This window comes from Brevibacterium sp. MGP-B1, assembly GCF_057766545.1.
On record NZ_CM173407.1, the window covers coordinates 3032818 to 3090488 of the forward strand.

Here is a 57671-nt window from a genome sequence, read left to right on the forward strand (position 1 = left end):
TGAGCGCCGTCGACGGCTCCTGGAAGACCATCGCCACATCCCGGCCGCGCATGGCACGCAGCTCATCGGCGGAGACGCTGAGCACGTTCGCACCTGAGATGACGATGGCCCCGGTTCGCTGCGCCGTCTCGGGCAGCAGACCGAGGATGGACCGGGCTGTCACGGTCTTGCCGGACCCCGACTCCCCCACGATCGCCAGCACCTCACCGGGCGAGACGCTCAGCGACACGTCCTTGACGGCGTGGACGTCCCCGCCATCGGTGGAGAAGGTGACGTCGAGGCTGTCGACATCGAGGATGCTGCCCGTCGCCGAGGCGGTCCGCTCGTGTTTCTGCTTGCTCATGCCGTGACCTCCGCGGGCTTGACGTTCTTGACCTTGGCTTTGCGCCGCACGCGCAGACGCGGGTCGTTGAGGTCGTTCATCGACTCACCGACCAGGGTGATTCCCAGCACCGTGAGCACGATGGCCAGGCCCGGGAACACCGCCGTCCACCACACGCCGGAGGTGACGTCCGGCAGTGCCTTGTTGAGGTCGTATCCCCATTCCGACGCCGAGGTGGGTTCGATTCCGAAGCCCAGGAACCCGAGTCCGGCCAAGGTCAGGATCGCCTCGGAGGAGTTGAGTGTGAAGATCAGCGGCAGGGTCCGCGTGGCATTGCGGAAGATGTGCTTGGAGATGATCCGCGTCTTCGAGGCGCCGAGGACGATCGCCGATTCGACGAACGGTTCGGCCTTCAGCCGCAGGGTCTCGGCACGGACGACGCGGAAGTACTGCGGGATGAAGACGACCGTGATCGAGAACGCGGCCGCGGCGATGCCGCCCCATGCGCTCGACTGACCGCCGGAGATCGCGATCGACATGACCAGCGCCAGCAGCAGGGTCGGGAAGGCGTAGACGGCATCGGCGATGACGACGAGGATGCGGTCGAGCCAGCCGCCGATGTAGCCGGAGACGAGACCGAGGATGACACCGGCGAAGATCGACATGACCACGGCCACGACGATGACGGCCACTGCGGTCTGGGCGCCCCAGACGACACGGGAGAAGACATCGTAGCCGCCGACGGTCGTGCCCCAGATGTGGGTGCCGCCGGGTGGCAGCTTCGACCCGAAGTTCCCCTCGGACGTGCCCAGCTGGTTGAAGCCGTACGGGGCGATGAGCGGTGCGAAGATCGCGCAGATGAGCACGATCCCGCACAGCACCAGTCCGGTGATGAGCATTCCGCGCTGCAGCCCCACGGACTGGCGCAGATGCGAGATGATCGGCAGCCGAGAGAACCAGGATCTCTTGGCCCGGTCGTCGAACGCCACTGCCGGCACTCCGGAGCCGGGAGCTTCCTCGGCGAAGGTCTGGGCCTCGTCAGCCGGGCCCTGGTTCTGCGGGTAGTCTGGAGTGGACATCAGTACCTCACTCTCGGGTCGATGAACGCGGCGATGACGTCGACGAGGAAGTTCGTGACCGCGACGATGACGGCGAGGAACACGACGATTCCCTGCACTGCCACGAAGTCACGGGCGGTCAGGTACTCGGCGAGTTTGAAGCCGAGCCCCTTCCACTCGAACGTCGTCTCGGTGAGTACGGCGCCGGCGAGCATGAGCGCGATCTGCATACCCATGACCGTGATGATCGGGATCAGCGCAGGACGGTACGCGTGCTTGGTGACCAGGCGGTATTCGGAGATTCCGCGGGATCGGCCGGAGTCGACGTACTGCTGCTCGAGCGTGCCGATGAGGTTCGTGCGCACGAGCCGGAGGAACACTCCGGCGGTGAGCACGCCGAGCGCGATCGCCGGCAGCACCGCATGGGCGAGCACATCGCCGAGGACCGAGAAGTTGCCGATGCGCAGTGCGTCGATGAGGTAGAACCTCGTCGGGCCGACGACACCGGACATGATGTATTCGGTCTCTGTGGTGCCGCGGCCGGCGACGGGCAGGATCGGCAGGAAGACACCGAAGACGAGCTTGAGGATCATGCCCGCGAAGAACACCGGCGTCGCATAACCGAGGATCGCGAGCACACGCAGTGCCGCGTCCGGGGCCTTGTCGCGGTGGTAGGCGGCGAGCATGCCCAGCGGGATGCCGAGGATGAACGCGACGATGAGCGCGTAGAAGACCAGTTCGACGGTCGCTGCTCCGTAGTTGAGCAGGATCGACGAGACCGGCTGCCCGTCGGAGACCGCGGTGCCGAAGTCGCCCTTGAGCAGATTGCCCAGGTATTCGAAGTACTGGACGAGGATGGGCCGGTCGTAGCCGGCGGCGTGGACGCGCTCGGCCAGTTGGGCCTTCGTCAGGCGTCCGCCCAGCGCTGCGGTGATCGGGTCACCGGTGATGCGCATGAGGAAGAACACCAGAGTGGTGAGGATGAAGATGGTGGGAATGATGAGCAGGAAGCGGATGAGGACATAACGTCCCAGACCGCCTCCCGAGGGCTTCTTGACCGCGACCGAAGTCTCGGCGGCCTCAGCCCCTGGTTCGCTGATGGCAGCAGACATGTGTTCCTTATGGGATGTGTTTCGATGCGCCAGCGGCAAGGGACAGCTCGGCGAGGGTCACTGCAGGTGTACGGACCTCGCCGCGGACGCGCCACGAGGTGCAGGCGGCCTGATCGGCTCACCTGCACCTCGTGTGGGTGATCACTTGCTCAGCAGTGCCAGACGGAACTGGAATGCAGGGTCGAGGGTGTCGTCGACGCCCTTGACGTCCTTGCCGGACACGGCGATCTGGTTGCCCTGCAGCAGCGGCAGGGTCGGCAGTTCGTCGGCCAGCTGACCCTGGATCTTCTTCAGAGCCTCTTCGCGCTTGCCCTCATCGGCGATCGAGGACTGGGCGTTGAGTTCCTTGTTCATCGCCTCGTCGCGGTAGTGGTTGGCGAGGAACGACGGGGTCTCATCCGTGTCGTAGAAGAACGGCACGAGATAGTTGTCGGCATCCGAGTAGTCCGGGAACCAACCCAGCTGATACATCGGATAGACGTCATCGGTGCGGTCTTTCGAGTACTGCACCCACTCGGTCGACTGCAGCTTGACCTTGAACAGCCCGGTCTTGTCCAGCTGGTCCTTGACCAGGGCGTATTCATCGCCCGAGGAGGGACCGTAGTGGTCAGGGTTGTACTGGAGCTTGAGCTCGACCGGGGTCTTGACTCCGGCGTCCTTGAGCGCCTTCTTCGCCTTCTCGACATCGGCGCCGCCCTTGCCGTCGCCGTATTCGGACTTCAGCGGTTCATCGGAGCCGGGAAGCCCGTCGGGCACATGCGAATACAGCGGAGTGAAGGTGTCCTTGTAGACCTGGCTGGCGATCGCCTGACGGTCGACGGAGTCGGCCATGGCCTGACGGACGGCGAGCGCCTTCTTCTCGTCGGCGTCATCGGTCTTCGCACCGAAGGGCATCGTGTCGTAGTTGAACACGATATAGCGGATCTCGCCGCCGGGTCCCTTGTGGACCTTGAGGTCCTCGTTCTTGCCGAGGTCCTCGACGTCGGTGGCCGAGAGCGAACGCCACGCGACGTCGATGGTGTTCTCCTGGACGTCGAGCTTCATGTTGTTCGCGTCCGAGTAGTACTTCATCTGCACGGTCTCGGTCTTCGCCGGCTCGATGAAGCCCTTGTAGTCCGGGTTCGCCTTGTAGGTGATCAGCTCGTTGAACTTGAAGCCGTCGATCGTGTACGGGCCGGCGAAGGCCTTGCCGTCGACGATCTCCTGGTCCTTCGTGACCTTGTCGGCCGAGAACACGTCTTCATCGACGATCGGTCCGGCGGCGCTGGCGAGGACTCCGGGCCAGGTCTGGTCGTTCTTGCGCTTGAGGTTGAAGACGACGGTCTTCTCATCCGGGGTCTCCACGGACTTCAGACCACCGAGCAGCGAAGAGGGCCCGTTGGGATCCTGGATCTTCAGCTGACGATCGAAGGAGAACTTCACGTCCGAGGAGGTCAGTTCGTTGCCGTTGGCGTACTTGAGTCCGTCCTTGAGCTTGACCTCGTACTTCGTCGGCTCGGTGAAGTCAGCGGACTCGGCTATCGAAGGGTTGAGCTCGGCCGTACCCGGCTTGTAGGCGAGGATGTACGGGTAGATCTGCTGTTCGACGAGCGAGCTTCCGTTGTCGTACGCAGCAGCCGGGTCGAGAGCCACGACCTTGTCCGTGGTTCCGACCGTGAGCATTCCGCCTTTGTCGTCCCCGCCGCCGCCTCCGGTCGTCGAGGTCGAGCAGGCGGAGAGGAGCAGAGCGCCGGCCGCAGCGATGGCCACGGCCTTTGCGCCAGTTCGTCGTTTCATGGTGTTCCTGTCTTTCACAAGTGCTCTTCGTGTCTTCTTTGCTCGAAGAGATCCGCACCACATCTTACGGTTCCCGTCCCAAATAGTGAACTGACGCACATGAAGTGATCCAGTTCGCAACGACTTCGCAACAATTCGCCGAGGCGGCCCTGACGACACAGCGAAACATCCCTTGCCGCAATGGCTGAGATCCCTTCCGGCATCGCCCCTCATCTCGCCCGCCCCTGCCGCGAACCGTTCCCCGACTCACCGAATCCCACGGCTCCGACGCCGACAGCGCGACGGGGAGCCGCCTCGGCGAATGCGATTTGCGTCACCGATGACAATCGGCTTGACTTATGAGGTGCATCACAGAGAACGCTAGGGAAACTCTCGTGAAACCGGCCGGTCCCCCGCCGGCCGGTGCTCTGGCACAGACGCTTGTTAAGCAACACCGTGTCGGCGATCCCGGCTCGGAAGAACGAATGGAGAAGCGTGTCCGCTTTCATCGACTGGCTCAACGGGGTTGTGTGGTCTTCCGCCCTCGTCTACCTGTGCCTCGGCGCAGGTGTCTATTTCACGATCCGCTCGCGCGCGGTTCAGATCCGTCAGATTCCTGCCATCTTCACGCAGATGTTCAAGGGCAAGAGCTCCAATGAGGGAGTCTCGTCCTTCCAGGCTCTGGCGATCTCTCTGGCAGGTCGCGTGGGCGTCGGCAATATCGCCGGCGTCGCCACCGCCATCGGCTTCGGCGGCCCCGGTGCCGTCGTCTGGATGTGGATCTCGGCCCTCCTCGGCGCCTCGACGTCCTACGTCGAATCCACCCTGGGACAGATCTTCAAGGAACAGGATCCCCGCACCGGTGAGTACCGCGGCGGCCCGGCCTTCTACCTCGAGAAGGCCTACCGCCACACCAAGGCCCGCGGCCTGTTCAAGGTCTACGGCATGGTCTTCGCGGCAGTGACCGTCATCGCCATGTCCTTCATGCTGCCGGGCATCCAGTCCAATGCGATCTCCGGCGCCGTCGAGAACGCCTGGAGCGTTCCCACCTGGGGCACCGCAATCGCGCTCGTCATCATCATGGGCTTCATCGTCGTCGGCGGAATCAAGCGCATCGCGCACTTCGCTTCGCTGGCCGTGCCGTTCATGGCCGTCATCTACATCGTTGCGGCCATCGCCGTGACCATCATCAACGCCGACCAGATCGTTCCGGTCTTCCAGCTGATGTTCACCTCGGCCTTCGGCATCGACGCCGGACCGGAAGCGGCCTTCGGCGGAATCATCGGCATGGCGGTCCAGTGGGGCGTCCAGCGCGGCATCTACTCGAACGAGGCAGGACAGGGAACCGGACCGCACGCAGCCTCGGCTGCCGAGGTCTCACACCCCTCGAAGCAGGGACTCGTGCAGGCCGGCTCGGTCTACATCGACACCCTGTTCGTGTGCTCGGCGACCGCGTTCATGATCCTCTCGACCGGCATGTACAAGGTCTTCGACGCCGACGAGACGACGATCATCGGCACCGGCCGCGGACAGATGGCCGAGGAGATCGCCGCAACTCCGGGCGAGAAGTGGCCCCAGGCGGGACTCGACTCGATGATCCACGGCTTCGGTGCCAGCTTCATCGCGATCTCGATCTTCCTCTTCGCCCTGACCACGATCGTCGCTTACTACTACATGGCCGAGACGAACCTCGTGTACCTGCTGGGCAAGGCCAAGAACACCCTGGTGCTCGCCATCGGCAAGCGCGTGCTGCAGCTGCTCATCCTCATCGCCGTCGCCGTGGGTGCAATGTCGACGGCAGGCAGCGCCTGGGCACTCGGTGACATCGGCGTGGGCCTCATGGCCTGGCTGAACATCATCGGCATCCTCATCCTGCAGCAGCCGGCGTTCAAGCTCCTGCGCGACTTCGAACGCCAGACCAAGCACGGCCTGGATCCGGTGTTCGAGCCCGAGAAGATCGGCGTGCGCAATGCCGACTTCTGGGATCAGCGCGTGGCGCGGCTCAAGGCCGGCGAGGCGGTGCCGGAAGGCTGATGCCCCCTACGATCGGACTGCCGGCCGTACGGCAAGCAGCCCGATCGGCAGGCAGGCAGGCAGGCAGGTCGTTCGGCTGATGCATCGTCCGCCGAACCGAGAGACGATACGAGGCCCGGGACAATGGCGTCCCGGGCCTCGTGCCATTCACAGTGGAATCTCGCCGAGAAACGGGCTGAGTGTCGAGACACGGGTGTGCGCGTGCGTTTCTCGACACTCAGCCCGTTTCTCGACGGTTCAGCATGCGCAGCACCCCCACAAAGCGGCCGCCGCCCTGAATCGGGCGACGGCCGCTGTCGGTTCGCGAGGCAGACTCTGCCGCCCTCCGGCTCACCAGCCGAGCCGGCCGAGCTAGCTGAGCCGACTGCACTGGCCGAGCTAGCTGAGCCGGCCGAGCTAGCTGAGCCGACTGCACTGGCCGAGCTAGCCGCGCTGGCTAAGCCGACCGTGCTGGCCCAGCCGGCTGAGCCGGCTGAGCCTCACTTGTTCAGGCTGGTGCCTGCCGAGCCGAGGTTCTGGCAGGCTTCGACGATACGCTCGGCCATGCCCTTCTCTGCGGCCTTGCCGTAGGAGCGCGGGTCATAGAGCTTCTTGTCGCCGACCTCGCCGTCGATCTTGAGCACTCCGTCGTAGTTGCGGAACATGTGCTCGACGACGGGGCGGGTGAAGGCGTACTGGGTGTCCGTGTCGATATTCATCTTCACGACTCCGTGGCGGACCGCCTCGGCGATCTCTTCAGCACTCGAGCCCGAACCGCCGTGGAAGACGAGGTCGAAGGGAGCCTTCTTGCCGACCTCGGCACCGACCTTCTCCTGGATCTCACCGAGGAGTTCGGGACGCAGCTTCACATTGCCGGGCTTGTACACGCCGTGGACGTTTCCGAAGGTCAGCGCCGTGAGGTAGCGGCCCTTCTCGCCAGTGCCCAGCGCTCGCGCGGTGGCCAGCCCGTCCTCGACGGTGGTGTAGAGCTTGTCGTTGATCTCGTTCTCGACGCCGTCCTCTTCGCCGCCGACGACGCCGACCTCGATCTCGAGGATCGAGTGCGCTGCCGTCGAGAGCTCGAGCAGCTCCTCGGCGAGGGTGAGGTTCTCGTCGAGCGGAACGGCGGAACCGTCCCACATGTGCGACTGGAAGTAGGGCTCACCGCCGTTCTTCACGCGCTCGGTCGACGCGGCCAGCAGGGGCTTGACCCAGGCTTCGACGGCGTCCTTCGGTGCATGGTCGGTGTGCAGCGCGATGTTGACGTCGTAGCTTTTGGCCACCTCGGCAGCGAAGACGGAGAACGCGATGGCACCCCGCACGCGGTCCTTGACCGTCGGGCCGGACATGTATTCGGCACCGCCCGTGGAGATCTGCACAATGCCGTCGGATCCGGCCTCGGCGAAACCGCGGATGGCGGCGTTGATCGTCTGCGAGGAGGTGCAGTTGATCGCGGGGTAGGCGAAGCCCTGGGTCTTCGCGCGGTCGATCATTTCGGCATACACTTCGGGGCTGGCGATGGGCATACATGCTCCTTGGTCGGGGTCGGCCGTTTCTGCTGCCACCAGCCTACTCGTTCCGTCCCGCCCATGGCAGGAGGTCCCAACGCCGGCTTCACCGAGGATGCTCTCCCTGGCATCGCCCATGGAGAAGTCCCGGAACGCAATTTCGGATCCTGTCGCCGAGGATGCTCTCCCCTGGCATCGGCCGTGAATGACGGAACCGCCCGACCGGATGGTCGAGCGGTTCCGTCGGAGGTGGGACGCCACGGTGAGGGACCCTGCCCCGTGTGGAGGGCAGTCAGCGCTGCTCGGCCGTGCCCCATCGGTGAGGGACCCCTCCTGATGTGGAAGTCAGGACTCGGTGTCCGGAGGCGTCTCCGACTCTCTGGACGGAACCTCGCGGACGCCGCGCTTCTCAGTGCGTCCGGCCGACTTCGCACGCTGTTTGCCGAGCAGACCCTGCGAACTCTTGAGGCGGTAGTCGATGCGTTCGTCGACCTTCTCGCCCAGGTATTCGTCGAAGTCGTCAGCAAGGTGTTCACCGACCTGGCGGAACCTCGCGGCCCGTTCGATTGCGGCGGTCCGTTTGGCCTCCATACTGAAGGCCTTGATCGTGGACACACAGATGAGCAGCAGCACGATCGAGAACGGCAGCGCCGTCATCAGCGAGCCTGCCTGCAGGGCTTCGAGTCCGCCGGCCATGAGCAGCGCGATGGCGATCGCGCCCTCCAACAGCGCCCAGAGCACACGCGACCAGATCGGCGGGTTCGGGTGACCACCCGAGGCGAGCATGTCGACGACGAGCGAGCCAGAATCCGAGGACGTGATGAAGAAGATCGCCACGAGGATGATCGCGAGGACCGAGAGGATCGAGCCCAGCGGAAGGGAGCCGAGAACGTCGAAGAGGACGCGCTCGGCGACGACTCCCTCATCCGGATCGATGAGGTCCCCGGAGCCGAAGATCTGCTTGTGGATGCCGGTTCCGCCGAGGACGGAGAACCAGAAGAATCCGACGATCGAAGGGACCAGCAGAACACCGGCGATGAACTCGCGGACGGTGCGGCCGCGCGAGATGCGGGCGATGAAGACACCGACGAAGGGCGCCCAGGAGATCCACCAGCCCCAGTAGAACAGGGTCCAGGTCGAGTTCCATTCGGCACCTTCCTTGCCGGAGTAGGCACCGATGTCGAAGGTCATGTTGAGCACGTTCGCCAGCCAGACGCCGAGCGATTCGACGAAGTTCTGGAACAGGAAGAGCGTCGGACCGAACACGAGAACCGTGACGAGCAGGACGCCTGCCATCGTGAGATTGATGTTCGACAGCCACTTGATTCCAGCGCCCACTCCCGAGACCACCGAGGCGGTGGCCAGGAAGGTGATAATGACGATGAGGATGATGAGGAACGTGTCGTCGTACTCGCCGACGAGACCGATATGCTTCAGACCCGCGGAGATCTGCTGGACGCCGAGGCCCAACGAAGTGGCGATGCCGAAGACAGTACCGAAGATCGCGATGACGTCGATGAGGTCACCGGCCCAGCCCTTGACCTTGTTGCCGAGGAGCGGTTCGAGCGCCCAGCGGATCGACAGGGGACGGCCGCGGCGGTGGATGGCGTAGGCCAACGCCATGCCGAGCACGGCGTAGAGCGCCCAGGGGTGCAGGCCCCAGTGGACGAAGGTCTGCGCCATGCCCATCTGCGCGTTCTCGACCTCGCCGCCGGGCCAGCCGGGTTTCGGTCCGGTGGTCGCGTAGGTCAGCGGTTCGGCCACACCGTAGAAGACGAGGCCGATGCCCATGCCGGCGGCGAAGAGCATGGCGAACCAGGACAGGACGCCGAATTCCGGTTCGTCATCGTCCTTGCCGAGTTTGATCTTGCCGAACTTCGAGAAGCCGACGACGATCGCGAAGGCGACGAAGAGTCCGACGACGAGCATGTAGTACCAGCCGAGCTGGGTGACGATCCAGTTCTGGATGCTCGAGATGACATTGCCGGTGCCCTCGGGCAGCGCCACGGAGAACACGACGATGGCAACGATGATGACCAGTGCCGGCCAGAAGACACGCGGGGCGATCATGCCCTTGCCGATGCGCACACCCTGGCGACGCAGCTTCTGGGTGATCGCGTCGTCCGAATCGGATTCGCCGATGTGGAGTTTCTCTGGCAGATGCAGTTCGACGGGGTCGGGGTCACCGACGAGCAGCTCTTCTTCAGGACCCGGACCCAACCTCGTTCCCGACTGGGAATTCGTGTCGGAGTCGCTCATTTCGCCCTCCTGATCGAATGATTTGATTACCGCTTCACTCTGCCGGATTCCCCAGAGTCCTTCAAGACAACTTTCAGCCAGCATCCTCGCAGCGGGGGTGATATCCCTGGTCACCTCGGGAATGAACTGTGCACTGCATCAGCAAACACAGCTTGTCAGAATTGGGACCTGAGCCAGAGAATCCGACCAAGCCACGGACCTCGTTTCGGCCGCGGCATTCAGTACAGTGGCCTCATGGCCTCGACGCTGACTCCGCCCGGTTCGGGCACCGGTTCGGGCAATCGCCTGCGCATCTTCAATTGGGCTCTGTGGGACTGGGGCTCGGCGTCCTTCAACGCCGTGATCATCACCTTCGTCTTCGCCCCGTATCTGACAAAGTCCGTCGCCGCCACCGAGGAGGCCGGATCCTCGGCATTGGGCTGGTCGATGGCTGCGGCCGGCTTCGTCATCGCCGTCGTCGCCCCGGCCGCCGGCACCCGGGCCGATGTCGGGGGCCGGCATCGCCTGTGGCTGGGCGTGCACACCGCAATCGTCGTGCTCACGATGTTCGGCCTGTTCTTCGTCCGCGACTCCCCCGACTACCTGTGGCTGGGTCTTCTGCTCTTGGCCGTCGGCAGCGTCTTCTTCGAATTCGCCGAGGTGTCCTACAACGGCATCATGGTCCGCATCACCACACCTGACAACGTCGGCAAGGTCTCCGGATTCGGCTGGGGAATGGGCTACGTCGGAGGGCTGGTCCTCCTCGTCATCCTCCTCGTCCTCGTCATCCAACCCGAGGTCGGATTCCTCGGCGCCAGCGACGAGGAGGGCCTGCGGTTCCGCATCGTCGCGGTCCTCTCCGCCGTGTGGTTTGCGATCTTCGCGATCCCCGCTCTGTTCTCGGCACCAGGGGCGAAGGTCAAGGGCACTTCGGGCGGACACCCGATCAGGGCATTCATCGCCGACTACGCCGCACTCGCACGCCGTCTGATCCGGATGTGGTCGACCGAGCATCAGACGCTGCGGTTCTTCATTGCCTCGGCGGTCTTCCGGGACGGCCTGGCCGCGATCTTCTCCTTCGCGGGCGTCCTCGCCGCCGGCAGCTACGGGTTCTCCGCCTCCCAGATCATCATCCTCGGCGTGGCCGCGAACGTCGCCGCCGGCGCCGGGGCGATGATCGCAGGGTGGTTCGATGATCGGCTCGGACCGAAACCCGTCATCATCGCCGGGCTCATCGTCATCATCCTCGGCGGGCTGCCGATTCTCTTCAGCGCCGAGGCGGCCGTGTTCTGGGCCTGTGCCCTGATACTCAGCTTCTGCGTCGGTCCGGTCCAGGCTTCGAGCCGGTCGTTCCTGGCCCGCATCACTCCGCCGGAATCGGCAGGGGAGAACTTCGGGCTCTATGCCACGACGGGACGGGCCGTGAGCTTCCTGGGCCCGGCGATGTTCGCCTTGGCGATCCAGATCTTCGGCTTCCAGCGCGCCGGGACGTTGGGCATTCTCATTGTCCTGGCAGTCGGCCTGGCGCTCATCATTCCCGTCCGACCCGACGCCCCGGCGCACTCCATGCAGGCCCGAGAGGAAAACTGAAGTACTGCGGAGAGGCAGGGCGCTGGCCGCACCAGCTCACTGCCGGGCGAGCAGACCGTCGATCTGGTTGATCGCTCCGGTCGAGCCTTCGATGACACCCATCTCCAGCACGGTGCGCAGTCCCTCGGCCGAGTCGAAGACCGATTCGTAGGTGGCACGAGTCCCGGTCTCGGTCGTTTCGAAGCGGTAGATGCAGCTGCTTCCGGGCATCGATTCGACGACGGTGAAGTCCTCATCGGCGAAGTAGTCGCGGAACTCCAGGCGCGTGGGACGGTCGACGGCGGTCAGTTCCCACAGTCCGCAGAATTTCTCGCCCTCCGGACTCGTCATGAAGTATTTGACTCTGCCGCCGGGCTCGAGCGAATGGTCGACGACCGTGGCCGGATACGTCGGCGGACCCCAGATCTGCTCGAGCTGGCGGGGATCGGCATAAACTTCCCACACCCGTTCGCGCGGCGCCGCGAACTCGGCGACGATCGTCAGCGTCAGTGTCTCTTCGTCATGAAATGTATCGATGACCGGCATGGCTGCTCCTTAAGCATTGCGGTGGTTTGCCTCACGACCCGGCCTGTTCGTCCCCGGCCAGAAGGTCGTCGATTCTCTGCACTCGTTCGACCCACTGGTCTTCGAGTTCGGCGAGCATGCTCCTGATGGTGCGAAGCGGACCCACCTCTGCGTGAGCGATCTGCCGCTTGCCGACTCGGCGCTTCGTCACCAGTCCTGCACGTTCGAGAACTGCGACGTGCTTCTGCACTGCGGCGAAGCTCATGTCGTAGTCGGCGGCCAGATCGGACACCGAAAGCCCTTCCCCTGCGACTCGGCGCACGATATCGCGCCGGGTGCGGTCGGCCAATGCCTGGAACAGCGCATCCGCCTCGTCATCGAGAAGTCCTTTCATGCGATCAATCATACAACCGAATGGTTGTATGTAAATAGGTGCAGGCAATGATTTTCGCGACCCGTTGACATTCGACATTGAACACGCGTTTAATATTAAACATGCGTTCAACGAATCCCGACTCCAACTCGCGCCGCTCTCCCAACACCTCACCGGAGACGGCGCAGAGGATCCTCTCGGCCGCCGTCGCCGAGTTCGCCCGCCACGGGTTCACGAAGACGACTGTCCGCGGCATCGCCGCGGCCGCCGAGGTTTCCCCCGGCCTGGTCATCCACCATTTCGGTTCCAAGGACGGGCTGCGCAGCGCATGTGATGAACACGTGTTCGAGCGAATCGCTGAGTCGAAGGCGGCGAACGCCGGCTACGCCACCATGGCAGTGCAGATGATGTTCGACGACCCCGAGATGTCCACCGCTGTGGACTACCTCGTCAAGTCCCTGCTCGACCCCAGCGAGCATGGCCAGCGCTACTTCGACCACTACGTCGACCTCGTCGAGTCCTATATCACCGAAGGATTCGCCGGCTACACCTTTCGACAGAGCGAGGATTCCCGTGGACAGGCGGCGACCATCGCGGTCATGGCCCTGGCCCCCTCCCTGCTCGAGCACCGCCTGCATTCGGTCCTCGGCACCGATGACACCACGTCGATGATGACCAGACTCGCCCCGCATCTGCTCGACCTCTACCTGCACGGTGCCCTCGAGTCCGTCCCCGACAATTCTCAACCAGGAGATGAGGAACCATGAGCACATTGACCCGCACCCGTCGCACCGACGACGGCCGCGCATCCGCCTCGGCGGCGATCTCGATGCGGGACGTCGTGAAATCATACGGACGCGTCCGCGCCCTCGACGGTCTCGACCTCGAGGTCGCCCGCGGCGAGGTGCACGGCTTCCTCGGCCCCAACGGCGCCGGCAAGTCGACGACGATCCGGATTCTGCTCGGAATCCTGCGACACAACTCGGGTACGGTGCGCCTCCTCGGCCAGGATCCCTGGTCGAAGGCGGTGCCCCTGCACCGCCGCCTGGCCTACGTCCCCGGCGATGTGGAGCTGTGGCCGGGGCTGACCGGCGGTGAGGCGATCGACCTGTTCGCCCGGTTGCGCGGAGGCGTGGACAGACGTCGTCGCGATGAGCTCATCGAACGCTTCGACCTCGACCCGCGGAAGAAAGGCCGGACCTATTCGAAGGGCAACCGGCAGAAGGTCGCACTCATCTCAGCTCTGGCGTCGGATGTCGAACTGCTGCTCCTCGACGAGCCGACGGCCGGACTCGACCCGCTTATGGAAGCGGTGTTCCAGGACTGCATCCGACAGGCGAAGGACGCCGGTCGCACGGTGCTGCTCTCCAGCCACATCCTCGCGCAGGTCGAGGCCCTGGCCGATCGGGTGTCGATCATCCGTTCCGGTCGCATCGTCGAGACGGGGACCCTGTCCGAGCTGCGGCACCTGTCGCGGACGACGATCACCGTCGGACTCGAAAACGATGTGCCCGCCCTGTCCGAGATGACCGGGGTCCACGACCTCGTCCGCGAAGGTTCGCGACTGCATTTCAGCGCCGATACTGCGCAGCTACCCCGTATCATGCGGGCGCTCGGCGAACACGATGTCGAATCGCTCACCGCGACCCCGCCGACCCTCGAGCAGCTGCTGCTGCGTCACTACGGCAAGGAGGAGTCATGAATCTGCTGGCCGCATACACGGACGACGGGGATCGCACTGTCCACGGAGGTCCCGGGAACTCACCGCGAACCGGGCATCATCATGGTGCACATGAACGTGTTCGGCGTGGCCGCCTCGGCGAGGGAAACCTGGCAGGGTTGGGGCATCTGCTGAGGTTCATGCTGCGGCGGGACCGCCTGTGGCTGCCGATCTGGGTGCTTGCTCTCTCTGCACTCACCGCGTACTTCGCGAATGCGATCGCCGTGGTCATGGATTCGGATTCGCTGCAGGCGATGACGGCGTTCGCGAAGAATCCGGTGATGGCGCTCATCACAGGGCCGGGTTACGGGCTCGACCAGGTGACGATCCCGCGGTTCATCGTCGGCATGTACGGGGTGTTCCTCATGATCGGGGCGGCTCTGATGTCGATCCTCACCATCTCCCGCCACACGCGCGCCGAGGAGCAGTCGGGGCGGGCCGAACTCGTTCGCGCCGGCGTCACCGGTCGGCACACTCAGCTCATCGCTGCCCTTGTGCTCACGATGTTCATGAATCTCATGCTCAGCGCGGGCATGGCGGCGGCGTTCGGGTTCTCTCAGGCCGAACCGGATTCGTGGTCGGCGACGGTGCTGTTCACGGTCGGAATCGGCGCGGTGGGCTGTGTCTTCGCTGCCGTCACCGCGATCACTGTGCAGCTGAGCGCGTTTGCCAGGGCCGCCTCGTCGATGGCCGGAGCGGTGCTCGCACTCAGCTTCGTCCTCCGCGGGATCGGCGATATGTCGCACGTGTCCGGGGGTGGACTCGATTGGCTGTCGTGGCTCTCGCCCTTGGGGTGGGCGCAGCAGACGGCACCGTTCACACTCGACCGCTGGTGGCCGCTGCTGTACTCGGCCGGATTGTTCACGGTCCTCGTCGTCGTGGCCGTCGTCTTTCAGTCACGTCGTGACCTGGGAGCCGGGATCGTCGCCGAACGGTTAGGCCGGTCGCAGGCGGGACCGCTGCTGTCGACGCCACTGGGTCTGGCGCTGCGCCTGCAGGCATCGAGCCTGATCTGGTGGTCGATGAGCATGCTGGTCATGGGTGTGGTGTTCGGATCGTTCACCGGGCCCATGGACGAAGGGGCGGCGGGGATGCCGCCGGAGATCCTGTCGATCATGGGCGGACGGTCCGGAATCGTCGACGGCTACCTCGGATACATGGCCCTGTACTTCGCGATCATCGTCGCCGCATATGCGGTCATCGCTGCTGGTGGGCTGCGGTCGGAGGAGTCCTCCTTCCACACGGAGCCGGTGCTCGCGACAGCGGTCTCCCGCGGCGGGTGGTTGGTTTCCTGGGCAGTGGTGACTCTGGTCGGGGCCGGTTGGCTGATGGGCATGGCCGGCCTCGGTGAAGGGGTGGGAGCGGCGATGTCGATGGACGATTGGTCCCTGCTGTGGCCGACCCTGCTCGGGCATCTCGCGCAGACGCCGTCGATCTGGGCGCTGCTCGGATTCGCCTACCTGCTCTACGGCCTCGCCCCGCGGCTGATGAGCCTGAGCTGGATCGTCTTCGGCGCCTCGGCGGTGCTCGCGCTCTTCGGCGGGCTGATGCAGCTCGACGATGCGGTCCTCGATTTGTCCCTGTTCACCCATATCGGCCAATATCCGGCCCAGGATCTCTCCGCCGAGGCGGTGTTGTGGTTGGTCGGCATTACTGTGGTCCTCGTCGGGGCCGGGATGGTCGGGTTCCGAAGGCGGGACCTGGTTACGGCGTGAGGTACCCCAAGGACCGGGCGCGGCTGAGGACGTCCGCCCGGTTCGACACTCCGAATTTGCGGTAGAGAGCGGAGAGACGGTTCTTCACGGTTCCGGTGACCTGCTGCAGTTCGCCGGCGATCTCAGCCACGGACAGGCCACGTGCCAGCAGGTCGATGAGTTGGGCTTCGCCGACGTTGAGCTGCGGCGCTTCTGCCAGGTCCACGGAGACCGAGCCGATATGGCGCAGCCGCTCCATCAGCTGCGCCGGTGAAGCGAAGGTCACGGAGAACTCATTCGCAGCTTCCGCCCATACGGGCGAGTCAGCCGTGAGGTCGACGAGTCGACTGCGATCGGTCAGCGGCAATAGTGCAAGCGGCAGAAGCGAGCCCACCCAGGTCGAAAGACTCACAGCCATCGTGAAATCAGTCTGCGCTGCAGCCTCGTCCCCAGTGCGCAGTTTGGCTGCTGCTCTGATGGCGGCGAGTTCTGCGCGGCTGCGCGGACTGAGCGAACGGTGATAGAACCAGGTGTCGGCGCACGCGATCGCATCGTCGTTGCGCCCGGCCACGAGCTTTGAGCGGACGTCGAGGACGATGCGCGCATCACACGCCGGCGAGAGCCTCTCTCGGTCGAGCTCGGCCCACCGCAGCTGGCCGAGTGCGATGAAGGCCATGCTGCGTCCGAACGCAAGCAGATCCTTCTCGGCTGCGGATAGGACTCCGGAATCGCGATACCGCTCGGCATCATCGTTGACGAAGAGCAACCCTGATTCGGACTTTGCGGACAGCACTGCCAAGGTCCGAGCGATGAGAGGCAGATAGACCCACAGCGTTCGCAGCTCGGGATATGCGGACAACGCATCGAATTCCGTCTGAGCGCGTTGCAGGTCGAGACGGTCGAGGGCCCGCAGCGCCGCGGCGATACGCAGCGGCGGAGTGACGAGCTCGTCGATGATGACGCTCGGCCGTGTCGCTGAACGACCTGCGACAGAGCCGGTTCCGGCACCGACTCGGCTGAGCTCGGACGACTCTGTTGCCAACGCGAGATGGATATCGGCTCGTTCACAGTCGCCGCTGACGGCCGAGATGAGAGCCGTCCACGCGATGATTGCCGGCAGCAGGAAGTCGCCGTCGATGTGACCGGCCCGAGCGGGCCCCTCGATCTCATTGAGCAGGGACAGTGCCCGGCGAGACTTGGCTGCATGGTGGAGTGCGATCGCAGTGAGGAGTCGGACGACGGAACGCCCACGCACACTGGGCATCTTCGCCGCGGCACGGATGCCCAATTCTGCGGCATCACCGTGTCGGCCGGAATCGGCGAGACCGATCAGCTGACGAACGGTGTCGATGACATCCACCGGCAATCCGTCCAGCAGGACTTCTCCGCTCTCATCTTCTCCCGGTGCCGAGTCGCCGAGGATCGGCGGCAGTCGTGGCCTCAGCAGTCCCGGGCCGGTATGCCTGATCGCGGCGGCACGGATGCGTGTCGGATCGGCGGCAGCAGAATCGGCGTCGATGTCCTCGGCGAGTGTTCCGAAGAATTCGAGTCCGGGCCAGTTCGCACGAGTCTTGGGCGGCAGAAGACGAAACGCGGTGCAGGCGGTCCGCGGAGTGAGCAGGAACATCGGTATGCCCACTGCCTCGGTCACTCGCAGGAGCTGGGGCCAATAGCCGCCGTGTCGGGCCAAGAGCAGCACGTCGCTGAGGAGTTCGGGCTCGACGGTGCCTGCCGATTCCATATGTTCGATGAGCACCTCGAGAAGTGAGGCAACCACAGGCCCCGCATCGGGTGTGGTGGTGAGGTCATATCGCAGCTTGGCCGCGATGAGGGTTGGAACTCGCAGCAGCGATCCCCGCACCGAATCCTCAACGCGAGTGAGTATCCCGCTGGAGTGGAGTCGGTTCAGGACTCCTTCAGGATCGTTGACCCCAATACCGCCGAGGAGGTCATCAGCCACCGCGGTCAGCGCCCGCACGGCGGTCATCTCGGACACAGCGCTGAGCTGAGCGAGCACCGAGGCTGCTGCAGTGTCACCAGGACCCAGCTCTAGGGACAGCCGTGGACACAGCTCGACGACCCAATCGGCAAAGGAAACGGATTCGGGGACCACCGTGACCCCTGCGGTGGCTGCGGCACGGAGGACCGCCTCGGCGAAGTGAGCACGACCGGCGCATTCCGTCCACAGCAGGTGGCAGAGCTCGGTGTCGACCGGGCCCACGCCTGAGGATTCGAGTTCGACGATGAAATCTCCCAGACTGAGGCGAGGATCTTGCGCTTTCCCTTCAGCATTCGAGCTCATGGTCGCCCATCCTTCATCTCGGCGGATCACACCCGCGTCACGCTCATCGACGTACACGTGAGCTCCCCTCTTACGTCCAGCCGTCATCAAGTGGACAACCAGCACGCAGCTTGCTGACCTGTCCGGACTCTCAATGTGCCTGTCATCCGTCGGCAAATGTCGACCAACTGGAGCGATATGCGGTCATCCGCCAATGGAGTGCGGATGCACGAAAGTTGCATCGTGATCTGCGGTTACCCCCTTCGCACCTCCGTACCCTGATTCCATGCATACTGTTGAAAGCCTTGAAAGCGCCGAGTACCAGCAGTTCCTCGAAAACTTCGAGACCGCAAGCTACCAGCAGACTCCACAATGGGGAAACGCACGCGGCCAGATCTGGGACTACGAGGTATTGGGTATCCGAGACAGTACGGGAGCACTGGTCGCTGCGACGCTCGTCAAGTTCAGAAATCTGCCTGGGACTCGGCTCCGATTTGCATATATTCCGCAGGGGCCGCTTATCGACTGGGCCGCCCCGGATGCGCTTGAGCAGCTGCAGGCCCTGACCGCACATCTACGCGCAAAGAACATCTTCGCCGTCAGGATCGCTCCGCCGCTGCCGCTGCGAAGCTGGCATGCCGACACTGTGAAAAAGGGACTCGCGGATCCCGGCGTTGTACGATTCGACGATCTCACCCCTGACGAAACCAATCCAGTCGGAACCAATACCGCGCGGCAATTGTCACGACTCGGATGGAAGGAAGTCCGCGGCAACAAAGAAGCCGAAGCCAGCCAGCCCAGGTTCAATTTCCATCTTTCGCTGGAAGGCGGCTCAGAGGAGGCCGTCTCGTCACGAATGTCGAAGACGTGGCGGAAGAACATCCGCAAGGCCGAGCGCGCGGGAGTGCAAGCGCAGACCGGCGAACTGGCAGATCTCGATGAAGTGCTCCGAATATTGGCGGAGACAGCCGACCGCAACCATTTCACTGCAAAGCCTCGAAGCTACATCGAGTCAGTCCTGACAACCTTGGCAGTGGACTTCCCCGGTCGAATCACGTTTGACGTCGCCAGACACAATGGCGAGATACTTGCTGCTGAGGCCACAGCGCAGCTCGGTCGAAGGGTGCAAGGCATATTTGCCGCAACGAGCACGCTCAGGCCCGAGGCGAGACCGTCAAATGCCCTCTATTGGAAGATCATCCGACGTGCTATCGCAGACGGAGTCGAAGTCATCGATATCGGCGGAGTCCAAGATACCTTGGACCCCGATGCTCCGACTGCCGGCCTGATTCACTTCAAAGCCGGCATGGGGGCCGATGCGCACGAATACATCGGCGTCTGGGATCTGCCGCTGCGGCCGCGAATCTACACCGCATTCTCTTCGCTGCTGACGCTTCGGGGCCTAGTCCAATCGGATGCCACGCACAAGATGCGTGACTTCGCCACCCGCCTCGGCGAAAATTCGCGCAGAAGCGTGAAAGTCGGCAGCTGAGAGGGGCTTCATCTCAACCTCACCGAGTTCTCGTCTGGGTCCTCTTCGTCAACCCGTGACGCGAATGCTCTCATATTTTGCGGAGACGACGTCCTGTTCATATCGACTCCAGCCTTCACCGATGTCTACCCCAAAAGCCTGTGCAAGATAATAGAGAGGCACATCTGCACCGGCAAGGTGGACGAATGGATATCCACCGCCGAACCGAGGGTTGATGTCGATCACTGCAGCCTCGCCGAAGTCATCGACGAACACGTCAACGTCGATGAGCCCTGTCAGGTCTGACGCTCCGGCGATCCGCTCAGCGATTCGAGTGAATGGTGCGGGGTCGACGGTCACGGCTTTGTCCGTCTCTCCGGCCCTCATGCGAACCTTGCGGCGCGCCAGCACGCCGCTGAGCATTCCGCTGTCTGTGAGGCTCCCGATGATGTCGACACCGTATTCGGTTCCCGGGAGCTTCGGCTGCACTACAACATCATCCCGGGTACCCGAATGCCCACCTGCCGACGGGGCAGAAAGCGCGGCTTCTGTCACCGCCTGACGAACGTGATCTGTTGAGACCACCCGGAGGCCCGAGGACCCGCTGCCGAATCTGTGCTTGACGACGAACTCGTCGGTCTGAGCACTCAGCTCATCGATTCCTTGGTCATCCGCGCCGCTGACGGTCGCCGGCGTCGGAACCTCGATGGAGGCGAGCATCTTCGCCATCCGCAGCTTGTCTGCGCAGCCGGCCTGCCATGCTGCCGATACTCCCGGCACTAGCACGCCGCTCTCCCGAAGAGAGTTCGCAAGTCCGCTCTTCACATGGACATGCATGAGCTCGTAGTCGTTCGCCGAAACGAAGATCTTGGCGTCGAATTCGACAACCAGGCGCATCAGCTCTGGACCATAGTCCGGATCATCGTATTTCGGCAGACTCCGGCCGACGTCGCCGTAGGAAGCGGAGGAGCTTGTCGGATCGTTTTCGGCAACGATCACTCGCCCTTCGAGGCCAAGAGCTTCGAAAGCCTCGCGAAACCAGTCGATGAGGTACAGACGCCTCCCGGCTGAGCTGATGATGATCGTCTCTTGCTTTGCTGTCATACCGTCCTCCTCGGTCTGGTCTGAGTCTCCCCGGCCGGAAGGCGTCGGGGAGTGCAGTCGGCGGCTTCTTCGGTTGGACACGACTGGCAACCAGCTTCCGTTTCAACCGCGAATGAGACCACACGAGTCAGCACGCTCACTGGGTACATCAAGCGAATTCTGTATAGATGGATTTCACCCGGACCAAAATCATGAATTACAGAATTCAAACATCAGGACGCAGGAGATTACTGCGAAAACTGAGATTCAGATCTGCCCGCGCTAACTTGATTCTATTTCTATCATCGGACGCCCCGATGGCAGTATGCGGTTCTCCGCAATAAACAGCGGAACGCACCCGCACCCCAACTGCTCTCCGTAGACTGCTTGAATACACGACATGAAACACAGAAGAGGGTGATTGAAGTGGCGCAGCACGGGACCCGGCAGCACGAGCCCCAAACGCCGGCTTTTGTCTTGGACTCATCAGTCCTCGAAGAATTCATCGATAGATTTCGCCAAGCACTTTTGAATCAATGGCCGAATTCAGTGCTGTCATATTCTTTCAAAACGAATGCGCTGCCATGGCTTCTGTCTTTCATGAATACGCAAGGCGTCTGGGCAGAGGTGGTATCGGATGCCGAGTACCAACTTGCGCTTTCCGTGGGATATCGCCCGGATCGCATCGTATTCAATGGCCCGGTCAAGAGTCGGCAGCGCTTGCGGCAAGCCCTCGCCCACGGGTCAGTCGTCAACCTGGATTCAAAACGAGAGGTCAGGTGGGCCGCCGAGTTTGCCAAGGAGGAGCCCGAGCAGACGCTTTCAGTGGGATTGCGTGTCAATTGGAATCTCGAAGAGAGATGTCCCGGGGAGAGCACGACGTCGGGACAGCACAGCCGTTTCGGGTTCAATGCGGAAAACGGTGAACTCGGCGCAGCGATGTCCACGCTGAAGGCCGCAGGGGTGAGGGTGGCTGGTCTCCATATGCACCGGAATTCGCTCACACAGAGTTTGGGAGTCTATAAGGCGTCGGCAGAACTCGCTGCCGAGCTCATCTCCGAGTTCGACCTCGATCTCGAATGGATCGATATCGGCGGCGGGTTCTTCGGCAGTCCTGTCGGAGCTCCGACATTCGACCAATATGTGTCGACGATTCGCAGAGGACTCGAGGGAGCGGTCGATATCGATCGAACTCAATTGATCGTCGAACCGGGCGGTTCCCTCATCGCAGTGCCTGTGGAATTTCATTCACAAGTAGTCGACGTCAAAGACGTCGGAGATCACCGGTACGTTGTCACCGATGCCAGCCGTACCGATATCGATCCCCTTTTTCGGAGGCAGCGGGAGTTCGATGTGCGAATCGATGCCGCTTCTGAGGAATCGTTTCCAGAACAGGTTATCTGCGGATTCACCTGTATGGAGGACGATCGCCTGACAGTCCTGAGAGACGCGCCGCAGCTGTCGGAAGGTGACCGGATCGTCTTCTACCGGGTCGGCGCCTACACGATGTCCTACCAGTCGTCCTTCATCGAATTCCCTCCAGCTGTCTTCGTCCGGAACGACGATTCTCTGAAATTGGTGAGGCGGAGGGGCTCCGTGGCCGATTATCTGAGCGGACATTCGTGGCTCGATGCCACGGCATCGGTACCCGCCCCGGTCGCGGCTGGTTCTTGACAGAACCTCAGGCAGGGCCCTGAAACTCCTCATCGGCTCGTGCTGGCCGTTGGTCGGCGCTATCAACGGAGAACGGAGAATTCGTCTCTTCTCGCCGTCGTCACCCCGACTTCATAGTCCAACAGCGACGGAGCATCGGCCAGTCCCGCCAATTCACGGACCAGATAGGCGGGAACATCCGATCCCGCAAGGTGACAGAACGGGTACCCTCCACCGAACCGCGGATTGATATCGATGATCTGAGGGGACCCGTCGGCGTCTTCTTTGAAGTCGACATCGATCGGCCCCACTGGCCTGAGGAGGCCCCCGAGTTCGACCAGTGCCCGGGTGAAGCCCTTCGCCGCGACAGTTGTAGCGACGTCGGTGTCTCCGCCTCTCATCCGGTCCTTGCGCCGCGCAAGTGCCCCATTCAGACGGCCGGTCCCGTCGAGGGCAAACACACCATCGACGCCGAACTCCGTTCCAGGCAAGAGGGTCTGGATGATGACGGCGTCGTCGCCGTGAGTTGTCGGTCGTCCGCCTGCGTCTCTTGCCGTCTTCGCCGATTCGATGACCATTTCCTGCAGAGTCTCACCAGTGGCAATGCGAAGCCCGTCTGATCCGCTTCCGAAACGGTGTTTGACCATGAATCTGCCACCCGAGTTCGTCGCCTGCGCCATGTCAGCCTCACTGCCGAGCCAGGTTACAGGGGTGGGAAGTCCTCGGTCACGCAGTCTCGCAGCCATCAGATGTTTGTCGAGGACGATGTTCTGCGCCTCGGCGTCGAGTGCTGCGACCGTGCAGCCACCCTTGCGCAGCTCTTCTGCCAGGCCGCCGGCCAATACCTGAAGCTCGTAGTCATTGACTGAGACAAAGAGGTCAGGCGATTCTCTCCGAACCCAGCTCAATACCTCTTCGCGATACTCAGGAGAGTTGTATGCCGGCATCACCACGCCACGGTCTGCCAGAGACAAGGTCGGTGCCGTATCTCGATACTCGAACGCGATGATTTCGCCGTGGGTTCCCTCGGATCGCAAGGCCGTCTTGAACCACTCCACATAATGCGCCCGGTGCGCGGCAGAGGCAATGACAACCTTCAGCCCGTTCGAATTCTTCATCCGAAATCCTCCTTCGAGTGCGTTTCGACATTCACACCGACCACTCGGATCACTGTATCGAAACAGGCAGTACTGACTGAGCACGAAGACAGCAGCAAGCGCCGACGCACGCACGCTTTGCTCTTCTCACCCGAAGTCGGGCCGAGATCGACGATCATCGTGGTCCCGTTGCGGTTGAGAATTTCACATAGTGGGCCGTTCGCCGGCGTCGGCGGCTGAGGGAATCGGCAGATGAGTATTCTTTGTCAGCGGGTTTCGTCTGCTCCCGTGGCTGAAAGGAGACGAATTGCGGAATGACTCGCCGCGGAACGTAGAAGGTGAGCAGCCAGAGGACGACGAGTGCTGCAATTCGCGCGTACATTCGCACTATCCATGTGTGGAATCCGGACCAGACTATGTCCCCGACTCCGCCCAATAGGGCTGCGAAGAACACCAAGAGCAGAAGGTCGCGTGGCCCCTGGACAGTACGGCGGTAGCTGCGGATCGTCCATGAGTCGATGCGATCAAGCATCACAGCGAGAAGCGGGACCCCGACCACCAAGCCCAGCGCTCCGAAATTCCACCAGAGATCACCATAGACGGTTGCCACCGTGGAGAATCCGGTTTCATACAGCTGCGGATCTGTCAGAGCAGCGAGTTGATAGCCGATAGCGTCGGGTATCCAGTCAGGCGCAAAGCCATCGGGCAGCGCTGCCCGCAATGGTGACAGAAGCGATGCTCCGAGAGTCGGGAGACCTCCGAGGTCGAAGTCATGTATCAGTGACCCGAAGTTGCCGATGCCGACAAACATCGACGAGAGGCCGGTGTCGTTCCCGTGCTCGCCGCTCAACGAAGTTTCGTATTCCCTTCGCCATACACCCAACACCGCAAGAATCATCGGGGCAAGGAATACTCCGACGACTTTCAGCCATTGACGACCATACCTGAGGAAGAAGATGTAGACAGCAGCCAAGATGAGCGCAATGGCCCGCAGACGGCCGGTCCCCGAAATGATGGCGGTCGGATACACCAGAAGTGCACCGGCGATGGTCGCTGTATTCCAGGGGTTCTTCAGACCGCGCGGGCTGAGCAGAATCGCAATGCAGATGAGCAGAATCGCTGATGACCCGAATCCGTCTGACAGCACCCCTAGCCGATCTCCTAGAAGAACTGTGGCCGCGAGTGTGACGGCTCCGGCGCCGAGGGCCCACCGCACGTAGCGGATAGGCAGCACCAACTCATCCGGACGTCCTATCGAATCGGATCTCAGGCAGAGCATTCCGATCCCGATCTGAGTCAGCGTGCTGCCGAACAAAGCCGTATTGAGGTAGGCCTCAGGGTGGGAGCCGACGATAAAAGACGGATCTGGTATGACGAGCAATCCGCTGACTCCGACGATTGCCGCACTCGATGCCATGAACAGTCCCGGCATAGTGATCCGATCCCGTCCGAGGATCACGAAAAGCGTCATGCCGTGGGCAAAGGAAATTGCGGCGATGACCCCACTCGAAGATGCGGCTGCTTCGACGTCCGTAGAGAACCATATGCGAGCAACGACGACGATCAGCACACAGACTGCGGTCAATGACGCCACGAAGATCGCAGAATGAGCAGGGTCCATGAGGGCACCCGTCCGGGGCACGGACGGGCTCTGCTGGGTGCGGACAGATGACGGCACAGTCATTCGCCTTCTGCGAAGCTGACCGAAATCCAGATCGCACGCAGAACCGCTCCTTCGAGCTTCCTCGGCGGCTCACCACATTTCGCGGTTCCATCCCGTTGCAAGAACTCAATCATTGCTGATCGCCCAGGCCCCAGGGAATACAGATCTACCACCCGTATCCCGACGACGAGAACTGTCAGAAGCTGAGAGGGGGATCTCACGGTCGGAATCTGGCGGAGCCTCCACCTGCCCGACCGCCAGCTGCTTCGAATAGATGGTCTCCTTCTCAGCGTGGTGCGCCCAAGTGTCGGGATCTTTCCGAATAGAATGCGCGGCATAGCTGCTGCCATAGCTCTGCGAATATGCTGTGCCTGTGGTCCGGGGTACCCCATTGAGCACGAGTCCGAGAAGGCGCGCCCGCACGAGTTGGATCTTTCGCAGCGCTTGAGTGATCTGTGTTCGACGCACAACCCCGTTTCGAGCGACGAAGACGGTTCCAGACACTCGAGTAGCCATCGCTATTGCGTCTGTCGCAGCTAGCACTGGTGCAGAGTCCAGGACAACGGCGTCGTACTGCTTGGTGGCTTCTTCGAGGAAAACTGTCATCTGCTCGCTATCCAGCAGTTCAGCCGGGTTCGGGGGTATTGGTCCGCTCGCAAGAACGGCCAGATTGGCGAGTTCCATAGGCTGGACGACGTCTTTCAACTCAGTATCCCCGATCAGCACTGTTGACAAGCCTGCGCCCCCTTCTATTCCGAGATACCGGTGCACCGAGGGATCGCGTAGATCAGCATCGACAAGAAGCACGCGGTCCCCGCCGCGGGCGAGGGCGGAAGCGAGGTTGATGGAGGTCACCGATTTTCCTTCGCCTTTCACGGAAGACGTCACGAGCAGAGATCGGCTCCTGCCCCGCGGCTCAAGGAAGCGGAGATTCGACCGCAGCTCCCGGTACGGTTCAGCCTGAACGTTCTGCGATCCGTGCTCTGAAACGAAGACGTGGTTCTCTCCTGCAGTGATCAGCGGGACCGTCCCGATCACCGCAGCGTCGGTCAGCTGCTCAATGTGATCTGCTTTGCGCACTTTGTTGTCCAGTCGATCTCTGAGCACGGCGGACAACATCCCTGCGAGTATTGCGGCGATCAGACCGAGCACGAAGTTCTGTGTGAGGTTCGGCGAGGACGGCGCTTTCGGCGCCGTGGCCGGAGTGACGACCGTCAGTTGAACTGTCGCCTTTCCGCTGGTGGTTTCGAGGTCTGCGACCTGCTCTTGCAGGCTTTCAGCCACCGCATTCGCAAGTTTCGCCGACGCTTCGGAACCGTCTGCTTTTGCGGTGATCGAGATGAGAAGAGTGTCTTCGGGGACATCGGCTGAGACCCTGTCAGAGATCTGTCCGGCGTCGGCATCCAAGTCGAGCGATCTGATGGCGGGATCAAGCACGATAGGAGTGGTAACGAGATCCGCATAGGTGTCGATCTGCTGCCGAGCGTAATCAGCCGCGGCCGAACGGTCGGTGACCGAATTGCCGGGATCGGTGCGGACGAAGACATTTGCGGACGACTCGTACACAGGGGGCTGCAGCGCCGTGATCCCGGCTACCGCAGCTATCACGACGAAGGCGGTCGACAATGCGTAGACCCACCGTTCGCGGAGGATCGTCAAATAGTGCTGAACAATCATGATCGTTCACTTCCTGCGCGGCAGTGTTCAGTTGGCTGAGAGGTGTGAGAAAGAAGTGCGCGGCACTGCCCATGTGGGTGGACATGCTCACCCGGGGAGCATCCACGATCAATGCGCATCAAGGACCACTCCTCCGAGGCGTTCGTACGTCTTTGACCGGTCGAAATGGTCTTCGGCCATTCGTCTGGATCCTCGGCCGCGCTCTGCCAGTCGACGGTCATTGGCCGTGTTCTTGAGGGCCTCTGCGAATGCGGCCGGAGTCGATTCGCAGCTGATACCCGCTCCATACTCGGTGAGAAGATCTTGGTACTCGGCACATTGCTGAGAGTTGACGACGGGGAGTCCTGCGGCTGCATAATCGCAGACTTTGTTGATGATGCTGGCCGCCGAGTTCGCAACAATGGGATTGATGGCAATATCGCACCCCCGCAGACGCGAGACCATCTCCGGGTATTCGAGCTTGCCGTAGAACACTACGTCCTCATCCAGATCCCCTGCTTCCTCACGCCATCGATCTTCGAAGGGACCCGTACCCATTACGTGCAGGCGCATGTGGATGCCTTCCTTTCTCAGTTCGCGAAGCGCCCCGAACACCGAAGGCAGGTCGTAACTGTGTCCCAGAGTTCCGATATATGCGAGCTCTGCGATTCCTGTTCGGGGAGGACGCAGAACCGGATAGGTGTCGAATTTCGTCAGATCCGACCCGAGGTACACGGTGGAGACAGTTGAACCGTCCCTACGTGCCGAACTCACTCGTTCTGAATAGGTTTCGGAGACGGTCACAACTGCATCCGCAGCCCGGTAGATCGCCTCGGCACGCCTGCGGATGGGGATCAGAGCCTGGCGCACCATCCAGCGTGGTCGCAAAACCATCTCAAAGGCCTCTGGCCATAGGTCCTGCACGTCGAGGATGAATCTCACTTCGTTCTTCTCCGCGAATTCGGCTGCGGCATGCGCCACCTCGAGAGAAGGCATGGAACAGTAGATGATGTCCGGGACCTTCCGCCGCCGCAGGTATTCAGCAAGGTTCCTGCCGAGGGCTCGGTGACTGCGCAGACGACCGGCAGAGACGTTGCTCCGATACGGCGGTTCATGCACATAGGTGGTCGAGTACAGCGGGTTCCGTTCCACCGAAGTGTCGCGTTGTGTCTTGAACGCGTGCTGGAACGAGGACGTGACCAGCTCGACTTCTGCACCGCGGCGAGAAAGAATGCTCGCCAAGCTGTCGAAGCGATCGTTCGGCAGCCATCCAGTTGCTGTGTAATGGGCGATCATCAATACGTCCATGACTTCACTTCCTTGTCCGGTCCGGATATCGGTCTATGAGCTCGACGTCAGATCCTGCAGGCATTGCTGCCGACGGTGCGATGTCTGACAAGTCCGCGCCACCATCGGCAACGGCAGCGCTCGGCTCATCTGCATACGACTGCTTTGCTTTGCGCCTGACCACCCGTGCGAGCGTGAAGGCACCGGCAGCGGCGCAGACGGCGTATCCGATGATGGATCCGTAGGCCGCGCCGAACATTCCGTAGTGCGGAATCAGAATGATGTATGCAATGAGCGAGGCCATGGTGCCGATGATTTCGACGACCGACACCGTTCCCGGGGAGTCCGCTGCGATGAGGAGGCCCTGTTGAACGCGTGTTACTCCGAAGATGACGGCGGATACAGCCAATGGGATGATAGCGGCCGCCGCTGGCGCATATGAGTCCGGCAGAACAAAGACGATCATGGCGTATGCTGCGGCTGCGAGTACCGTGGCAGAAGCCACCAGCAACAGAACGCTTCGGGCGATTATTCGCACCACCGGGAAGGAATGGGAAGAGAAGCCCTGAGACCAATTCCGCAATGAAGCATCAACCCACTGCTGCACCGGCCAGGTGGCCATCTCGAGAACAGTGGCTACAGTGACATAAAGACCGAGTGCGGCCGAACTGCTCAAGATCGGAAGAAGCAGCCGATCGGATCGAAGCATGGCGGAATTGCTGAATTCGGATGGGAGCAGCACCCAGCCCCGCCGGCGGAGCCCTCGCTTCTCAGTTCGGTTGGGTTCCAAGTGCTTCGAGGGGCGGGGTGCGACAAACAAGAGGACCGCGGTCGGTACCGCGGAGGCCGCATAGGCCCACATCCACACCACTGGGTCATTCACACCGATCAGCACCAGCAATACCGCTCCGACGACGATGATCAGCTGGGTAACGATCGCATTGACGGCAAACCATTTCCACTCACGGCTGCACACATAGGCGACGCGCAGAGCATGCACCAATGAATTGAGCGCAACGTAGGCGGCAATCGCGATCACACCCATCCACATCCATCTGGTGCTGAACGGTGACAGCGCTGCTGCGATGAAGGCGATGGGCAGAACACAGAGAGTGCCGGGCGTCACCATGCGTGCAAAGACACGATATTCGGTGCCAAATCCTCCAGAACGCGTAGCGATGAAGGGCCGTTCGAGTCCCATGACCGCGAACACGGAAAGGAAGTATGCCAATTGCAGTGCAAATGCCAGGTCTCCGCGCCCCGCCGGGCTCAACACGACAGCGGCCAGCAGATTGACTGCCACTGCACCACCGGCCGCCAAGATCTGGGCTGCCACCAAAACTGCTGCGGCGATCTTCGTGCCCCTCGGCCCTTCACTGGTTGACATCACTGGAGTTCTCCCATCCAGTGAACACAGGCATGGTGTCGTGCCCGTGTTTGCTGATTCCTCGCCGACTGACGACTGTTCGCACCGTCTGCAGAAGGATTGAGAAGTCGAGTCGCAGACATCTGCCGTCGACGTAGTCCACGTCGAGGCGGAAACGGTCTGCCCACTCAAGATCGTTGCGGCCCTTGACCTGTGCCAATCCGGTGATGCCAGGACGAACCTCATGCCGTCGAGCCTGCTCAAGCGTATAGAGATCGAGATATTCGACAATCAATGGTCGCGGACCGACAAAGCTCATATCACCGCACACGACATTCCACAGCGAAGGGAGTTCGTCGAGGCTCGAAGCGCGTAGGAACCGGCCGAGCCGCGTCAGGCGCTGCCCGTCAGTCACACGCTCTCCGTCGGGCTCCACCATGGTTCGGAACTTCAGAATGTCGAAGACCTTGCCGCCCAGCCCGGGCCGAGGCTGCCGGAAAAGCACCGGTCGACCGTGGACTGCCAGGACGACAAGGGCCACTCCGGCGGTCACAGGGGACGCCAAGATGAGTCCGACCACGCTGAAGCAGATATCGGCAATTCGTTTCACATTGTCATAAGAGTTCCGTCCGCCCGGTGTGTGCGCACGTCGCGTACTCATTGCCGCCGACTGTCGTCTACCTTTCAACATCGTTCCCCCTCGCCGAGGTTCAGCGCTCTTTGAAACAGAACCGATACCCCTTCGACGGCAGGGGCGAGTTGGAGGGCTGAAAGTGCATAGATGTCCCGAGAGCAGCCGTACGGGTCAACGACATCGTCGTGCGCCGGAAGTGTGAGATTCCGTCTCCTACTTCGACGCCGACCGGCTGCTTCGACTGCAGCACGCAAGCGGGTTGCGCGGTCAGCTGTCGGAACTGCACCTTCAGTCACAATGTCCTCATCTCGAGCGACTGCCGCGAGACTCGAAAGCTCTCGGATTGTAAAAGTTCTGCGAACGATGCGAGGGTTGAGCTCGACGACCTCACGCCTTTGATCGCGTGTCATCGTGAGAACGAGATCAGCAGCGCCGAGCAGATCTTCGTCCACTTGTCGAGCGTGCTCGGCCCTTCCCTCGATGACCCCCATGAACCCAGCGATCTCCCAGACTTCTTCCGGCGTCCGATGCCCCAGGGCCGCACGAGTGCCGGCCGAATGAACGCGGATCTCGCAGACTTCGGCAAATCGCTGCGCAAGCGCGAGCTCTGCCAGGGGCGACCGGCAGAGATTGCCCGTGCACACCGTGAGGACATTGAATTCTTCCGACATCAGCTCTTGACCGTCCGCCTGCAACTCATATACGCGACCGCAGATTCCACCCGATCGGTGTTCACCATGTCTGTACCCTCCTTGACCATGGAATCCGTGCGACAGATCCGAACCGAAGCGCGCGATTCCCTTGCGGCAGCTCGCAGAACGATGCCGCACTGCCCGCCCGGTGGTCGAAGCCCGGAGGCGAGTTCGAAGTCACGCTATCTTCGATAGTTCCTGCCCGGCCCATTCCGGTCCTTGCCCTGCGGAGGCCCGCATAGGGAGTGCGGATGTCCACTCTCGCTATGCCGTCTCCACAGGAAACGAGCCTTGAACTGTTGGCTCGGCAGTTCGACACTCATCGCGGGGCTCAACGAGCTCGCCGGTCGAGGAACACTTCGACGGTCGCGATGACCCGTTCGACATCGGCATCACTCATCGTCGATCCGCTCGGCAGGTTGAGCCCGGAGGCGAAGATGCCTTCGGAGACCTCACCCCCATACATCTGAGTTCCTGCGAAGACCGGCTGCAGATGCATCGGCTTCCACAGCGGCCGAGTCTCGATATCGTGCTCGGCCAGCCACGCACCCAGCTCGGGGGCGCTGAAACCGGATCGTTGAGCGTCGACGAGGATCGCCGACAGCCAGGCGTTGTCACGGTGTTCGTTGTCGTCACCGAAGAGAGTGACCCCGTCAGTCACCGCGACGATCGAGTCGCGATAACGGCCGCGGATCTCCCGACGGCGTTCGACCAGACCATCGAGTCGAGCCAGCTGAGCCCGCCCGAGTGCAGCAAGCAGATTGCTCAGACGGTAGTTGAAGCCGATCGCCCTGTGTTCATAATGTGCCACTGGCTCTCTGGCCTGAGTCGACAGATACCTGGCGTAGTCAGCCAAATGCTCATCATCCGTGAGCAGCGCTCCCCCACCCGAGGTGGTCATGATCTTGTTCCCGTTGAAGGACACCACCGCAGCCTCGCCGAGGCCGCCGCAGGCGTGGTCGCGATAGCGGGATCCCAGCGATTCCGCGGCATCGACGAGGACCGGAACGTCGAATTCGGCAGCGATCGGAAGAATCCGGTCATAGTCCGCGGGCCGACCCAACAGGTCGACTGGGACGATGGCCGCAGGCTTCGTTCCGCTCAAGATCGAATCTTTCAGTGCCCGATGGAGCTGAATCGGATCCATGTTCCCGTCGGCGACGCAGTCGACGAACAGGGGTTCAGCCCCGCAGTAGGTGATGGCATTCGCCGTCGCTGCGAACGTCATCGTCGAAGTGATCACCCGGTCTCCCGGTTTCACTCCGAGGCCCAGCAGACCGAGATGCAGAGCGGCTGTACCAGACGACAGTCCGACCGCGTAGGCGACTCCGACCCTTTCTGCCAGTTCCTTCTCAAAGGCTTCGAGGTCGGGGCCGACGGGGGCGATCCATCCGCCACGGAAGGCACGGAGCAGGTATTCTTCTTCGAGATCTCCGACGTCTGGTCCCGACAGCAGAATTCTCTTGGCAGCCTGGATGATCTGAGTCGGAGCTGCCATCTGAGGCTTCGTCGGCACCGCATCCGAAATCGTCATGGCCTGACCTCATCCTTCACCAGCTTGACCGGCGCCGGCAGGTAGGCGGGTCCACCGACGGGTTCTCGGCGCCCGACTTCCCGTTGAGGCCGACAGGAGCGGTCACAGAAGACGTCGATGACGCCGCGGTCAGCCGTGAACTCAGGAAGATCGACGGGTGAGAGAACCGGTGCCTCAACGCGGCTGATCTTGTCGTGGATGCGGATGACGGTGCCTTCATAGTCACCGAAGAGCTCCTCGTCGAGCTTCTCACCCTCACGCAGACCGGTATAGACGATCTCGGTATTCTGATTCGACATCGCAACCAGGCTCCGGGCGATGTCGACGATGCGCACAGGTTCACCCATGTCGAGAACCATGACGTAGCCGTCCTCGCCGATCGTCGTCGCCTGCAGCACCAGCTGACAGGCCTCCGGGATGGTCATGAAGAAGCGTCGGACCTCCGGATCGGTGACCGTGATCGGACCGCCCTGTCGGATCTGCTCCTGGAAGGACAGGAGCACCGAACCACGGGAACCCAGAACATTGCCGAAGCGAACCGAGAGGTAAGTGCCTGGCGACTTCGCTGCGAATCCGCTGACGAGTCTTTCGGCGATCCGTTTGCTCCGGCCGAGCTCGCTCGTCGGTGCGGCGGCCTTGTCCGTCGAGATGTTGACGAAGGTTTCGACTCCGACTGCGCGTGCTGCTTCGAGGACATTGAGGGTGCCGTGGACATTCGTCTTCCACGCCTCCTCGGGGAACCGCTGCAGCATCGGCAGATGTTTGAGCGCCGCCGCGTGGAAGACGATCTGCGGCTTCGCCTCGGCGAAGATATGATCAAGTGCGGCCCGATCTCGGATGTCGGCAAGCACCGTGTTCGGCGACATCAGCAGCGCCGAGCCGTAGAGCGTGAGTTCGACTCCATGCAGCGCCGTCTCATCCCGATCGAGCATGACGAGACTCTCCGGATGGAGAGCGAACAGCTGCCGGCAGAGTTCGCTGCCGATCGATCCACCCGCTCCCGTGACGAGAACCCGTTTGCCGGCCACCTTCTTGGCGATCTCTGCCAGATCGGTGTGCACCGGGGCACGGCCGATGAGGTCTTCGACCTTGATATCGCGGATATCGCCGATCTCGACCTTTCGATTGACCATCTCGGCCAGCGGGGGGATCGTCCTCAGCCATTTCCCTGTCGGCTCCAGACGCTCACGACATTTCTGCAGGAATTCCGCGTCGGAATCAGCGATTGCGACGATGACTCCAGCTGCATTCAGCCACTCGGCCGCCTCGGCGATGTCCTTACTCGTCCCACGGACCCGAACTCCGTGGATGCTCAGATGACGTTTGTGCGGATCATCATCGATGAGCCCGACGGGCAGATACTCACCGTCAGGGTTCGAGAGCATCTGGCGGATCAGGGATTCAGCCGCGTCGCCGGCGCCGACGACGAGTACTCGCTCGCCCCGCAGGGGACGGGTCGCGATCTGGTGGGACCAGCGGATGAGGTAACGGCTGCCGGTCATGAAGATGACTGCGGAGAAGACAGTGAGCAGGACGAACGGCGAATCCCCCAAGGTGACGGCCATCAGTCCGCACGCAACGATCAGGGCGATGACGGCGATACGGCCGTATTCGGCAAAACTTCCGTAGTGATAGCGACTGCGATAGAGACCGGTGAGCAGGCCGAGGAGCACTTGCAGAACCACTGCCGCCCCAAGCGCGGAACCGAGTTCGACTCCGCTGACGACTCCTGGACCCATGACTGTCGAGGCGAGCAGGCCGGCAGCCGTCCAAGCGACGAGATCGAGGACGAGCTGGAGCCTGGTCTTGCCCTTCCAGATCCGCGTTGTCAGCCGTGCCGGCCACGTCGGTCCAGAAGTCGCTGAAGGTGGCGAAGCCACACCGCCAGCCCTCCCCCGGGTGAGTGGATTCGGATGTTCTGACACAGTCATCGTGATCTCCCATGTTCGACTCTCCCGGCCCCGTCACTGTGGCGGCCGGGCATCGTCGGTGAGAGCCGACGATGCTGCGATTCCAACTGCGGAATGCGTCGACTTCACGCTATGGGTGCGATGGCTCTGCTCTGGTGCTTGCGGAGAGGAGACTGCGGTCATCCGCGACCGCGGTGCGGGTGTCCGCGGGGCGTTCTGCCGCAGACGGCCCGATCCGCCTGCGGCAGGTGCTCCAACAAGATGTCGGTTCAGACCGCGGCGAGACGAGGGTTGCCCGCCAATCGAGACACGAGCTCTGTGCGTGACCCGACATCGAGCTTGCGATAGACAGCGGTGAGGCGGAGTTCGACGGTGCGCAGGGAGACGAAGATCCGCTCGGAGATCTCCCGATTCTTCATTCCCGCACGAACCAGTTCGACGACCTTGAGCTCCTCGTCGCTGAGTTCGCCGAGGCGCGGCAGCTCAGGCATCGTCGGCACCTTCGGCTCTTCGACGATCTGCCCGGTGCGGAGATGGTCGGCGAGACGACCGGCCCCGACTTCGCGAAACAGCGCCGCAGCGGCAAGTCTCTGTTCGCGTGCTCTCAGGTTCGAACCGTTGTCGGTCAGGCGAGAGGCAAACGCCGCATGAGTGACCGCCTTCTCGAAGACGAACTCTGAGGTGCTGGACTGCCGCAGCACTCGCCCGAACAGGTCGGTGGCAGTCTCCCCGGCGGCCAGAAGCGCTTCACTCCGACTGACGACAAGATCGGTCCACCGAGAAGGGCAGGCCCTCGCGCGGTCACGCAGCTTCTGGAGCAGAAGAGCCGCATGCTCTCTTCTGCCGATACCCACCAAGGCTTCGATGAGGTCGCCCTCGAAACGACGCACGTTCGGGTTGGTCTCGTCCTCGGACAGCTGTTCGCAGCGCCGAAGGTGTCCGATCGCTTCGGCTGCGCAGTCGGCGCGCAGCAGGTATCTGCCCTGGAGCGCATTCAGCTCGGCCAGCAGACGGTGGTTGTTCGTCGCCGAAGCTCGGACCGCGGCCTGTTCCTCGACGAGCCCCGCTTCACCGGCGCGTCCGGTCAGCAGCAGCTTCCAGGCGTGCAGCAGCAGGATCCGATCCTGCCGGACGACGACGAGCCCTCTGCGCTTGTCGGCCTCCGATTCCGCGATGAGCCTGTCGATGACGTCGACGGCCTGGCTGACTCGGCCGAGGCGCATTTCCAGATCAGCACGGACACAGTCCACCTGCCGCTTCCAGACCCTGGTCGCAGCACAGGTCTCACCGATGTGGTCGAGCACAGCCGAGGCGGCTTCATAATGCTCGGTGAGCACCAGTCCCTGGGCGACGGCGAGTCCGAAGCTCGGCCTGATCGCATCCTGGTGTTCCTGCAGGCTCGCGAATCCGGCGAGCGCCGACCCGTCCTTTCCGCAGTTGCCGTCAAGCAGGATGCGCACGGCCTGGACAAGCTGTGCCTCGCTGTCGCGACAATGCTCATCGGCGGCTTCGGCAAGTGCCAGAAGCTCCTGCGCTCGGACGAATTCGCCTCGTTCACAGTGGCAGAGTGCCAACGTCAGCTGCAGGCGCGCCACTTCGACGGGTGCCTGCTCCGATTCGTATCTGCTCCACGACGTGAACAGTGAGGACGGCAGGGTCTGCGTCTCGAGGAAGACATTGCGGACTTCGAGAGTCCGAGCGCGGACCACGACCGCGGCCCGGTTCGAACGAGAGGCGATCTGCACATAGCGGCGGGAGAAGGCGAATTGCCCGTGATCGGACAGCGTCTCGGCGATCTCGACCAGCTGACCGCGCAGCTCCTCGAGATCGTTGCAGACCCGGATGGCCCGTTCGGCGAATTCGGCCCCTCCGGCAGTGAGTCCGCGTCGCACCAGTCCGAGAGCGTGTGCCGCCAGCTGCTGTGCGGTCTCCTCACCCGGGTCGATGAACGAGACATGCCAGGCTTCGACCTGCGGCCACGTGTCGGCGCAGTCTTCGGCCAGGACGAGGTGGGTTCGGCGTCGCTCGCTCGCCCCCATCGACTGCTGCACCATGGCACGGACGAATCCGTGGGGTATCCGCAGAAAGGCTCCCCGACGTTCGATCGTTCCGCGCGATTCGAGTTCGTCGACGGCTTCCCAGAATCCGGGCAGTCTCCTGGCCAGAGGCCGCAGCGGAGTCAGTGGGGACAGCGACAGGCATCTGAGCAGCGCTTCGGCATTGGGCGTCAGCCCCTCGACATAGTCGGCGATCATCGGACGGCTGGCCGGTCCCACTCGCACCGGGATCGACAGAGCGATCTCCCCGCGCATCTCACTGGGCGCCATCTCCTCGAGGATGTGGCTGAGGGCCAAGGGACGACCCGAGGCGGCGTGGGCGGCGACCTGGGCTGCCTCCTCGGCGATCCTGGTATGACCGAAGCGAGCCAAGGCGAGGTCACGGGCGAGCTCGATGAGCTCGGCGATGCTGAGATCCGCAAGTTCGATCTCCGGCACCGAGGCGAACGGACCGTCGTCGTCGATCGACCGCGCCGTGATGACGATGTGCAGTCGCCCTGACTTCAACCGACGCAGCGCCTGACCGAGCACCCGCTGCGAGTCCATGTCCATCTCGTCGGCATTGGGCACGAGGATGAGCGTGTCCTCATCGCCGGGAATCGATCGGAGAGCCGTCATCATGTTCGGCACGATCTCATCATCGGCGAGCTCCGCCGGATCGGAGGGGCCGTTCACGGATGCGCTGACTGCGGCGAGCAGGCCGCTTATCCCGGACCAGGGCGTGTCCTCATCGAGCGGACTCGATGCGACCCTGATGACCGTTCCGTCCCACTCCGACTCGAGTGCCCGCAGGATCGATCGCCTCCCGGACCCGAAGCCGCCGGTGAGGGCGGCGGCGCGGTGCCGCGAGAGGAGGGAGCGGAGGTCGCCGACTTCCTTGCGACGAATCACCTGACGCATGATCCGCCTCCCGTCGTCGAGTCCGGGGAGCTCGTTCGGAGAAGGATTTCCGGTCCGGAGACGGACGGCGCCGGTCGCACGGCGCGGGGATCGGTTCGCTGAGGAGGCTGAGGCGTGATGTCCATACTCAGATACTGCTCGCCGGCAGCCGTCTCGGACCAGGTGGTCGATACCGGAGTCGCCTTCGGGTCACTACTCAGTCACCGCCAGGTCACCACCGGAGCACCGCAGTGAGTACTCACCCGAGTCCGAAATCCCGCAGTCGGTGATACTCGGTTCGCGCTCAGGCGCGCAGTCGGCCTTCGGTATCCCGCATCGCCTCGGCGACCTGGTCCCTGCGCTCGACACCGAGCTTGCGGAACAGCCGGTAGGTGTGCCCCTCGACCGTTCGCACCCGCACCCCCAATTCCAGCGCGATCTCCGCATTCGATCGGCCCGCGACGATGAGCGTGCTGATCTGCTTCTCCCGGGCGGTCAGTCCGATGTTCTGCCTGCCCAGCCCACTACTCTGGCCAGCTCCGAACCGCGCGGCCAGAGCGATGCACTTACCCGCCAGGTCGGGCATCGACGCTCCATATTCCTCCGCAAGAGACGTCAGGGCTGCACGATCACGACCACGCAATGCAGCGCCGAGGCGACCGACGATGTCGAACTCACGCCCGGTTCCGTGCCCGGCGGCTTCACACATCGCCTCGGGCGCGATCTCGTCGAAGTGCAGGAAGAGGTGCAGGCGGATGAGCACGACGATCGCTGCTGACCCATCGGCTTCGGCTTCGTCCAACATCCGACGCAGCTCGTGCTCGTACCGAGTCTCACCGGTGCGTATCGCTCGTGCAGTGGCTCGCAGCACAAGCGCACGTCGATATTCGTGAAAGAGAGCGGTGACGGGCAGTTCGTCGAAGCGGGCGTGCAGGTCGTCGGCGTCAGCGACGGTTCCGACTCGTGAGACCGCATATTCGGCCTCTGCCAATGCGATGGCCAGCTGGGTGCCCATGTTCCAGTAGGTGAGCGATTCGATCGCAGCCCTCAGTGCGTTCATGGCCCCCGGCAGATTGCCCTCGAGCAGGTGAGTCTTCGCCCACAGCAGGTCGATCGGCCCGGAACGAGCCGACAGGTACGCGATGTCATGCGTCGCCAGTGTCGTCATCAGCTCTCTCGCCTCAGCGGTTCGTCCCAGCTGCAGAAGTGTGCGCCCCTGCAGCATGGTCAGGTGAAGTGAACCTGTGCTTTCGCTGCTGAAGTCGGCTCGAGCGGATTCGAGGAGCGCGAGTGCTTCCAAGGTGCGTCCCGAGTCGAGCATGTCGGTCGCGTGCAGCATCGTGTCGAGCAGATGGAAGTTGCCCGTTGCCCCGCCCTCGGGTGTGAGTCCGTCGAAGACGTCCACGGTGATCGGTCGTTCTTCGGCCACGACGGCAGCGACACGGTCGAGGAATTCGAGTCCGAACGCTGCGTCCACTCCCCCTCCGGGGTGTCCGTCACCTTCCTCGTGCAGCCGATTCAGAGCGGTGCGGAAGTCCGCAAGCCGCAGGGCAGGAGACATGGATGCAGAAGCGCGGTTCATCCAGACCACGAGCGCATCGACGACCAGCGGAGCACAGCATGCGGTGCGAACCGCATGGGCCAAGATGTCGAGTCCGAGGGGAATCTTGTTGCAGCCGCAGTAGAGCAGAGCGACCGAGAGCAGCTCGTGCGGACTCATCTTCTCCGTCGGGATCTCCGCGATCAGCCGCATGGCCCGATGCCAGTCTCCGAGGCGAGCGGCGATCAGTGCGGCGTCGATGGTCCTCGACTCGCTGACTTCCGCTCCGCAGATCAGTCCCCACTCGGCCCTGACCACCTGCGACCACTCCGCAGGTGCATCTCCGCTGGAGTCGATGAAGTCGAACCACTCACGACTCCGACCGGTCGGGGTCGTGTACCTGATCGTGTCCGAGGTGTGGTTCTCCACTGCCTCATAGATATGGGGTCTCTGCGCGTCGATCTTCAGTTCACCGGCGGCCACGAGCGCATCCGCGGCTTCTCCGAGCCCCGCCTCGAGCAGTGTCGCCAGCTCCACCTCCCCCGCGAGGACGACCAGCTCGAGGGCCTCCGTCTCCTGCGGCGAGTGGTCGGCGAGACCGATCCGTGCGTAGTCGCGGGCACGCGCATCGTAGTCGGTGTCGTGTCCGTCGAGGATCCACACTCCTCGGCGCATGAGGAAGCGCGACCGTCGTGCGGTGTATTCGAGGAGTTCGATGAGCTTTCCCGGATTGCGCTTCGAATGGAAGTCGACGATGTCGACCACTGCTTGGGACACGATGTGACCGAGGCGGTGTTCGATCATCGACCGATAGTCCTCACGCGGCAGAGGGCCGAGGACGAGATGCTGGAGCACACGGTCTTCGACCATAGTCGAGAACGGCATGACCCCACTCTCGGGATTGGACCGCGACATCGCGACGAGCCTGATCGAGCCGACGCTGGCCAAGTCGGTCAGGACCTCCTGCGAACGGGAATCGAGCAGGTGGGCATCGTCGACGAAGACCGCCTGCGAGGTTCGAGTCGAGGTGAGCCGGGACACGATTCGCCCCAGCAGTGTGGACGGGTCACCGTCGAGGTCGATGAGCAGACCGAAGACGCCGAACTCGGTGTTCTGGTGCACGCGGTCCCCGCGGATCCAGATTCCGTCGTTTCCGTCCTCGAAGGCCGTTCTCGCCAAAAGGGTCTTGCCGACGCCGATCTCACCTTCGATGAGGATTCCGGAGCATTCCGAGCAGCGCAGCGACTGACGAATCAGTTCGAGTTCGCCCTTGCGCCCGAAGATCTCTGCTCCGTCACGAGCACTCGAGGCGGCGGTCAGTTCCTCAGCCATTCCGTCACCACCTCTCGTAGCTCCTGCCGATTGGCCACATGCACTCGACGGTAGAGGCGACCGAGGTGCCATTCGACGGTTCGGGTCGACAGGTGCAGCTCTTCTCCGATCTCTGCGCTCGTTCGGCCCTCGACGATGCCCGTGATGATCGACTGCTCGAGCTCGCCCAGATTCGCGTGGAACTGTTTCCCGTCGGCATCGAAGTCGAGCACGCGCCGGCTCCGGCCCAGCAGGATCCGGGCTTCCTTGGTGGCTGGGGCGTCGCCTGAGGCAACGGCGCGTTTTCGGGCCTCGCCGGACAGCTGGGCGCAGAGCACGACCGCGCCGAAGATCAGCGCCTCACGGGCCGCGGTGATGAGCGCCTGCAGATCGTCAGTGCTGAAGGCATGAGCCACGGCGCGCAGCAGGCGACCGAGGGCGCCATCGATCCTGCCGGCCGAGGCGGACAATCCGCCGATTGCCTGTTCATGCCCGAGTCGACCTGCCTCGAGCCAGGCGAGGCAGGCAAGGGTGTGCGCACCATGTTCGTCTGCCCAAGCCCCGAGCTCATACAGCTGCGGGGCCGCGGGCCCCGGCGACGTCTGTGCCAGGGCCTGCAGATCGAAGAGCCTGGCTTCGAATGACGCCCACCAGGAATGCCGACTGGCTTCGGCCTCCTCGTCGACAGCGATCGAGACGACCTCCGTCCGCTGATCTGTCAGCACAGCGGAAAGAGACAGGGCCGACCTGGCCATTCCAGCGATATCGACGATGTCGCAGGGATCGGCGCCGAGATTGAGTTCGCCGAGGATGCGGTGGGCCTTCGCCGCGTTGCCGGTGCGCAGGTCGATGAGCGCGTTCGTCAGCCTGGTCAGCCTCCGACTGGAGGTCAATTCATCCATTGCCGCTCGCGCCTCGGCCCATTTGCCGGCGATGAAGTTCGCTACGAAGAACTGCGGTATGGCGTCTTCCCGTTCGAACGATTCGGGCCCGGGAAGTCCGAACATCAGCCGAGCCTGCGCGATATAACTCAGTCCCAGTTCGATGCGCCCAGCCATCACTTCTGCCACGCCGAGGAACGCGCATGCGCGCAGACGGTGGCGCACCGAGCTCGCATGGTTGAGATAGACGCTCTCGGCCAGAGCGCAGGCAGCGGCGATACGACCTCCCTTGAGGTCGAACCTGGCGCGCGTCGCGTCGAGCCGACCGACGTCGATCGGCAGCGAAAGCGTGTCCCGGACCCAGTCCAGCCGCAGATCCTCGGGCCTCCTTGGGTCAACCAACCTCAGTTCCATCGAGGCAAGACGGGACAGATACTCCTGTTTTGAGGTATCCGGGTTCAGACACGCCTCGGATACCAGCGGGTCGATGATCTCCCTGGCTTGCCTGAGACGGCCTGCTCCCCACTCGCAGCGGGCGAGCTCGAGGTCGAGTTCGGGACCGCGATAGTCGCTGGTGCGGATGATCTCTGCGGCTTCGAGGTATCTGCCCCGCGCGTTTCCCCAACCGGCGGCATCCAGAACCTGTTTGGGAGTCGGCACCCGGCCCAAGGAGATCGACCACGCGGCGTAGCCGAAGAGCGTCCTGCCGTGAAGTGCCGAAAGATCCGCTCCGGCATCGAACCGGGTGAGCAGCTCGAGGCTGCGAGAGGGAGGGACCATGGCTCGGACGTTCTCAGCCGTGACGGGTTCGTGCATGCTCACCGTTCCTCCTCGCCCCTTCGAGATCGAGAGCAGACCATCCTCCGCCAGAGAGTCGATCGTCTGCGGACTCGCGAACCCGACGAGCACGTCATAGGGCACGGCTTCGATGAGAGCGACGGTTTCGATGACCTCTCGGCTGGGCTGATCGGCCCGGGCGATCGCGGTTTCGACCCCGCTGGTCCGGCTCCGCCCGAACAGCAGCCTCTCGAGCAGCCGGGGATTGCCATGGGCGAGCGCGGTCAGCTCCGAGACCGATCTCGTCTCGGTCTCCATGAGTCCGATGCTGTTGATCATCGCAGCCGCATCCGCCTCGTCGATACCGTCCAGATCGATCCTGACAACGCTTCCGGACAGCCACAGTCCGGCGATGAGATCGACCGGCGGACGCGCCGATTCGGCGGCGATGACGAGTTTGATCCTGCGCGCATCCGTCAGCTGAGCCAGCACTGCGAGGGAATGGTCGTCGACGAGATCGGCATTGTCGACGACGACCAGGGAGCCACCGCCATCGGCTCTGCGCTCGAACAGATCACCGATCACCGACAGCGCTCGACCGGGCGGGAGGCCTGTGTCGATGCCCTCCCGCGACAGCAGGATTTCGAAGATTCCGAGGTTCCGGACCCGCGCGTTCTCCGAGCCGCGCAGGCGGGTGACCGCAAGATCGGGGTCGAGACGAGAGAGCGAAGCATTCACCAGCGCGGTCTTCCCGATGCCCGCAGCGCCGATGAGGAGTGCACCCAGATGCCTCTGCCCTGAGATCGCGTCGACGACCGTCGAGAGCTCGGACTCATAGCCGAAGAGCCGACGCGACGGTGCGACCGGGGGGATATGCGTGGTCCTGCCTGACACGTCACTCAGCTTTCCGTACCCCTGGGGATCTTCTGCAGCGGGGAATGCGGAGCCCAGCGGCGCGGGGTTCAATCCGGAGAGGCTCACGTCTCGGAATCAACGATGAAATTCCTGAATAACTATTACCACCCGCAATAGGTGTAGTAATACATTTCTGAAATAAAGTTAGGCGATTGTGACATTAACATCCGGTCCCACGGAAGGGCCGCCTCGGCGAGGATCCCCGTCGTTTCCCACTTGTGAGCCCGAACACCGAACCGTACCATTGGAGGAAAGTTACTGAACGATCTATAAGGAGTTCGCATGGACACCCTACTGAATGCAGAAGAGCGCGAGTTCGCGCAGCAGATGCGTCAGTTCTACCGCACGGAGATCCCCGAGGAACTCCGCTTCAAGGTCGCCACCGGCCAGGAGCTGAGCAAGGAGGACATGGTCACCTCGCAGCGGATCCTCAACCAGCACGGCTACGCCGTGCCGAACTGGCCGGTCGAATGGGGCGGCCAGGACTGGACCCCCGTGCAGCGTCACATCTGGCTCGAAGAGATGCAGCTGGCCTGCGTTCCGCAGCCGCTGCCGTTCAACGTGTCCATGGTCGGTCCCGTCATCGCCACCTTCGGCTCGCAGGAGATCAAGGAACGCTTCCTGCCCGCCACCGCGAACATCGACATCTGGTGGTCGCAGGGATTCTCCGAGCCCAACGCCGGCTCGGACCTCGCCTCGCTCAAGACCACCGCGGTGCGCCAGGGCGACAAGTACATCGTCAACGGCCAGAAGACCTGGACGACCCTGGGCCAGTACGGCGACTGGATCTTCAACCTCGTGCGCACCGACCCGGACGTGAAGAAGCAGGCCGGCATCTCCTTCCTGCTCATCGACATGAAGACCCCCGGCGTCACCGTCCGTCCGATCCAGCTCATCGACGGCGGCCATGAGGTCAACGAAGTCTTCTTCGACAATGTCGAGGTCCCCGTCGAGAACCTCGTCGGCGAAGAGAACAAGGGCTGGACCTACGCGAAGTTCCTCCTCGGCAACGAGCGCACCGGAATCGCCCGCATCGGCGGCTCGAAGGTCAACCTCGCCCGCGCCAAGGCCTATGCCGCGGTGACGAAGACCGCTCGCGGCACTCTGCTCGACGATCCCCTGTTCTCCGCCCGTCTGACGAAGATCGAAGCCGAACTCACCGCGCTCGAGATGACCCAGCTGCGGATCCTCTCGACCCAGGCCGCCGGGTCCGACAAGCCGGATCCGCGTTCCTCGGTGCTCAAGCTCAAGGGCTCCCAGCTGCAGGAGGACATCTCCGAACTCCTCGTCGACGTGCTCGGTCCGCAGGGTCTCGACTTCGTTTCCGACCGTGTGCAGGGCCAGGGTCTGTCCGACCTGCCCAACGGCGCTGTCGACGCTCTGCCCGGCTACTTCAACACCCGCAAGGTCACCATCTACGGCGGTTCGTCCGAGGTGCAGCGCGGAATCATCTCGAAGGCACTGCTCGGTCTCTGAGACACCGACGCTCACTCGATCTCCCAAGAAGGACAACAATGGATCTTGAACTCAACGACATTCAGCAAGAACTCGCCAGCACACTGAACAAGTACCTGCGCAGCGAGTACGACATCGCCAAGCGCGAAGAGATCCTTCGCAGCGACGAGGGCATCTCCCGCGAGAAGTGGCAGGCCTTCGCCGAGATGGGACTGCTCGGACTTGCGATTCCCGAGTCCTACGGCGGCGCGGACATGACCTTCAACGAGGTGGCCGTGGTCGCCGAGGCGTTCGGTCGCTCACTCGTCCTCGAACCGTTCCTGGCTACTGCAGTCCTCGGTGCCAATGCCGTTCTGCTCGGCGGCAGCGAGGAGCAGAAGCAGGCCATCCTGCCCGGTGTGGCAGAGGGCCAGACCTTCCTCGCTCTCGCAGCGCTCGAGCCCGGACTGCGCTACGCAGTCGACGCTCCGCAGACTCAGGTCTCCGGTGCCGACGGCAGCTTCACCCTCACCGGCGAGAAGAACAACGTGCTCGGCGGAGACGTCGCCGACCACTTCGTCGTCACCGCCACGCAGAACGGCGAGCTGGGCCTCTACCTCGTCGCCGCCGATGCCGAGGGTCTGACCCGTGTGGCTCAGCGCCAGGCCGATGGTCTGGGAAGCGCGAACCTCAAGCTCGAGGGGGTCGCCGCCCAGCGCCTCGACGCAGCCGACGCCAACGCCGTGCTGTCCGAGGTCCTCGACCTGGGCAACGCTGCAATCATGGCTGAGGCCGTCGGTGCGCTCGAAGCCTCGCTGACGATGACTGCCGAGTACCTGAAGACCCGTGAGCAGTTCGGTGCTCCGATCGGTGCGAACCAGGCTCTGCAGCACCGCGCCGCCGACCTCTACGCCGAACTCGAGTACGCGCGCAGCATGGCTCTGTACTCTCGCCTGGCCGTGACTTCCGAAGTTCCGGGCGCCGAGAAGGACCGCCACCGCGACGTCATCGCCGCGAAGATCATCGTCGACCGGGCTGCTCGCAACATCAGCCAGGAGTCGATCCAGATGCACGGCGGCATCGGCATGACCATGGAATACCCCATCGGTCACTACGCCAAGCGTCTGACGGTCATGACCCGCACCTTCGACGACTCGGATTCGCTGACCGCGGAGCTCGCCGAACTCGGCGGACTCATCGAACCCCACGCCGCCGACCTCAGCTGAGGCAGCGGCACTTCAGCGCCGCACGTTCGACCCCGAGCGTGCGGCGCTGCGTCGTCGGGGCCTATCACCGCCCACCGAGGCGGCCGGATCCCGGCAGCACGGAAGCGCCGAGGCGGCACGATCATCGTCGTGCCGTGCCGCCTCGGCGCTTCTTCGTGTCCGCACATTGCGCAACTTCGCAGTCCGTGTTTCCTCTGCCCAACCCCGGCGAGGGTACGGCGCCCTCGGCACTTCATGGGCAGATACGCTGCTGCTCCCGGCGGAATCGGTTTGTTGGGGCGATCCGCGGTGATCTGAGCGCGTATAACACCGTGGATCGACCCAACAATGCCGTCAACCGCACCTGCGCAAGGAGGACAGGGCCTCCTCGGCGAGACTACGGCCTCCTGTACGGGAAGGACGGGACTTCCTCAGGGAGACCAAGTCCTCCGCTGCGAGGCCTCCGTTGCCGGCAGCGAACTCAGTTCACGGGCTGGTCGTACACGTGCCGGCGGATCCAGGAGTGCATGGTGATCGCGGCGGCGGCTGCGGCGTTCATCGACCGTGTCGAACCGTACTGCGCGATCGAGAGCACGTCGCGGCTCGCCTGGTGCGCTTCCTCGCTCAGTCCCGGTCCTTCCTGGCCGAACAGCAGCAGGCAGCGCTTGGGCAGGTCGTAGGTCTCCAGCGGCACTGAGTCCGGGAAGTTGTCGATGCCCAGCAGGGGCACGTCGTTCTCGGCGCACCAGCTGAGCAGGTCGTCCACGCTCGGATGGTGGATGACGTGCTGGTACTTGTCGGTGACCATCGCTCCACGCCGGTTCCAGCGGCGTTTGCCGACGATGTGCACGGCTGCGGCGTTGAAGGCGTTGGCGGTGCGCACGACCGAACCGATGTTGAGGTCGTGCTGCCAGTTCTCGACTCCGACGTGGAAATCGTGCCGCGTGGCATCGAGGTCGGCCACGATCGCATCGTGCTTCCAGTACCGATACTGATCGACCACATTGCGCCGATCACCCTCAGCCAGCAGCTCCGGATCGAAGTGCTCGCCCACCGGCCAGGGGCCGGTCCACGGACCGACCCCCACCTGCGGTTCAGCGCTTTCGGTCACTTGTCGTCGCGGGAATCATCCGCCGACTTCGCGTCCTCTTCGTCTTCTCCGCCGGACTTCACGTCTGACTTCTTCGTGCCGGATTCCTTCGCCGAGGATGCCGCCGACTTCGCGTCGTCCGAGTCCGCGTCGTCCGCCGCCTTCAGGCCCTCGTCCGAATCGGCATCATCCGCGTCATCGGCGCTCGAGTCGGACTTCGCGGCGCCCTTCGCCGAGGTGGTGGCACCGACCTTCTGCGCGCGCTTGCTCATCTTCACGGTCTTACCGCCGCGTCCGCCACCGGACAGCACCGAGCGCACGTACGCGCCCGAGGCCAGAGCATGGAGGATGACGGCGAGGACCAGAGCGATGCCGGCGGCGACGAGGCCCTCCCACCACTCGGCCTGACCGGCGAAGGAGCGGCCGGCGATGCCCAGCGGCGAGGTGAACGGCGTCCACGACAGCACCTTCGCGACGGTGCCCGAGGGTCCGATGATGACCGGAGCGAAGAAGCCCGCCACGGTGATGACGCCGATGATCGTGAGGAAGGTGGCGCGTGCCTTGGAGCCGACGACGGTCGACGCCCAGACGAGCAGCGCGAACACCGACCAGGCGGTGAGGAGCAGGGCCAGCGCGAACCAGCCCAGGCCCGGCAGCATGGCGAATGCCAGGGACGTCTTGCCCGACAGCGAAAGTCCGAGCTCGGTTATGACGGCGGCCGCAACGAGGTGGACGACGACCAGGGTCAGCATGCCAGTGACTCGGCCCGAGGCCGAGGCGCGCGGCGGAATCGTGGCTGCGATGATCTCGGTGATCCGGTTGCGTTTCTCCAGGCGCAGGTTCTGATACAGCGCAGTGCCCAGAGTGGCGACGACGAGCAGCGACAGCGCGACCATGCCCCACAGCAGCGGGGTGGCCACGGCGCCGTCGACGGCCGGGGTCTCGAGCAGCGTCGCCTCGGTCTTCGGCGCGAGCTTCTCGAGCAGAGCGTCGGGCTGCTTGTCGAGGGCGATGATCGTCGGCTGTCCCTGACCGCTCGGGTCCTGGATGAATGCGGCGTCGACCTTGCCTTCACGCACGAGCTTCTCGGCGGCGGGGGCGTCCTTGGCGTCGGTGATCTTCACACCCAGCTGCTGCTCATACATCGCCGCCTGTTCGCCGACTCCGACCATCGCCATGGTCGGAGTGCCCGAGTCCTTCTGCACGTCGGCGACGATTCCGGAGATGATCGCGGCCAGCACGCCGAGGATGATCACGGCGGCCGTGACCAGGAAGTAGGGGCTGCGCATGGCCGTGGTGGACTCACGATTCGACACGAGCCACGCGGCCTGGCGGTTGCCGACATCGACGAATTCCGAGACCAGTCCGGTCTCCGGCAGTTCGTCGGGGTCGGGGGTGTCCTCGGCGAGCTCGAAGGGAACGTCGTCGAGGCCGGCGGTGGCACCGGACTCGTCCGCTTCCTTCGCCTCGGTGCCCTTCTTCGCCGAGGCGGCCGATCCCTTGGTCGCACCGGCGGCAGTCGCCTCGTCGTTCGAGTCGACCTCCTCGGCCGTGGTCTCGTCTTCGATCACATCGTCGTCGACGGGCACACCGAGGTCGTCGATGCCTTCGCCGGCCGTGCCCTTGGACACGAGCGGTTCCGGGGACTCGTCATTCGCACCATTGTCTTTGCGCGCCATTACAGAGCCTCCTTGTACTGCTCGGCCAGTGTCGGGCGGACACTTTCGAAGTTCTTCACATTCTTCAGCTCGGCCACGGCTGCGGCGGCCGACTTCGCATCATTCGCGCGGAAGCTCACGCCCTCGCGTCGGACGGTCTTCACGCCGCTGATTCCCGTTCGGGATTTCAGCGCCGAGGCGGCCGCCTCGGTGTCAGTCGTCTCGACGCGGTAGTGCGGGTCACCGAGCAGCTTCTCGACGCTGCCCGAGGCGGTCACCTTGCCCTGGTTCAGAACGATGACATCATCGGCGAACGCTTGTGCGGCCTCCCAGTCGTCGGTGGCCAGGACGACAGGCACGCCCGAGGATGCGTGGGCCCGCAGCAGGGACGTGACCAGGCGCAGCGAGGCGGCGTCAAGGCCGGCGAAGGCATCGTCGATGACGACGACGTCCGGGTCGGCGGCCAGGGTCGCGGCGATGTCGACGCGGGCGATCTCGGCGCCGGAGAGGTTCTTCAGCGGTGCGTAGCCGCGGTCGGCGAGCTCGAGATGGCCGAGCAGGGTCAGCGCATTCCGTTCGGCCGCGCCCAGGGTGATCCCGTGCAGGCGGGCGAGGTAGACGATCTGGTCGAGCACGCGCATGTTCGGGTATCCGCCGCGCTCGGCGGGCAGATAGCCGAAGTTCTGCCGGTCGCCGAAGTCGAGTTCGAAGTCCTCGAGTTCGATGGTGCCCTCATCAGCGGCGATGAGGCCCATGATGATGCGCACCAATTCGGTGCGGCCCGCCGAGCGGGTTCCCACGATTGCGGTGATCCGGCCCGCCTCGGCGGTGAAACTCACCTCGTCCAGATATGTCCGCTTCCCTTTGCGCAGGGAAACCTCTTTCAGTGTGAGCACGCGTCATCCTTTACATCGAACAGTTCTTGGGGAGTGTCTCATCTATCGTGTTGAAATAAGAGACTTGTTTCAAACCACGTCCTCGATTTCGACAGAATTGCCAGTCGAGTCCCAGGTCGTGATCGGTGAGCCGAATTCGCCGAGGCGGCACCGTCTCGCCCCACCTCGCCGAGGCGGGTCTCAGTCGAGGCCGAGATCCGCGGTCGTCAGCGCGGTCAGGTACGGAATTCCCGTGGCTTGGACCCGTTCCTTGGCGCCGGTGTCGCGGTCCATGACCACGGCCACGGCGACCACCTCGGCGCCGGCCTCCTTGAGCGCTTCGACGGCGGTGAGCACGGAACCGCCCGTGGTCGACGTATCCTCGACGGCGACGACGCGCTTGCCGGCGACGTCGGGGCCTTCGACGCGACGGGACATTCCGTGCTTCTTCGCCTCTTTGCGCACGACGAAGGAGTCGAGCGGGGTGCCGCGCACCACCGACCGGTGCAGGACTGCGGTGCCGACCGGGTCGGCGCCCATCGTCAGGCCGCCGACGGCATCGACCTTGTCGAGCAGATCATGAGCCTCGAGGAGGTCGAGGACGACATCCCCGACGAGCGGTGCCGAGCGGTGATCGAGGGTGACCCGACGCAGATCGAGGTAGTAGTCGGCCTCCTTGCCGGAGGAGAGGGTCACCCTGCCGCGCACCACGGCGAGTTCGTCGATGAGGTCGAGCAGTTGTCGGCGAGTGTCAGCGCTGTCGGTCATGAACTCCAGTCTACTGGGCGGTCGGACCATGCCCGTTCAGCCCCGTCTCAGTGACCGGGCGCGCTCCCTTTCAGCGTCCAGAAGGCCTCTCGCAGACCTCCCGCCTCAGAGCCCAGCCGCCCTACTGACGATGCCTGCTGTCACTGGGCGTGAGGATCCGCATGAGGATCCGGTTGGCCCTGCGTCTGTATAGATGTCATAAAGGATCAACAAGACTTGGCACTTACCCGGCGTTTCGGTTGTACAGTGGCAAAAGCACCGTGCAACCCGGCCGGTCAACTGTCTCAGAAGGGACGTGAGCAACATGGGTTTCATCGCATACCTCATCCTCGGACTCATCGCCGGAGCCATCGCTAAGGCGATCCTGCCCGGCAAACAGGGCGGCGGCTTCTTCGCCACGCTCATCCTCGGCGTCATCGGAGCCATGCTGGGCGGCTGGCTCGGCGGCATGATCTTCGGCGTCCAGATGGACAAGTTCTTCTCACTGTCGTCGTGGCTGTGCGCGATCGGCGGCTCGCTGATCGTGCTCATCATCTGGGGCCTCATCACCGGACGCTCGAAGAGCAAGGCCGACTGAGGGACTGCAGCCATCTAGAGAGCCACTGCCCGGCGGCACCCCGTTGCGGCCAAACACAGCCGCAGACGGCAGCGTCGGCAACAGCCCAGAAAAAGGTGGACAGCCCAAGTTTGAAACTGGGCTATCCACCTTTTTCTGTGCCGAAAGCATGTGAACCCGCTTCAGTCACGGCCGAAACGGGTTTATGGAGCACCCTTCTCTGAAATGCCCAGTTTCCTCAGTGGGCAATTGAGAGAAAGGTGTACCTAAAGCGGAATCCGCTGGTACTGGGGGTCTTCCGCAGGACCACGACCGACCCGCATAAGACCGCGTCCGCACTGCGCCACTGACCGAGCAACCGCAGACGGCACCGTCGGCAATAGCCCAGAAAAAGGCGAACAGCTCAGTTTCAAACATGTGCTGTTCGCGTTTTTCTGTGCCGTTCGCGTCTTGAGTGCCGCCCGCCGCGCGACCTCAGCGGCTGCGGCTGACGATGTGCACGTCGATGTCGATCTCCCCGATGGGCCCGTCGACTGCAGCCTGCAGGTCGACGGCGATGACGGCGAAGAGCTCGTCGACGATCTCGGTCACGGGCCGACTGTCATCGAGATGCGCATCGATCCGGACGCCGAGATCCTCGCCTGTGCGCCAGACCTCGACGCGCAGCGGTTCGGATCCGGTTCGGCGCATCACTCGCGCGGCCGCGTTGGCGATCATGTCGCGCAGCCCCGGCGCCAGGCCGGTGACGCCGTCGACTCCGGTGACGGATTCGGTCAGGCGGGCCGAGACCGCCGCCTCGTCGAATCCGCGTGAGGTCCCGCTTTCAACCCTCGGCTTCTCAGTCATCGGCGGCCTCCTCATCGACGAAGACGTCCTCGACGGTGACGTCGACTCGCATTGCGGGGATCCCCACCTGCGCGATCAGGGCACCGGCGACGCTGCGGCGGACATCCTCGGCGGCGGAGACGAAGGCCGTCCCCGCGCTCATCGTCACGGTCAGCGCAACTTCGACGGCGCTGCCCTCCGGCTCGCCCGCGGGGGTCAGATTCACGCTGCGTGCGCGGATCCCGGGCACGGAGTCGACGGCCTCGCGGATGATTCCACGCACCTCCGCCGTCGAGATCCGGAAAGGGTTGCCGCGCTCGGTCGTCAGCTTCGTGGCCGGCGCCAGGACCGCGTCCTCGCGCACGATCTGGAGGATGCGTTCGCGCAGGCCGACGGATTCCGCGGGGTCCGGTTCGAAGGCCCCCATGTATTCGTCGATGATGCCGCGCAGGTGAGCGTCCGTGGCGTTGACGGACTCGTCGCTCATACCCATCCTTCCATGCCCTCGGCGATGGCGGTTCGGGCGCGGTGGATGCGTCCGCGCACACTGCCTTCGCTGATTCCCAAGGTCTCGGCGACCTCGGCGTAGCTGAGACCTTCCATCTGGTGGAGCACCCACGTTACACGCTGCTCCGAGGACAGAGTCTGCAGAATCTCGGAGAAATGCTCGAGCGCCGTGCGTGCCTCGACGGACCGTTCGACCGAGGCGGCACCGTCGACGTGATGGCCGAGGTCCTCCGGATCCGAGGCTTCGGAGGGCCGGGAGGTGCGTCGACGCAGCACATCCGTGCAGCGGTTCGAGGCCATCCGGTAGATCCACGTACCGAAGGCAGCGGGTTCGGCCAAGGCGTCGAGCGATCTCCAGGCCCTGACGAGCGTGTCCTGAACGACGTCCTCGGCATCCTGTCGATCCCCGAGCGCACGCCAGGCGAAACGCAGCAGCTTCCGCTCGTATTCGTCGACGAGGGCCTCGAACGAGGCGATATCGCCCTCGCGAGCGCGCACAACCAGGGTGACGACGTCGAAACGATCATCTCCCCTTGTCATATCCCCATCGTAGGCCACGGTTCCGCGGAACCGGCTTGCCGCCTCGGCGAAAAATCCGCCCCGGTCAAAAATACGCTCCGGCGAAAAATTTCTGCGAACACTGCGTGAGGATTCTCATCAGGCTGCGTCTGTACCTGTGTAAGCATCCTTCAGACGAAGGACTTGCGAACCGCATGCCCCTCCAACGAAAAGGAAGAACGATGCCGGAACTCAAGCAGTCCGATTCGAACCAGAAGGTCCAGACCACCCAGAACGATGACGTGCGCAGCCCACTCGTCACCGAGATGGGCACCACCACCATCGCCGAGAACGTCGTCGCCAAGCTCACCGGAATCGCCGCCCGCGAGGTCCCCGGCGTCTTCGGCATGGGCAATGCCGCACGCCGCGCCTTCGACACCCTCACCGACCGCATCCCCGGCTCGCAGACCAACGTCTCCGGCGGAGTGTCCGTGGAGAAGGGTGAGAAGCAGACCGCCATCGACCTCACCATCGTCGTCGAATACGGCACCTCCATCGTCGACGTCGCCGAGGCGATCCGCCGCAACGTCGTCCGCGCCGTCGAACAGGGCACCGGACTCCAGGTCGTCGAGGTCAACATCGACGTCACCGACGTCCACCTGCCCGAGGACGACGAAGAGGCTCCGGCCAAGGATTCGCCGGAACTCAACTGACCCTCATCCGCAGCACCACCTCGGCAGAAGGAATGCCATGTCGAAAACTCTCATCGGACTCCTCGTCGGCCTGACGCTGGGAATCGTCGCCTACTTCGGCGGCTTCCTCGCGTTCCTCGTCGTCGCCATCTGCGGCGGGCTCGGCCTGGTCGTCGGCCTCGTCCTCGACGGGCGCCTCGACCTGTCCGCGCTGAGCTCACGCTCGACCACGCGGAGGTAGCGCCGTGGCCCCGATACTCGACGACGCTCCAGCTCGCCGAGGCGGCCTGACGATCGCGGACAAGGTCGTGGAGCGCACCGCCGGACAGGTGCTGAAAGACCTGCCCGGCGTCGGCGGCACGAGCTCGGGCCTCTTCGGAATCGGAGCGAGTTCCAGCCTGGACACGCGCCCGTCCGTGGATGTCACCCTGTCCGGGCGCAGCTGCACGCTCGCCGTCCAGCTGGGCCTGGCCTACCCCACCCCCATCGCCGAGGCGACCGAACACATCCGCTCCACCCTGAGTCACGAAGTCGAACGCCTCACCGGTGTCACCGTCCGTCAGGTCGACATCAGCGTGCGGTGGCTCGCCCCGGAATCCTCCGGTGCGAATCGAGGAAGGAATCGCCTGCAATGAGCACACGCCTGCTGCGCAAGCGGCCCTCCCGCATCGGTCCGGCCGTGGTCGTCGCCCTCATCCTGCTGCTCCTCGCCGTGGGACTCGGCTGGGCCGGCATCGCCGCATTCGTGAGCTTCGGATCCGTCGCAGCCGCACTGATCGAGGCGCCGGATTCCGCCATCGCCGAGGCGGCCGGGAACCTGCACTGGAATTCCGCGGTCGTCGTCGCGGTCGGCATCGTCCTGACTCTGCTCGGACTCATCGCCTTCATCCTCGGCGTCTCCCCCGGAGCGCGCCGCATCCTCGGCGTGAAAGCCGCTGGGTCAGAACACATCGGTGATTTCGAGGTCGCCCTGCCCACCTCGGCGCTGTCGCAGATCGCTGCCGCGGCCGCCGATGGCGTCGACGGCGTCAGCGGGGTCAAAGCCTCGTCGAACGCGGGATCGACGATCGTGACGTTCTCGACTCCGATCCGCGACGTTGAGCCGATCCGCGCCAAGGTCGAAGCCACCGTCAGGGACCGCTTCGCCTCGATCTCATTCGACCGCACCCCCACGGTGAAGGTCCAGGCCAGAAGGAGTCAGTCATGAGACGCACGGCCGCCGCTGCCAACCGCACGGGACTGATCATCCTCGGCCTCATCGCGCTGATCATCGGACTGGCAGTGCTCGCCATCGGGTTCGGTCTCACCGCCCCGGTCGGCCCTGCCCTGGAGGCGGGAGCGGATCTCGGTCCGGTCGCCTCGGTGCTGGCGCTGCCCTATTCGGCGCTCATCGCCGTGATCGTGGCCCTCATCCTCGCGATCATCGGGCTCCGCTGGCTGAGCGTGCAGGTCCCGCGCAAGGACTTCGCAAAGCCCTTCCGGATGCAAGCCGATGCCCGCACGGGTCTGACCACGGTGAATGCGGAGGCCATCGCCGAGGCGGTCGCCACCGACCTCGAATCCACCGACGGAGTCTCCGACGCCACGGTGATTCTGCGCGGCACCGCGCGGAGTCCGGAGCTGCTCATCCACGTCGACGCCGATGAGCGGGCCGATATCGATGCCGTCGTCGCCGAAGTCGCCGAGCGCGCCGCCGGCAATGCGGCAATGGCACTCGGTGCTCCGCTGAGCGCGGTGGCTTTGGAGATCGGCATCGCCCGCACTCGCTCGCGCCGCCAGCGCAGCGTCAGCGTCCAGTAGCCCGCATCCGATGGCGCCGCAGTCGGCAGAAGCCGGCAGCTTCTGCTTCAGCAGCAGGCAGCAGGCAGCGGCGAGGTCACTATCGGATGCGGCCTCCGAATCTAGGTCACTATCGGATACTTCTTGCGGGCAGAAGTATCCGATAGTGACCTAGATTCGAGTTCGGATGTCCGATAGTGACCTGAAGTCAGGCGGGCGGTCGCGAAACACTGCTGTGAATGACAAGAACCCCGGGGCGCGTAATCGCGACATCCCGGGGTCCTCGCAGCACTCCCCTCGAGTACCCGGACGCATCCCCATACGTCCGTTATGTCCACCCGATCCCCACCGGGCGAACACATTAATTTGACCACACTTTCGTATCGCTTGTAAAGAATCTCACGCTCCGTCTTGAATCCTGTCGGGCTCTATAGCACAGAAGCGATCAGAATAAAACCCCTGGTCACAGGCTCAGCCCCCGGTAGTTCAATCCTCAACTCAGTTGTGCCGCCCCTGCCGAAAATTGCATATAGGTCACATCCCGCGGCGAGCATGCGACCACGATTCGATGACCGCCGGCGCATCTCGCGGATCCCGAATCAGCGATCGCGAGTGCGGGCGCTCACCGCTGGCGCACGTCATGCCGACGAGCGCACGTGACGAATCCCGAATCAGCGTCCGCAAGTGCGTGCGAAGGAGAATCCGGTCGATCCCCAGCGCATGAGCCGACGGGGCACCGCAGGGGCGACGAGCGCGGCCAGACGGTATCCCCACCCCGGCACCGAGACGACCTTCCCCGCCCGCGCATCACGCAGCGACTCCCGCACCACCTGATCGACGCTGAGCCAGATCAGGCCGGGTCCCGGACGCTCCACGCCGAGGCGGCTGTGGAATTCCGTCCGGATGAAGCCAGGCAGAACGGCGGTGACCGTCACCGGGCCGCCCCTGAGTTCCCCGGCGAGCGCCTCGGTGAAGACCAGAGTCGAGGCTTTCGACGCGGCATACTGCCCCATCGTCGTCACCGCCGCCAGTGAGGAGACGTTGATGATCCCTCCGCGACCGCGGGACTGCATGCGCCGAGCCGCCGACAGAGACAACTCTCTCACCGCCCCGGAGAGCACCCGATCGAGCGCATCGAGCTCAGCAGCATCGGTATCCAGCAGTGTCCCGCGCAGACCGAAGCCGGCATTGTTGATGAGCACATCGATCGGCTGCGTCGCGATGATCTCGTTGACCGCGTCGACACCGTCACGGGTCGACAGATCGGCCACGACCGCCTCGGCGTGGATATTCTGCGTGGTTCGCAGCTGCTCGGCCAGCTGATTCAGCCGGGCCTCGTCCCGGGCGACCAGGACGAGGCCGTAGCCGTCTGCGGCCAGGGTGCGGGCATAGCCGCGCCCCAGCCCGGAGCTCGCCCCGGTGATGAGGGCACGCGGCCGCGGATTCATACCGCGCCTTGACCTCGACGAACGGTCAGGGACTGCACTGCTGTGCCGATGGGACCGTCGACATCGCTGAGCACGCTCGTCGTCTGCCCGAGTCCGGTCGGCCCGAAGGCCACCTTGGTGTCGAAGCCGACCCAGCCGGGCTCGGGCACGCGAGTGAGGTGGATGGAGAGGTCGACGTTCGGGAAGAACGTCGCCTTCGGATCCTCACGGACGGCCAGACCGTTGGCGGTGTCGACGAACTTGACGAAAGCCGCGGTCGGCGGGTCGACCTCACCGTCGACGAGAGGATAGGGACTGCGCACCCAGGACCGTGCGTAGCCGGGATGGGCGTCCGCTCCCTGGCGTCCCTCGAGAGACGCGATGTAGCCGCCGCCCCAACGATTGGTGAAAGGAATCTCGGGCATTTCGGACACGGGCGGCATCGCCGACCATTCGTCGCCGGCGACCTCCTCGGTGTCGGAGGACTGCAGTCTCCACACTCGAGCGGTCACGCTGGTGCGCTCACCATGGCGCATATGCGCTTCGACGAGTTCGATGGTGCGGCCGGGGCGGACGACGTTGACATCGATGGTGAACTCGCCGGAGTGGATGACGCCGAGGACGTCGAAGGTCACCCGGGAGATGAGCTTGTCGCTGGGCAGTCGACGTTCGATCTCGGCGAGCACCATCCCCGAGGCGGGCGCGAGATGCTGCTCGCCGGGCTGCCAAGCACCTTGGCTGTGCAGAGTCGAGACGAGGCGGTCCTCGGACAGCCGCACATAGTAGGAGTCCGGGTAGTCGCCGCCGTCATGGCCGAGGTGTTCATTGGGAGCTTCAGGCATGGTCCCAATCCTATCGACCCGTCGACATCGCGCTTTCACCTCCAGCGCGGACGGCTTAGGGTGGGAGGGTGAGAATCGCTACGTGGAATGTGAACTCGATCCGTGCCCGCCACGACCGCATCGGGGCCTGGCTGGATCGTTCGGATGTCGATGTCCTGGCCATCCAGGAACTCAAGTGCAAGGACTCGCAGTTTCCCGAGGAGCTGTTCACCGAGCGCGGCTACGAGGTCAGCTATCACGGCCTCAACCAGTGGAACGGTGTGGCCATCGCCTCGCGCGTCGGACTGGCCGATACCGAGATCGGGTTCAAGGACATCCCTGCCTTCGGTTCGGAAGAACCCGTCGTCGAAGCCCGGTCGCTGTCGGTAACCTGCAGCGATGTGCGCGTCTATTCGCTCTATGTGCCCAACGGCCGCGAACTCGATCACCCGCACTACGGCTACAAGCTGGAGTGGTACAAGGCGCTGACAGCCGATATCGCCGCCCAGCTGAGCGCCGAACCGGAGAAGAAGCTCGTCCTCTGCGGTGACTTCAACGTCGCTCCGCTCGACGAGGACGTCTGGGACATGGCCGAGTTCGACGGCGCCACCCACGTCTCCGATGCCGAACGTGCCGCTTTCGATGATCTCCTCGGCGCGGGCCTGAGCGAAGTCACCCGCCAGTTCACGCCCGGGCCCGGCGTCTACACCTTCTGGGACTACCAGAAGCTGCGCTTCCCGAAGAAGCAGGGCATGCGCATCGACTTCCAGCTCGCCTCGCAGGCGCTGGCGAAGACAGCGACCTCAGGCGAGATCGACCGTGAGGAGCGCAAGGGCAAAGGCGCGTCCGATCACGCTCCCGTCATCGTCGACTACGACGTCTGAGGCACCTTCGTCTCACCTTTCGGCGCCCCGGCGCAACTTCAGCGTCGAAGCCATAGACATCTCCCCTCTCTTCTGGTG

Annotated in this window: 47 protein-coding genes and 1 pseudogene (1 of these 48 running past the window's edge); 16 read left to right on the plus strand and 32 right to left on the minus strand. The window is 63.6% G+C overall.

Going from position 1 to position 57671, the window contains the following annotated elements:
* From AC3CD9_RS13860 to AC3CD9_RS13875, 4 genes are all read right to left on the minus strand, one after another.
* Positions 1-343: the start of a dipeptide ABC transporter ATP-binding protein gene (locus AC3CD9_RS13860; protein ID WP_488364470.1), read on the minus strand. Its footprint begins 1457 nt before the window's first position; the window shows 343 of its 1800 coding nt (coding positions 1-343); its start codon is at positions 341-343; its stop codon lies beyond the left edge, outside the window.
* Positions 340-1401, minus strand: coding sequence for an ABC transporter permease (locus tag AC3CD9_RS13865; protein ID WP_488364471.1), 1062 nt, complete (start codon positions 1399-1401; stop codon positions 340-342). Before AC3CD9_RS13865 ends, AC3CD9_RS13860 begins: the two co-directional genes overlap by 4 nt.
* Positions 1401-2492: an ABC transporter permease gene (locus AC3CD9_RS13870; protein ID WP_139469086.1), complete on the minus strand. Its 1092-nt coding sequence runs from the start codon at positions 2490-2492 to the stop codon at positions 1401-1403. The genes AC3CD9_RS13865 and AC3CD9_RS13870 overlap by 1 nt, the downstream gene beginning before the upstream one ends.
* A gap of 141 nt (positions 2493-2633) precedes the next feature.
* Positions 2634-4268 carry an ABC transporter substrate-binding protein gene (locus AC3CD9_RS13875; protein ID WP_488364472.1) on the minus strand — a complete coding sequence of 545 codons (1635 nt, stop codon included), beginning with the start codon at positions 4266-4268 and terminating at the stop codon, positions 2634-2636.
* Between the two features lie 474 nt (positions 4269-4742).
* On the opposite strand from AC3CD9_RS13875, the gene AC3CD9_RS13880 reads away from it, so the two are divergent.
* Entirely contained in the window at positions 4743-6281 is a 1539-nt protein-coding gene (locus tag AC3CD9_RS13880; RefSeq protein ID WP_488364473.1) for an alanine/glycine:cation symporter family protein, read from the plus strand.
* A 479-nt stretch (positions 6282-6760) separates the two neighbouring features.
* Here the strand turns inward: AC3CD9_RS13880 and fbaA are convergent, their stop codons facing one another.
* Together fbaA and AC3CD9_RS13890 are read right to left on the minus strand one after the other, a co-directional pair.
* Positions 6761-7786 carry a class II fructose-bisphosphate aldolase gene (gene fbaA, locus AC3CD9_RS13885; RefSeq protein WP_488364474.1) on the minus strand — a complete coding sequence of 342 codons (1026 nt, stop codon included), beginning with the start codon at positions 7784-7786 and terminating at the stop codon, positions 6761-6763.
* Between the two features lie 327 nt (positions 7787-8113).
* Positions 8114-10027, minus strand: coding sequence for a BCCT family transporter (locus AC3CD9_RS13890; protein ID WP_488364475.1), 1914 nt, complete (start codon positions 10025-10027; stop codon positions 8114-8116).
* 234 nt (positions 10028-10261) lie between these two features.
* Between AC3CD9_RS13890 and AC3CD9_RS13895 the strand changes: the two genes are divergently transcribed.
* Positions 10262-11596, plus strand: a complete 1335-nt coding sequence (locus AC3CD9_RS13895; RefSeq protein WP_488364476.1) for an MFS transporter — start codon at positions 10262-10264, stop codon at positions 11594-11596.
* A gap of 36 nt (positions 11597-11632) precedes the next feature.
* On the opposite strand, the gene AC3CD9_RS13900 is transcribed toward AC3CD9_RS13895, so the two are convergent.
* Together AC3CD9_RS13900 and AC3CD9_RS13905 are read right to left on the minus strand one after the other, a co-directional pair.
* A complete protein-coding gene (locus AC3CD9_RS13900) occupies positions 11633-12121 on the minus strand; it encodes an SRPBCC family protein (protein WP_488364477.1) in 489 nt (162 codons plus the stop codon).
* 31 nt (positions 12122-12152) lie between these two features.
* The gene (locus AC3CD9_RS13905; RefSeq protein ID WP_039212082.1) at positions 12153-12494 is read right to left on the minus strand and encodes an ArsR/SmtB family transcription factor; all 342 of its coding nucleotides are present in this window, start codon (positions 12492-12494) and stop codon (positions 12153-12155) included.
* Positions 12495-12595: 101 nt separating this feature from the next.
* Between AC3CD9_RS13905 and AC3CD9_RS13910 the strand changes: the two genes are divergently transcribed.
* Genes AC3CD9_RS13910 through AC3CD9_RS13920 form a run of 3 tightly spaced genes read left to right on the plus strand, consistent with a single transcriptional unit; the run spans position 12596 to position 15908 of the window.
* Entirely contained in the window at positions 12596-13240 is a 645-nt protein-coding gene (locus AC3CD9_RS13910) for a TetR/AcrR family transcriptional regulator (protein ID WP_488364478.1), read from the plus strand.
* Positions 13237-14175, plus strand: coding sequence for an ABC transporter ATP-binding protein (locus tag AC3CD9_RS13915; protein WP_488364479.1), 939 nt, complete (start codon positions 13237-13239; stop codon positions 14173-14175). Before AC3CD9_RS13910 ends, AC3CD9_RS13915 begins: the two co-directional genes overlap by 4 nt.
* Complete coding sequence (locus tag AC3CD9_RS13920; RefSeq protein WP_488364480.1) at positions 14172-15908, plus strand: ABC transporter permease; 1737 nt, start codon at positions 14172-14174, stop codon at positions 15906-15908. Before AC3CD9_RS13915 ends, AC3CD9_RS13920 begins: the two co-directional genes overlap by 4 nt.
* Here the strand turns inward: AC3CD9_RS13920 and AC3CD9_RS13925 are convergent.
* Positions 15898-18189, minus strand: coding sequence for a helix-turn-helix transcriptional regulator (locus AC3CD9_RS13925; protein ID WP_488364481.1), 2292 nt, complete (start codon positions 18187-18189; stop codon positions 15898-15900). The genes AC3CD9_RS13920 and AC3CD9_RS13925 overlap by 11 nt on opposite strands.
* 265 nt (positions 18190-18454) lie before the next feature.
* On the opposite strand from AC3CD9_RS13925, the gene AC3CD9_RS13930 reads away from it, so the two are divergent.
* The gene (locus tag AC3CD9_RS13930; protein WP_488364482.1) at positions 18455-19660 is read left to right on the plus strand and encodes a lipid II:glycine glycyltransferase FemX; all 1206 of its coding nucleotides are present in this window, start codon (positions 18455-18457) and stop codon (positions 19658-19660) included.
* Positions 19661-19708: 48 nt separating this feature from the next.
* On the opposite strand, the gene AC3CD9_RS13935 is transcribed toward AC3CD9_RS13930, so the two are convergent.
* Positions 19709-20824 carry an ATP-grasp domain-containing protein gene (locus tag AC3CD9_RS13935; RefSeq protein ID WP_488367555.1) on the minus strand — a complete coding sequence of 372 codons (1116 nt, stop codon included), beginning with the start codon at positions 20822-20824 and terminating at the stop codon, positions 19709-19711.
* A 315-nt stretch (positions 20825-21139) separates the two neighbouring features.
* Here AC3CD9_RS13935 and AC3CD9_RS13940 point away from each other — a divergent pair, with 315 nt between their 5' ends.
* On the plus strand, positions 21140-22396 hold the full coding sequence (locus tag AC3CD9_RS13940) for a type III PLP-dependent enzyme domain-containing protein (RefSeq protein WP_488364483.1): 1257 nt from the start codon (positions 21140-21142) through the stop codon (positions 22394-22396).
* Positions 22397-22458: 62 nt separating this feature from the next.
* On the opposite strand, the gene AC3CD9_RS13945 is transcribed toward AC3CD9_RS13940, so the two are convergent.
* From AC3CD9_RS13945 to AC3CD9_RS14005, 13 genes and pseudogenes are all read right to left on the minus strand, one after another.
* Positions 22459-23493 (minus strand): ATP-grasp domain-containing protein, encoded by a 1035-nt coding sequence (locus tag AC3CD9_RS13945; RefSeq protein WP_488364484.1) that lies wholly within the window; start codon positions 23491-23493, stop codon positions 22459-22461.
* Positions 23494-23647: 154 nt separating this feature from the next.
* Positions 23648-25093 (minus strand): hypothetical protein, encoded by a 1446-nt coding sequence (locus AC3CD9_RS13950; protein ID WP_488364485.1) that lies wholly within the window; start codon positions 25091-25093, stop codon positions 23648-23650.
* Positions 25094-25261: 168 nt separating this feature from the next.
* Positions 25262-26812 (minus strand): tyrosine-protein kinase domain-containing protein, encoded by a 1551-nt coding sequence (locus AC3CD9_RS13955; RefSeq protein ID WP_488364486.1) that lies wholly within the window; start codon positions 26810-26812, stop codon positions 25262-25264.
* 108 nt (positions 26813-26920) lie between these two features.
* Positions 26921-28099, minus strand: a complete 1179-nt coding sequence (locus AC3CD9_RS13960; protein WP_488364487.1) for a glycosyltransferase family 4 protein — start codon at positions 28097-28099, stop codon at positions 26921-26923.
* Positions 28100-28103: 4 nt separating this feature from the next.
* On the minus strand, positions 28104-29465 hold the full coding sequence (locus AC3CD9_RS13965; RefSeq protein WP_488364488.1) for a lipopolysaccharide biosynthesis protein: 1362 nt from the start codon (positions 29463-29465) through the stop codon (positions 28104-28106).
* Positions 29452-30054 (minus strand): sugar transferase, encoded by a 603-nt coding sequence (locus AC3CD9_RS13970; protein WP_488364489.1) that lies wholly within the window; start codon positions 30052-30054, stop codon positions 29452-29454. The genes AC3CD9_RS13965 and AC3CD9_RS13970 overlap by 14 nt, the downstream gene beginning before the upstream one ends.
* A 74-nt stretch (positions 30055-30128) precedes the next feature.
* Positions 30129-30749: an arsenate reductase/protein-tyrosine-phosphatase family protein gene (locus AC3CD9_RS13975; protein WP_488364490.1), complete on the minus strand. Its 621-nt coding sequence runs from the start codon at positions 30747-30749 to the stop codon at positions 30129-30131.
* Between the two features lie 352 nt (positions 30750-31101).
* Positions 31102-32304: a DegT/DnrJ/EryC1/StrS family aminotransferase gene (locus tag AC3CD9_RS13980; protein ID WP_488364491.1), complete on the minus strand. Its 1203-nt coding sequence runs from the start codon at positions 32302-32304 to the stop codon at positions 31102-31104.
* Positions 32301-34184, minus strand: coding sequence for a polysaccharide biosynthesis protein (locus AC3CD9_RS13985; protein ID WP_488364492.1), 1884 nt, complete (start codon positions 34182-34184; stop codon positions 32301-32303). Before AC3CD9_RS13985 ends, AC3CD9_RS13980 begins: the two co-directional genes overlap by 4 nt.
* A 299-nt stretch (positions 34185-34483) precedes the next feature.
* Positions 34484-37171: a LuxR C-terminal-related transcriptional regulator gene (locus AC3CD9_RS13990; protein ID WP_488364494.1), complete on the minus strand. Its 2688-nt coding sequence runs from the start codon at positions 37169-37171 to the stop codon at positions 34484-34486.
* A gap of 283 nt (positions 37172-37454) precedes the next feature.
* A complete protein-coding gene (locus AC3CD9_RS13995; RefSeq protein WP_488364495.1) occupies positions 37455-40022 on the minus strand; it encodes a LuxR C-terminal-related transcriptional regulator in 2568 nt (855 codons plus the stop codon).
* Entirely contained in the window at positions 40007-40756 is a 750-nt protein-coding gene (locus AC3CD9_RS14000; RefSeq protein WP_488367556.1) for a helix-turn-helix transcriptional regulator, read from the minus strand. Before AC3CD9_RS14000 ends, AC3CD9_RS13995 begins: the two co-directional genes overlap by 16 nt.
* Before the next feature lie 1380 nt (positions 40757-42136).
* A pseudogene (locus tag AC3CD9_RS14005) lies at positions 42137-42640 on the minus strand (AAA family ATPase); the annotation flags it as partial.
* A gap of 216 nt (positions 42641-42856) precedes the next feature.
* Between AC3CD9_RS14005 and AC3CD9_RS14010 the strand changes: the two are divergent.
* Together AC3CD9_RS14010 and AC3CD9_RS14015 are read left to right on the plus strand one after the other, a co-directional pair.
* On the plus strand, positions 42857-44050 hold the full coding sequence (locus AC3CD9_RS14010) for an acyl-CoA dehydrogenase family protein (RefSeq protein WP_139909269.1): 1194 nt from the start codon (positions 42857-42859) through the stop codon (positions 44048-44050).
* A 38-nt stretch (positions 44051-44088) separates the two neighbouring features.
* Positions 44089-45234 carry an acyl-CoA dehydrogenase family protein gene (locus AC3CD9_RS14015; RefSeq protein WP_101547173.1) on the plus strand — a complete coding sequence of 382 codons (1146 nt, stop codon included), beginning with the start codon at positions 44089-44091 and terminating at the stop codon, positions 45232-45234.
* Positions 45235-45694: 460 nt separating this feature from the next.
* On the opposite strand, the gene AC3CD9_RS14020 is transcribed toward AC3CD9_RS14015, so the two are convergent.
* The 4 genes from AC3CD9_RS14020 to pyrE form a co-directional block, all read right to left on the minus strand.
* Entirely contained in the window at positions 45695-46324 is a 630-nt protein-coding gene (locus AC3CD9_RS14020) for a TrmH family RNA methyltransferase (protein ID WP_488364496.1), read from the minus strand.
* Positions 46321-47982: an ABC transporter permease gene (locus AC3CD9_RS14025; RefSeq protein ID WP_488364498.1), complete on the minus strand. Its 1662-nt coding sequence runs from the start codon at positions 47980-47982 to the stop codon at positions 46321-46323. Before AC3CD9_RS14025 ends, AC3CD9_RS14020 begins: the two co-directional genes overlap by 4 nt.
* Entirely contained in the window at positions 47982-48857 is an 876-nt protein-coding gene (locus tag AC3CD9_RS14030; protein ID WP_488364499.1) for an ABC transporter ATP-binding protein, read from the minus strand. Before AC3CD9_RS14030 ends, AC3CD9_RS14025 begins: the two co-directional genes overlap by 1 nt.
* Positions 48858-49037: 180 nt before the next feature.
* Entirely contained in the window at positions 49038-49604 is a 567-nt protein-coding gene (pyrE, locus tag AC3CD9_RS14035) for an orotate phosphoribosyltransferase (protein ID WP_488364501.1), read from the minus strand.
* Between the two features lie 304 nt (positions 49605-49908).
* Between pyrE and AC3CD9_RS14040 the strand changes: the two genes are divergently transcribed.
* Positions 49909-50181, plus strand: coding sequence for a GlsB/YeaQ/YmgE family stress response membrane protein (locus AC3CD9_RS14040; RefSeq protein ID WP_488364502.1), 273 nt, complete (start codon positions 49909-49911; stop codon positions 50179-50181).
* A 453-nt stretch (positions 50182-50634) separates the two neighbouring features.
* On the opposite strand, the gene AC3CD9_RS14045 is transcribed toward AC3CD9_RS14040, so the two are convergent.
* Genes AC3CD9_RS14045 through AC3CD9_RS14055 form a run of 3 tightly spaced genes read right to left on the minus strand, consistent with a single transcriptional unit; the run spans position 50635 to position 52032 of the window.
* Entirely contained in the window at positions 50635-51006 is a 372-nt protein-coding gene (locus tag AC3CD9_RS14045) for a hypothetical protein (protein ID WP_488364503.1), read from the minus strand.
* Positions 50999-51472 (minus strand): Asp23/Gls24 family envelope stress response protein, encoded by a 474-nt coding sequence (locus tag AC3CD9_RS14050; protein WP_488364504.1) that lies wholly within the window; start codon positions 51470-51472, stop codon positions 50999-51001. The genes AC3CD9_RS14045 and AC3CD9_RS14050 overlap by 8 nt, the downstream gene beginning before the upstream one ends.
* Positions 51469-52032, minus strand: a complete 564-nt coding sequence (locus tag AC3CD9_RS14055) for an RNA polymerase sigma factor (protein ID WP_488364505.1) — start codon at positions 52030-52032, stop codon at positions 51469-51471. Before AC3CD9_RS14055 ends, AC3CD9_RS14050 begins: the two co-directional genes overlap by 4 nt.
* Positions 52033-52232: 200 nt before the next feature.
* On the opposite strand from AC3CD9_RS14055, the gene AC3CD9_RS14060 reads away from it, so the two are divergent.
* From AC3CD9_RS14060 to AC3CD9_RS14080, 5 genes are read left to right on the plus strand one after another with little or no spacing between them, the layout of a single operon-like run.
* Positions 52233-52703: an Asp23/Gls24 family envelope stress response protein gene (locus AC3CD9_RS14060; protein ID WP_488364506.1), complete on the plus strand. Its 471-nt coding sequence runs from the start codon at positions 52233-52235 to the stop codon at positions 52701-52703.
* Positions 52704-52740: 37 nt separating this feature from the next.
* Positions 52741-52923 carry a hypothetical protein gene (locus AC3CD9_RS14065; RefSeq protein WP_062862592.1) on the plus strand — a complete coding sequence of 61 codons (183 nt, stop codon included), beginning with the start codon at positions 52741-52743 and terminating at the stop codon, positions 52921-52923.
* Between the two features lie 4 nt (positions 52924-52927).
* The gene (locus AC3CD9_RS14070; protein WP_488364508.1) at positions 52928-53317 is read left to right on the plus strand and encodes an Asp23/Gls24 family envelope stress response protein; all 390 of its coding nucleotides are present in this window, start codon (positions 52928-52930) and stop codon (positions 53315-53317) included.
* Entirely contained in the window at positions 53314-53889 is a 576-nt protein-coding gene (locus tag AC3CD9_RS14075; RefSeq protein WP_488364510.1) for a DUF6286 domain-containing protein, read from the plus strand. The genes AC3CD9_RS14070 and AC3CD9_RS14075 overlap by 4 nt, the downstream gene beginning before the upstream one ends.
* On the plus strand, positions 53886-54482 hold the full coding sequence (locus AC3CD9_RS14080; protein WP_488364511.1) for an Asp23/Gls24 family envelope stress response protein: 597 nt from the start codon (positions 53886-53888) through the stop codon (positions 54480-54482). The genes AC3CD9_RS14075 and AC3CD9_RS14080 overlap by 4 nt, the downstream gene beginning before the upstream one ends.
* Before the next feature lie 650 nt (positions 54483-55132).
* On the opposite strand, the gene AC3CD9_RS14085 is transcribed toward AC3CD9_RS14080, so the two are convergent.
* Positions 55133-55909 carry an SDR family NAD(P)-dependent oxidoreductase gene (locus AC3CD9_RS14085; RefSeq protein ID WP_488364512.1) on the minus strand — a complete coding sequence of 259 codons (777 nt, stop codon included), beginning with the start codon at positions 55907-55909 and terminating at the stop codon, positions 55133-55135.
* Positions 55906-56730, minus strand: a complete 825-nt coding sequence (locus tag AC3CD9_RS14090) for a thioesterase family protein (protein WP_488364514.1) — start codon at positions 56728-56730, stop codon at positions 55906-55908. The genes AC3CD9_RS14085 and AC3CD9_RS14090 overlap by 4 nt, the downstream gene beginning before the upstream one ends.
* 68 nt (positions 56731-56798) lie before the next feature.
* On the opposite strand from AC3CD9_RS14090, the gene AC3CD9_RS14095 reads away from it, so the two are divergent.
* The gene (locus tag AC3CD9_RS14095) at positions 56799-57593 is read left to right on the plus strand and encodes an exodeoxyribonuclease III (RefSeq protein ID WP_488364515.1); all 795 of its coding nucleotides are present in this window, start codon (positions 56799-56801) and stop codon (positions 57591-57593) included.
* The last annotated feature ends 78 nt before the right edge of the window (positions 57594-57671 follow it).

Bases quoted from the DNA above. Each gene is read 5' to 3' on its own strand.
- AC3CD9_RS13865 (WP_488364471.1), bottom strand. From the start codon at position 1,401: ATGTCCACTCCAGACTACCCGCAGAACCAGGGCCCGGCTGACGAGGCC.
- AC3CD9_RS13870 (WP_139469086.1), bottom strand. From the start codon at position 2,492: ATGTCTGCTGCCATCAGCGAACCAGGGGCTGAGGCCGCCGAGACTTCG.
- AC3CD9_RS13875 (WP_488364472.1), bottom strand. From the start codon at position 4,268: ATGAAACGACGAACTGGCGCAAAGGCCGTGGCCATCGCTGCGGCCGGC.
- fbaA (WP_488364474.1), bottom strand. From the start codon at position 7,786: ATGCCCATCGCCAGCCCCGAAGTGTATGCCGAAATGATCGACCGCGCG.
- AC3CD9_RS13890 (WP_488364475.1), bottom strand. From the start codon at position 10,027: ATGAGCGACTCCGACACGAATTCCCAGTCGGGAACGAGGTTGGGTCCG.
- AC3CD9_RS13895 (WP_488364476.1), top strand. From the start codon at position 10,262: ATGGCCTCGACGCTGACTCCGCCCGGTTCGGGCACCGGTTCGGGCAAT.
- AC3CD9_RS13900 (WP_488364477.1), bottom strand. From the start codon at position 12,121: ATGCCGGTCATCGATACATTTCATGACGAAGAGACACTGACGCTGACG.
- AC3CD9_RS13905 (WP_039212082.1), bottom strand. From the start codon at position 12,494: ATGAAAGGACTTCTCGATGACGAGGCGGATGCGCTGTTCCAGGCATTG.
- AC3CD9_RS13910 (WP_488364478.1), top strand. From the start codon at position 12,596: ATGCGTTCAACGAATCCCGACTCCAACTCGCGCCGCTCTCCCAACACC.
- AC3CD9_RS13915 (WP_488364479.1), top strand. From the start codon at position 13,237: ATGAGCACATTGACCCGCACCCGTCGCACCGACGACGGCCGCGCATCC.
- AC3CD9_RS13920 (WP_488364480.1), top strand. From the start codon at position 14,172: ATGAATCTGCTGGCCGCATACACGGACGACGGGGATCGCACTGTCCAC.
- AC3CD9_RS13925 (WP_488364481.1), bottom strand. From the start codon at position 18,189: ATGAGCTCGAATGCTGAAGGGAAAGCGCAAGATCCTCGCCTCAGTCTG.
- AC3CD9_RS13930 (WP_488364482.1), top strand. From the start codon at position 18,455: ATGCATACTGTTGAAAGCCTTGAAAGCGCCGAGTACCAGCAGTTCCTC.
- AC3CD9_RS13945 (WP_488364484.1), bottom strand. From the start codon at position 23,493: ATGAAGAATTCGAACGGGCTGAAGGTTGTCATTGCCTCTGCCGCGCAC.
- AC3CD9_RS13950 (WP_488364485.1), bottom strand. From the start codon at position 25,093: ATGGACCCTGCTCATTCTGCGATCTTCGTGGCGTCATTGACCGCAGTC.
- AC3CD9_RS13955 (WP_488364486.1), bottom strand. From the start codon at position 26,812: ATGATTGTTCAGCACTATTTGACGATCCTCCGCGAACGGTGGGTCTAC.
- AC3CD9_RS13960 (WP_488364487.1), bottom strand. From the start codon at position 28,099: ATGGACGTATTGATGATCGCCCATTACACAGCAACTGGATGGCTGCCG.
- AC3CD9_RS13965 (WP_488364488.1), bottom strand. From the start codon at position 29,465: ATGTCAACCAGTGAAGGGCCGAGGGGCACGAAGATCGCCGCAGCAGTT.
- AC3CD9_RS13975 (WP_488364490.1), bottom strand. From the start codon at position 30,749: ATGTCGGAAGAATTCAATGTCCTCACGGTGTGCACGGGCAATCTCTGC.
- AC3CD9_RS13980 (WP_488364491.1), bottom strand. From the start codon at position 32,304: ATGACGATTTCGGATGCGGTGCCGACGAAGCCTCAGATGGCAGCTCCG.
- AC3CD9_RS13990 (WP_488364494.1), bottom strand. From the start codon at position 37,171: ATGCGTCAGGTGATTCGTCGCAAGGAAGTCGGCGACCTCCGCTCCCTC.
- AC3CD9_RS13995 (WP_488364495.1), bottom strand. From the start codon at position 40,022: ATGGCTGAGGAACTGACCGCCGCCTCGAGTGCTCGTGACGGAGCAGAG.
- AC3CD9_RS14000 (WP_488367556.1), bottom strand. From the start codon at position 40,756: ATGGCCAGGTCGGCCCTGTCTCTTTCCGCTGTGCTGACAGATCAGCGG.
- AC3CD9_RS14010 (WP_139909269.1), top strand. From the start codon at position 42,857: ATGGACACCCTACTGAATGCAGAAGAGCGCGAGTTCGCGCAGCAGATG.
- AC3CD9_RS14015 (WP_101547173.1), top strand. From the start codon at position 44,089: ATGGATCTTGAACTCAACGACATTCAGCAAGAACTCGCCAGCACACTG.
- AC3CD9_RS14025 (WP_488364498.1), bottom strand. From the start codon at position 47,982: ATGGCGCGCAAAGACAATGGTGCGAATGACGAGTCCCCGGAACCGCTC.
- pyrE (WP_488364501.1), bottom strand. From the start codon at position 49,604: ATGACCGACAGCGCTGACACTCGCCGACAACTGCTCGACCTCATCGAC.
- AC3CD9_RS14040 (WP_488364502.1), top strand. From the start codon at position 49,909: ATGGGTTTCATCGCATACCTCATCCTCGGACTCATCGCCGGAGCCATC.
- AC3CD9_RS14045 (WP_488364503.1), bottom strand. From the start codon at position 51,006: ATGACTGAGAAGCCGAGGGTTGAAAGCGGGACCTCACGCGGATTCGAC.
- AC3CD9_RS14050 (WP_488364504.1), bottom strand. From the start codon at position 51,472: ATGAGCGACGAGTCCGTCAACGCCACGGACGCTCACCTGCGCGGCATC.
- AC3CD9_RS14055 (WP_488364505.1), bottom strand. From the start codon at position 52,032: ATGACAAGGGGAGATGATCGTTTCGACGTCGTCACCCTGGTTGTGCGC.
- AC3CD9_RS14060 (WP_488364506.1), top strand. From the start codon at position 52,233: ATGCCGGAACTCAAGCAGTCCGATTCGAACCAGAAGGTCCAGACCACC.
- AC3CD9_RS14065 (WP_062862592.1), top strand. From the start codon at position 52,741: ATGTCGAAAACTCTCATCGGACTCCTCGTCGGCCTGACGCTGGGAATC.
- AC3CD9_RS14075 (WP_488364510.1), top strand. From the start codon at position 53,314: ATGAGCACACGCCTGCTGCGCAAGCGGCCCTCCCGCATCGGTCCGGCC.
- AC3CD9_RS14080 (WP_488364511.1), top strand. From the start codon at position 53,886: ATGAGACGCACGGCCGCCGCTGCCAACCGCACGGGACTGATCATCCTC.
- AC3CD9_RS14085 (WP_488364512.1), bottom strand. From the start codon at position 55,909: ATGAATCCGCGGCCGCGTGCCCTCATCACCGGGGCGAGCTCCGGGCTG.
- AC3CD9_RS14090 (WP_488364514.1), bottom strand. From the start codon at position 56,730: ATGCCTGAAGCTCCCAATGAACACCTCGGCCATGACGGCGGCGACTAC.